56 protein-coding genes, 1 tRNA gene and 1 pseudogene (2 of these 58 only partly in view) are annotated in these 56,631 nt (G+C 53.3%); 32 read left to right on the plus strand and 26 right to left on the minus strand.

All coding sequences use genetic code 11. The features are described from left to right. The 3 genes in view from APU11_RS02675 to APU11_RS02685 are tightly spaced (at most 10 nt apart) and all read right to left on the minus strand, a layout consistent with a single transcriptional unit that may run on beyond the window. On the minus strand, window positions 1–1,006 hold the 5' portion of the coding sequence (locus tag APU11_RS02675) for an aromatic ring-hydroxylating dioxygenase subunit alpha (RefSeq protein WP_013098652.1). 17 nt of this gene lie to the left of the window's left edge; the window shows 1,006 of its 1,023 coding nt (coding positions 1–1,006); it begins with the start codon at window positions 1,004–1,006; its stop codon lies beyond the left edge, outside the window. Window positions 1,007–1,016: 10 nt separating this feature from the next. Beyond that, window positions 1,017–1,325: a recombinase-like helix-turn-helix domain-containing protein gene (locus APU11_RS02680; protein ID WP_020687064.1), complete on the minus strand. Its 309-nt coding sequence runs from the start codon at window positions 1,323–1,325 to the stop codon at window positions 1,017–1,019. Beyond that, window positions 1,322–1,645 (minus strand): non-heme iron oxygenase ferredoxin subunit, encoded by a 324-nt coding sequence (locus tag APU11_RS02685; protein ID WP_013098654.1) that lies wholly within the window; start codon window positions 1,643–1,645, stop codon window positions 1,322–1,324. Before APU11_RS02685 ends, APU11_RS02680 begins: the two co-directional genes overlap by 4 nt. A 414-nt stretch (window positions 1,646–2,059) precedes the next feature. Between APU11_RS02685 and APU11_RS02690 the strand changes: the two genes are divergently transcribed. Beyond that, the gene (locus tag APU11_RS02690) at window positions 2,060–3,271 is read left to right on the plus strand and encodes an MFS transporter (protein ID WP_013098655.1); all 1,212 of its coding nucleotides are present in this window, start codon (window positions 2,060–2,062) and stop codon (window positions 3,269–3,271) included. A gap of 3 nt (window positions 3,272–3,274) precedes the next feature. Here the strand turns inward: APU11_RS02690 and speB are convergent, their stop codons facing one another. The 4 genes and pseudogenes from speB to APU11_RS29110 form a co-directional block, all read right to left on the minus strand. After that, window positions 3,275–4,195 carry an agmatinase gene (gene speB / locus APU11_RS02695; protein ID WP_058650422.1) on the minus strand — a complete coding sequence of 307 codons (921 nt, stop codon included), beginning with the start codon at window positions 4,193–4,195 and terminating at the stop codon, window positions 3,275–3,277. Window positions 4,196–4,406: 211 nt separating this feature from the next. Continuing rightward, entirely contained in the window at window positions 4,407–6,383 is a 1,977-nt protein-coding gene (gene speA / locus APU11_RS02700) for a biosynthetic arginine decarboxylase (RefSeq protein WP_014833212.1), read from the minus strand. An 8-nt stretch (window positions 6,384–6,391) separates the two neighbouring features. Further along, the gene (gene yqgB / locus APU11_RS26380; protein ID WP_127312443.1) at window positions 6,392–6,523 is read right to left on the minus strand and encodes an acid stress response protein YqgB; all 132 of its coding nucleotides are present in this window, start codon (window positions 6,521–6,523) and stop codon (window positions 6,392–6,394) included. A gap of 94 nt (window positions 6,524–6,617) precedes the next feature. Next, window positions 6,618–6,707, minus strand: a pseudogene (locus tag APU11_RS29110) (hypothetical protein); the annotation flags it as partial. A gap of 479 nt (window positions 6,708–7,186) precedes the next feature. On the opposite strand from APU11_RS29110, the gene metK reads away from it, so the two are divergent. The 7 genes from metK (at window position 7,187) to APU11_RS26390 (ending at window position 14,652) form a co-directional block, all read left to right on the plus strand. Beyond that, entirely contained in the window at window positions 7,187–8,341 is a 1,155-nt protein-coding gene (gene metK / locus APU11_RS02710; RefSeq protein ID WP_058650421.1) for a methionine adenosyltransferase, read from the plus strand. Between the two features lie 659 nt (window positions 8,342–9,000). Next, window positions 9,001–10,107, plus strand: a complete 1,107-nt coding sequence (locus APU11_RS02715; RefSeq protein WP_001567866.1) for a hypothetical protein — start codon at window positions 9,001–9,003, stop codon at window positions 10,105–10,107. Window positions 10,108–10,145: 38 nt separating this feature from the next. Beyond that, window positions 10,146–10,694: a winged helix-turn-helix transcriptional regulator gene (locus APU11_RS02720; RefSeq protein WP_001567865.1), complete on the plus strand. Its 549-nt coding sequence runs from the start codon at window positions 10,146–10,148 to the stop codon at window positions 10,692–10,694. Between the two features lie 132 nt (window positions 10,695–10,826). Then, window positions 10,827–11,915: a multiubiquitin domain-containing protein gene (locus APU11_RS02725; protein ID WP_001567864.1), complete on the plus strand. Its 1,089-nt coding sequence runs from the start codon at window positions 10,827–10,829 to the stop codon at window positions 11,913–11,915. Further along, entirely contained in the window at window positions 11,912–13,282 is a 1,371-nt protein-coding gene (locus APU11_RS02730; protein WP_001567863.1) for a ThiF family adenylyltransferase, read from the plus strand. The genes APU11_RS02725 and APU11_RS02730 overlap by 4 nt, the downstream gene beginning before the upstream one ends. Next, on the plus strand, window positions 13,282–13,623 hold the full coding sequence (locus tag APU11_RS26385) for a DUF6527 family protein (RefSeq protein ID WP_001567862.1): 342 nt from the start codon (window positions 13,282–13,284) through the stop codon (window positions 13,621–13,623). Before APU11_RS02730 ends, APU11_RS26385 begins: the two co-directional genes overlap by 1 nt. 732 nt (window positions 13,624–14,355) lie before the next feature. Next, the gene (locus APU11_RS26390; protein ID WP_032160195.1) at window positions 14,356–14,652 is read left to right on the plus strand and encodes a helix-turn-helix transcriptional regulator; all 297 of its coding nucleotides are present in this window, start codon (window positions 14,356–14,358) and stop codon (window positions 14,650–14,652) included. A 34-nt stretch (window positions 14,653–14,686) separates the two neighbouring features. Here the strand turns inward: APU11_RS26390 and gmtX are convergent, their stop codons facing one another. From gmtX to gmtY, 3 genes are read right to left on the minus strand one after another with little or no spacing between them, the layout of a single operon-like run. Beyond that, window positions 14,687–15,364, minus strand: a complete 678-nt coding sequence (gene gmtX, locus APU11_RS02735; RefSeq protein WP_001567861.1) for a gamma-mobile-trio protein GmtX — start codon at window positions 15,362–15,364, stop codon at window positions 14,687–14,689. Further along, window positions 15,364–18,003 (minus strand): integrase family protein, encoded by a 2,640-nt coding sequence (locus tag APU11_RS02740; protein WP_032675471.1) that lies wholly within the window; start codon window positions 18,001–18,003, stop codon window positions 15,364–15,366. Before APU11_RS02740 ends, gmtX begins: the two co-directional genes overlap by 1 nt. Next, window positions 18,003–19,460 carry a gamma-mobile-trio recombinase GmtY gene (gene gmtY, locus APU11_RS02745; protein ID WP_024191970.1) on the minus strand — a complete coding sequence of 486 codons (1,458 nt, stop codon included), beginning with the start codon at window positions 19,458–19,460 and terminating at the stop codon, window positions 18,003–18,005. Before gmtY ends, APU11_RS02740 begins: the two co-directional genes overlap by 1 nt. Window positions 19,461–19,906: 446 nt before the next feature. Between gmtY and galP the strand changes: the two genes are divergently transcribed. From galP to ruvX, 7 genes are all read left to right on the plus strand, one after another. Next, window positions 19,907–21,304, plus strand: coding sequence for a galactose/proton symporter (gene galP, locus APU11_RS02750; protein ID WP_020687062.1), 1,398 nt, complete (start codon window positions 19,907–19,909; stop codon window positions 21,302–21,304). Between the two features lie 58 nt (window positions 21,305–21,362). Beyond that, window positions 21,363–21,860, plus strand: a complete 498-nt coding sequence (locus tag APU11_RS02755; protein ID WP_003860035.1) for a SprT family zinc-dependent metalloprotease — start codon at window positions 21,363–21,365, stop codon at window positions 21,858–21,860. 94 nt (window positions 21,861–21,954) lie between these two features. Further along, window positions 21,955–22,662 carry a deoxyribonuclease I gene (gene endA / locus APU11_RS02760; RefSeq protein ID WP_013098661.1) on the plus strand — a complete coding sequence of 236 codons (708 nt, stop codon included), beginning with the start codon at window positions 21,955–21,957 and terminating at the stop codon, window positions 22,660–22,662. A 52-nt stretch (window positions 22,663–22,714) separates the two neighbouring features. Beyond that, window positions 22,715–23,446 carry a 16S rRNA (uracil(1498)-N(3))-methyltransferase gene (gene rsmE, locus APU11_RS02765; protein ID WP_060578314.1) on the plus strand — a complete coding sequence of 244 codons (732 nt, stop codon included), beginning with the start codon at window positions 22,715–22,717 and terminating at the stop codon, window positions 23,444–23,446. A 19-nt stretch (window positions 23,447–23,465) separates the two neighbouring features. Continuing rightward, window positions 23,466–24,413, plus strand: coding sequence for a glutathione synthase (gshB, locus tag APU11_RS02770; RefSeq protein WP_023620782.1), 948 nt, complete (start codon window positions 23,466–23,468; stop codon window positions 24,411–24,413). Window positions 24,414–24,499: 86 nt separating this feature from the next. Continuing rightward, a complete protein-coding gene (locus tag APU11_RS02775) occupies window positions 24,500–25,060 on the plus strand; it encodes a YqgE/AlgH family protein (RefSeq protein WP_013098664.1) in 561 nt (186 codons plus the stop codon). Then, window positions 25,060–25,476: a Holliday junction resolvase RuvX gene (gene ruvX / locus APU11_RS02780; protein ID WP_058650701.1), complete on the plus strand. Its 417-nt coding sequence runs from the start codon at window positions 25,060–25,062 to the stop codon at window positions 25,474–25,476. Before APU11_RS02775 ends, ruvX begins: the two co-directional genes overlap by 1 nt. Before the next feature lie 10 nt (window positions 25,477–25,486). Here the strand turns inward: ruvX and APU11_RS02785 are convergent, their stop codons facing one another. After that, a complete protein-coding gene (locus APU11_RS02785) occupies window positions 25,487–26,467 on the minus strand; it encodes a type IV pilus twitching motility protein PilT (protein WP_029883139.1) in 981 nt (326 codons plus the stop codon). A 17-nt stretch (window positions 26,468–26,484) separates the two neighbouring features. On the opposite strand from APU11_RS02785, the gene APU11_RS02790 reads away from it, so the two are divergent. Genes APU11_RS02790 through APU11_RS02815 form a run of 6 tightly spaced genes read left to right on the plus strand, consistent with a single transcriptional unit; the run spans window position 26,485 to window position 30,200 of the window. Continuing rightward, window positions 26,485–27,186, plus strand: coding sequence for a YggS family pyridoxal phosphate-dependent enzyme (locus tag APU11_RS02790; protein ID WP_020687058.1), 702 nt, complete (start codon window positions 26,485–26,487; stop codon window positions 27,184–27,186). 21 nt (window positions 27,187–27,207) lie between these two features. Beyond that, entirely contained in the window at window positions 27,208–27,774 is a 567-nt protein-coding gene (locus APU11_RS02795; protein WP_013098667.1) for a YggT family protein, read from the plus strand. Next, window positions 27,771–28,058, plus strand: a complete 288-nt coding sequence (gene yggU, locus APU11_RS02800; RefSeq protein ID WP_020687057.1) for a DUF167 family protein YggU — start codon at window positions 27,771–27,773, stop codon at window positions 28,056–28,058. Before APU11_RS02795 ends, yggU begins: the two co-directional genes overlap by 4 nt. A gap of 12 nt (window positions 28,059–28,070) precedes the next feature. Next, window positions 28,071–28,664: an RdgB/HAM1 family non-canonical purine NTP pyrophosphatase gene (rdgB, locus tag APU11_RS02805; protein ID WP_060578315.1), complete on the plus strand. Its 594-nt coding sequence runs from the start codon at window positions 28,071–28,073 to the stop codon at window positions 28,662–28,664. Then, complete coding sequence (gene hemW / locus APU11_RS02810; RefSeq protein WP_038983534.1) at window positions 28,657–29,805, plus strand: radical SAM family heme chaperone HemW; 1,149 nt, start codon at window positions 28,657–28,659, stop codon at window positions 29,803–29,805. The genes rdgB and hemW overlap by 8 nt, the downstream gene beginning before the upstream one ends. 56 nt (window positions 29,806–29,861) lie before the next feature. After that, window positions 29,862–30,200: an endonuclease domain-containing protein gene (locus APU11_RS02815; protein ID WP_038420556.1), complete on the plus strand. Its 339-nt coding sequence runs from the start codon at window positions 29,862–29,864 to the stop codon at window positions 30,198–30,200. A gap of 82 nt (window positions 30,201–30,282) precedes the next feature. On the opposite strand, the gene APU11_RS02820 is transcribed toward APU11_RS02815, so the two are convergent. Genes APU11_RS02820 through trmB form a run of 3 tightly spaced genes read right to left on the minus strand, consistent with a single transcriptional unit; the run spans window position 30,283 to window position 32,101 of the window. Next, window positions 30,283–30,999, minus strand: a complete 717-nt coding sequence (locus APU11_RS02820) for a DUF2884 domain-containing protein (RefSeq protein WP_023621456.1) — start codon at window positions 30,997–30,999, stop codon at window positions 30,283–30,285. A 56-nt stretch (window positions 31,000–31,055) separates the two neighbouring features. Then, window positions 31,056–31,382 (minus strand): YggL family protein, encoded by a 327-nt coding sequence (locus APU11_RS02825; RefSeq protein ID WP_003862421.1) that lies wholly within the window; start codon window positions 31,380–31,382, stop codon window positions 31,056–31,058. Then, window positions 31,382–32,101 carry a tRNA (guanosine(46)-N7)-methyltransferase TrmB gene (gene trmB / locus APU11_RS02830; protein WP_020689542.1) on the minus strand — a complete coding sequence of 240 codons (720 nt, stop codon included), beginning with the start codon at window positions 32,099–32,101 and terminating at the stop codon, window positions 31,382–31,384. The genes APU11_RS02825 and trmB overlap by 1 nt, the downstream gene beginning before the upstream one ends. 138 nt (window positions 32,102–32,239) lie before the next feature. Here trmB and mutY point away from each other — a divergent pair, with 138 nt between their 5' ends. The 4 genes from mutY (at window position 32,240) to APU11_RS02850 (ending at window position 36,276) form a co-directional block, all read left to right on the plus strand. Further along, complete coding sequence (gene mutY, locus APU11_RS02835) at window positions 32,240–33,298, plus strand: A/G-specific adenine glycosylase (protein ID WP_040021718.1); 1,059 nt, start codon at window positions 32,240–32,242, stop codon at window positions 33,296–33,298. A gap of 25 nt (window positions 33,299–33,323) precedes the next feature. Beyond that, window positions 33,324–33,596, plus strand: a complete 273-nt coding sequence (locus APU11_RS02840) for an oxidative damage protection protein (protein WP_013098674.1) — start codon at window positions 33,324–33,326, stop codon at window positions 33,594–33,596. A 56-nt stretch (window positions 33,597–33,652) separates the two neighbouring features. Continuing rightward, a complete protein-coding gene (gene mltC, locus APU11_RS02845; RefSeq protein ID WP_013098675.1) occupies window positions 33,653–34,729 on the plus strand; it encodes a membrane-bound lytic murein transglycosylase MltC in 1,077 nt (358 codons plus the stop codon). Window positions 34,730–35,019: 290 nt separating this feature from the next. Next, a complete protein-coding gene (locus tag APU11_RS02850) occupies window positions 35,020–36,276 on the plus strand; it encodes a nucleoside permease (protein ID WP_013098677.1) in 1,257 nt (418 codons plus the stop codon). Between the two features lie 33 nt (window positions 36,277–36,309). On the opposite strand, the gene citG is transcribed toward APU11_RS02850, so the two are convergent. The 8 genes from citG to APU11_RS02890 are packed head-to-tail and all read right to left on the minus strand — an operon-like array spanning window position 36,310 to window position 43,618. Continuing rightward, entirely contained in the window at window positions 36,310–37,113 is an 804-nt protein-coding gene (citG, locus tag APU11_RS02855) for a triphosphoribosyl-dephospho-CoA synthase CitG (protein WP_058650702.1), read from the minus strand. After that, on the minus strand, window positions 37,091–37,630 hold the full coding sequence (gene citX / locus APU11_RS02860; RefSeq protein WP_058650703.1) for a citrate lyase holo-[acyl-carrier protein] synthase: 540 nt from the start codon (window positions 37,628–37,630) through the stop codon (window positions 37,091–37,093). The genes citG and citX overlap by 23 nt, the downstream gene beginning before the upstream one ends. Before the next feature lie 2 nt (window positions 37,631–37,632). After that, entirely contained in the window at window positions 37,633–39,150 is a 1,518-nt protein-coding gene (citF, locus tag APU11_RS02865) for a citrate lyase subunit alpha (protein WP_058650704.1), read from the minus strand. A 10-nt stretch (window positions 39,151–39,160) separates the two neighbouring features. Further along, the gene (gene citE / locus APU11_RS02870; RefSeq protein WP_045902702.1) at window positions 39,161–40,036 is read right to left on the minus strand and encodes a citrate (pro-3S)-lyase subunit beta; all 876 of its coding nucleotides are present in this window, start codon (window positions 40,034–40,036) and stop codon (window positions 39,161–39,163) included. Next, window positions 40,033–40,326: a citrate lyase acyl carrier protein gene (citD, locus tag APU11_RS02875; protein WP_013098682.1), complete on the minus strand. Its 294-nt coding sequence runs from the start codon at window positions 40,324–40,326 to the stop codon at window positions 40,033–40,035. Before citD ends, citE begins: the two co-directional genes overlap by 4 nt. 16 nt (window positions 40,327–40,342) lie before the next feature. Then, window positions 40,343–41,365, minus strand: a complete 1,023-nt coding sequence (gene citC, locus APU11_RS02880; RefSeq protein WP_038983522.1) for a [citrate (pro-3S)-lyase] ligase — start codon at window positions 41,363–41,365, stop codon at window positions 40,343–40,345. Between the two features lie 10 nt (window positions 41,366–41,375). After that, complete coding sequence (locus tag APU11_RS02885; protein ID WP_023621451.1) at window positions 41,376–42,239, minus strand: fumarylacetoacetate hydrolase family protein; 864 nt, start codon at window positions 42,237–42,239, stop codon at window positions 41,376–41,378. A gap of 17 nt (window positions 42,240–42,256) precedes the next feature. After that, a complete protein-coding gene (locus APU11_RS02890) occupies window positions 42,257–43,618 on the minus strand; it encodes a 2-hydroxycarboxylate transporter family protein (protein ID WP_013098685.1) in 1,362 nt (453 codons plus the stop codon). Window positions 43,619–43,962: 344 nt separating this feature from the next. On the opposite strand from APU11_RS02890, the gene APU11_RS02895 reads away from it, so the two are divergent. Next, window positions 43,963–45,600 (plus strand): sensor histidine kinase, encoded by a 1,638-nt coding sequence (locus tag APU11_RS02895; protein ID WP_058650705.1) that lies wholly within the window; start codon window positions 43,963–43,965, stop codon window positions 45,598–45,600. Beyond that, window positions 45,590–46,282 carry a response regulator gene (locus APU11_RS02900; protein WP_014833240.1) on the plus strand — a complete coding sequence of 231 codons (693 nt, stop codon included), beginning with the start codon at window positions 45,590–45,592 and terminating at the stop codon, window positions 46,280–46,282. The genes APU11_RS02895 and APU11_RS02900 overlap by 11 nt, the downstream gene beginning before the upstream one ends. A gap of 54 nt (window positions 46,283–46,336) precedes the next feature. Here the strand turns inward: APU11_RS02900 and APU11_RS02905 are convergent, their stop codons facing one another. Then, the gene (locus APU11_RS02905) at window positions 46,337–48,472 is read right to left on the minus strand and encodes an ornithine decarboxylase (RefSeq protein WP_058650706.1); all 2,136 of its coding nucleotides are present in this window, start codon (window positions 48,470–48,472) and stop codon (window positions 46,337–46,339) included. Window positions 48,473–48,654: 182 nt separating this feature from the next. Here APU11_RS02905 and APU11_RS02910 point away from each other — a divergent pair, with 182 nt between their 5' ends. The 3 genes from APU11_RS02910 to APU11_RS02920 all read left to right on the plus strand — a co-directional run bounded on the left by APU11_RS02910 (window position 48,655) and on the right by APU11_RS02920 (window position 50,705). Further along, window positions 48,655–49,368, plus strand: coding sequence for a DUF554 domain-containing protein (locus APU11_RS02910; protein WP_013098689.1), 714 nt, complete (start codon window positions 48,655–48,657; stop codon window positions 49,366–49,368). Window positions 49,369–49,463: 95 nt separating this feature from the next. After that, a tRNA-Phe gene (locus tag APU11_RS02915) sits at window positions 49,464–49,539 on the plus strand. A 347-nt stretch (window positions 49,540–49,886) separates the two neighbouring features. Then, window positions 49,887–50,705 carry a DUF4225 domain-containing protein gene (locus APU11_RS02920; RefSeq protein ID WP_058650707.1) on the plus strand — a complete coding sequence of 273 codons (819 nt, stop codon included), beginning with the start codon at window positions 49,887–49,889 and terminating at the stop codon, window positions 50,703–50,705. On the opposite strand, the gene APU11_RS26395 is transcribed toward APU11_RS02920, so the two are convergent. The 3 genes from APU11_RS26395 to APU11_RS02930 all read right to left on the minus strand — a co-directional run bounded on the left by APU11_RS26395 (window position 50,683) and on the right by APU11_RS02930 (window position 53,672). Next, a complete protein-coding gene (locus APU11_RS26395; RefSeq protein ID WP_058684871.1) occupies window positions 50,683–51,009 on the minus strand; it encodes a hypothetical protein in 327 nt (108 codons plus the stop codon). The two genes, APU11_RS02920 and APU11_RS26395, sit on opposite strands and share 23 nt — an antisense overlap. Before the next feature lie 246 nt (window positions 51,010–51,255). After that, a complete protein-coding gene (locus APU11_RS02925) occupies window positions 51,256–53,043 on the minus strand; it encodes a hybrid sensor histidine kinase/response regulator (protein WP_058650708.1) in 1,788 nt (595 codons plus the stop codon). Further along, window positions 53,040–53,672, minus strand: coding sequence for a response regulator transcription factor (locus APU11_RS02930; RefSeq protein WP_013098693.1), 633 nt, complete (start codon window positions 53,670–53,672; stop codon window positions 53,040–53,042). Before APU11_RS02930 ends, APU11_RS02925 begins: the two co-directional genes overlap by 4 nt. A 175-nt stretch (window positions 53,673–53,847) precedes the next feature. Between APU11_RS02930 and APU11_RS02935 the strand changes: the two genes are divergently transcribed. Further along, window positions 53,848–54,162, plus strand: coding sequence for a lipoprotein (locus tag APU11_RS02935; protein ID WP_013098694.1), 315 nt, complete (start codon window positions 53,848–53,850; stop codon window positions 54,160–54,162). Between the two features lie 116 nt (window positions 54,163–54,278). After that, window positions 54,279–56,631, plus strand: partial view of an autotransporter outer membrane beta-barrel domain-containing protein gene (locus tag APU11_RS02940; RefSeq protein ID WP_058650709.1) — the 5' portion only. It continues 665 nt past the right edge of the window; only the first 2,353 of its 3,018 coding nucleotides appear in the window; the start codon lies at window positions 54,279–54,281; its stop codon lies beyond the right edge, outside the window.

The raw sequence follows: 56,631 nt of genomic DNA on the forward strand, positions 1-56,631 counted from the left end.
GCGCTTCACGCATCGCCAGTTGCTCTTTAGCGGCCTTTTGCATCATGCGGCGCAGGCGCGAGAGGCCGACATCATGCTGGTACAGGTATTCGTGGTCGCGGGCGTTTGGCGCCAGGCTTTCCAGCACCACGCGGTCCTGCTCCAGCACCTCCCAGTGCAGTTTTTCCAGGCGGTTACGGTACATGAAGCGCCACATATCGCGCTGCCAGCCCTGCACGCGGCGGATACGCCAGAAGAAGACGCGGCAGTTGTCGTTATCTTCCGGCACCACCATGCCAACGATGAAGAAGTGGCCACCCGGTCCGAAACGCTTCTTATAGGGAATGGAGAGTCGCATCCAGCAGGTGCCACTATTGCCCAGCTCCACCCAGTCGAAGTTGACGCCGCTCTGCCCTTTTTTCTCGAAGATAAAGCCGGTCTTCGTCGGCTGCAGGACCATGTCGGCCTTGCGATCCCCTTCCGCCATCGAGTGCGAGGAGGAGTGGAGATACGTACCGTGCATTGGATCCATCACGTTTTCCAGCGCGTACTGGTAGTTACATTTCCAGGCTGCGGTGCAGAGGAAGTTGCTGAAATGTTCCGTGTCGGCGAGTTCATCCGGGAAGGTCAGCTCGTCCGGCTGCTGATCGGCGGTGACGCCAAACCACAGGAAGATGGCACCGTGCGCCTCCTGCACCTGATAGCTGCGCACGCACTGCTGGCCGACCAGCGGACATTTGTCCACGGCGGGCACGTCTTTCACTTCACCGTTTCCCGCCACTTCCACGCCGTGATACCAGCAGGCGATGCGGTCGCCAAGGTTCCAGCCCATCGACAGACGCGCGCCGCGGTGCGGACAGCGGTCTTCCAGCGCCTGCACCTGACCATCTTTATTGCGCCAGACCACAATCTGTTCGCCCAGACGAGTAATGCCCACGGGCGCAGACTGCACTTCCCAGCTCGCCAGCACCGGATACCAGAGGCCACGCAGACCTTTATCGAGATAGTTTTGTACGGTAGTTGTCATTGCGTCGTCCTCAGTAGCCGTTAACCTGTAAGAATGCCTGGAAGCTGGCGTCGCTCCACGGCTCGCCCTGCTGGTCATGCATTCGCACCGCATTCAGCCCGTTGACCAGCTCCGGCAAGGTTTCAACGCCCTGCTCAAAGAGATCTTCCAGCGTGGCGATAAGGCTCATTTCCCAGTTTTCCGGCACCCGGCTGCGGGTCTGCCAGATCAGGTTCTGATACTCACCCGGTTTATGAATGGCGCCGTTCCCGCCCTCTGCCGGGGGCGTAAACTGGCGGCTTTCGGGCAGCGCCGGGTTGAAGTTCAGGATGTCGCTCATGCCACGGTCTCCTCGACAAAAGTAATCTGGATTTGGTTTTCAAATACCCGAACCGGGTAGCGGTTGAGGTTTCGGCCGCCGGGGCCGTGCAGGCACTGGCCGGTTTTGACGTCGAACACCGCCTCGTGCAGCGGGCATTCCACTTTGCCGTCCTCGACAAAGCCCTGACTCAGCAGCGCATAGGCGTGCGGGCATACGTCTTCCAGCGCGTAATATTCGCCGTCGATTAAATAAACGCCGATCTCTTTACCTTCAACGTTGCCGCTAAAAGGGAAATCTTCCTGTACTTGTTCTGCGTCACATACGCCTATCCAGCTCATCACGATCCTCCAGGCCTTTGTTTCATATATGAAACTCTGTTTCTTATTTAATACGGTCAATATAAAAGCGATGAATGTTTCGTCAAGCGTCAATGTGACGAATTTGTTAATCAATCGACAATTAATAAGCTAAGTGTGCAAGGGATCACGAAAAAATGCAGCGATATGAAATTTTCATTAGTAAGGCGTGAATGAATACGTTTTAGTGATGAACTCAAAGCGCAAATAAAAAATATTGACTTCTTTTCTTTTTCTTCCTTAAAAATAAATAACTGAAAAAGCACCGTGTTTCACCCATGAAACACATTTAAAAATACATCTTTAAAAACAACAAGTTTCACTGGTGAACCATTTTACATCCGTGACAATCACATTGATAAAAATATAAATGCGAGAACGCATAAGGCGGGCAATATGACGGCAAGATGGCAAGGCACAATTGCACTGTTATTTCTCATTATTATTTCCTACATTGACCGGGTAAATATTTCGGTGATGATTTTAAACCCGGAATTTGCCGAACATTTTCAGTTAAATGAAAACAGAATGTTACAGGGAATGTTAATGACCTGCTTTCTTCTGGGTTATGGATTATCGGCTTTATTATTAACACCGGTTATCGAAAGCAAACTGCATTATCGACATGGATTATTAAGCAGCATTGCGATTTGGGCTCTGGTCTGCGCTATTTCTCCCTTACTCGGATCGCTAATGGGAATGCTCATCGCCCGTGTGATTCTGGGGATCGCTGAGGGACCGCTCTTTTCACTGAAAACCCGCTTTATCAGCGATAACTTTCGTGCGGAAGAGGTTGGCAAACCCAACGCCGTGACCGCACTGGGCGTCTCACTCGGTCTGGCCGTGGGCTTTCCGCTGGTGACCTGGCTGATGGCCCATCTGGGCTGGGCCGGATCGTTTTATGCGCTGGCGGCAATCAACCTGGTGCTCGGTGGCGGCCTGATCTGGCGTTTCCTGCCGGCACCGCGCGGTACAGTAAAAATGCACAAACGGGGGCTCGCAGAGACAGTTATGCTTGCGTGGCAAACCCCGCTGTTGGGCTGGATCCTGCTGGTTGAAATCGCCACGCTGAGCTATCTCTGGGGGAGCAGCGCCTGGCTCCCGGCGTGGCTACGCGACGAACATCACTTCTCGCTGCACGCCACGGGCATGCTCGCTGCCATCCCCTTTCTGTTGAGCCTGGGCTCAAAATTCCTTGGCGGGGTACTGCTCGATAAAATGCGGCCGGAACAGGCACCGCTGCTGTTTGTCGCGGGCGGGGCGCTGACGGCGTTGTCCGTGATCGCGCTGATGCTCAGCCATCAGCCTGCCTGGCTGGCGCTGTTTATGCTGTCGGCTAACGTCTTCTGGGGACTTCAGGGCGCGGCCATTCCGGCGGTGATCCAACATCACGCCGCGCGGGAGGCGGTGGGAAGCGCGTACGGCATCATTAATGGGATCGGCAATATTTGTGCCGCCTTTATTCCACTGCTGATGGGGATGGTGATGAGATCGGTGGGGTCGGTCAGCTCTGGCTTTTCCGTGCTGGTGGTGTCGCAGATTATCACCCTGCTGGCGGGGGGAATGTTGCTGCTGCGCATGCGTCGCGCAGCAGCAATCAGCGCGTAAGGCTTATTCGCCTTTTTTCGCAGCCTGGATATAGAGCATTTCCAGTGCCAGGGTCGCCGCGGCCAGCGCGGTGATCTCGGACTGGTCATAGGCAGGCGCCACTTCCACCACGTCCATCCCGACAATGTTCAGATCCTTCAGGCCGCGCACCAGTTTGATGGCGCGGTCTGAGGTCAGCCCGCCGATCACCGGCGTACCGGTGCCCGGCGCAAACGCCGGATCCAGACAGTCGATGTCGAAGGTCAGGTACACCGGCATATCACCGACGATCTGCTTAACCTGCGCGATGATGTCATCCACGCCGCGATCGTTCACCTGACAGGCGTCCAGCACGGTGAAGCCGTTGTCTTTGTCAAACTCGGTACGGATACCGATCTGCACGGAGTGGTTAGGATCGATCAGACCTTCGTTCGGTGCGGTGTAGAACATGGTGCCGTGGTCGAACTCGCAGCCGTTCGCGTAGGTGTCGGTATGCGCATCGAAGTGCACCAGCGCCATTTTACCGAAGTGCTTCGCGTGGGCGCGCAGCAGCGGCAGGGTCACGAAGTGGTCGCCACCGAAGGAGAGCATGCGTTTATCGGCAGCCAGCAGTTTCTCGGCGTGGGCCTGCAGCTTTTCGCTCATTTCACGCGCGTCACCGAAGGCGTACACCAGGTCACCGCAGTCCACCACGTTCAGGCGTTCGCGCATGTCGAAGTTCCACGGGAAGCGGTTATGCTCCCAGGCCAGGTTGGTGGAAACCTGACGGATCGCCGCCGGGCCGTGACGACCGCCCGCACGGCCTGATGTGGCCATATCAAACGGCACGCCGGTGATCACCCAGTCAGCATCGCTGTCGTACGGCTGGAAGTTCATCGGAAGGCGTAAAAAACCAAACGCGTTAGATACCAGAGAGTTGTCGTACTGATGACCTAAAGTGCTCATGTCCTGACCTCTTTTAAAGTCGATGCGTTAAAAACAGATGAAAAAAAATCCCCTCCGCGTCGTTAAACCCGACGAGGAAGGGATTGATTCGTAAATCGCTTATTGGGGCGAATTATCGCCGTTAATTCATACGGGTTCAAGTGAGTATAGGGCATTGTGCGGCCTTTGCCCCTCACCCTAACCCTCTCCCACGGGGAGAGGGAGGTTTGCCTTACTCGTCTTCCAGGTAGGTGTACCCGTACAGACCCGCTTCAAACTCTTCCAGGAACTGCTGCTGCAGCGCGTCATCCAGACCGGTGTTTTTCACCTGATCGCGGAATTGCGTCAGCAGGGTTTTCGGATCCAGCTGCACGTATTCCAGCATGTCCGCCACGGTGTCACCTTCATCAGACAGCTCCACTTCCACGCTGCCGTCAGGGAAGACAAACACGTCAACCGCTTCGGTATCACCGAACAGGTTATGCATGTTGCCAAGGATCTCCTGATACGCGCCGACCATAAAGAAGCCCAGCATTGGCGGGTTCTCCGGGTCGTATTCCGGCATTGGCATGGTCGTTGCGATACCGTCGCCGTCAACATAGTGGTCGATGGCACCGTCGGAGTCACAGGTGATGTCCAGCAGCACCGCACGACGTTCCGGGGCGTGATTCAGCCCTTCCAGCGGCAGAACCGGGAACAGCTGATCGATACCCCAGGCATCCGGCATCGACTGGAACAGCGAGAAGTTGACGTAAATCTTGTCCGCCATACGTTCCTGCAATTCGTCGATAATCGGACGGTGCGCACGGTTGCTCGGGTCCAGCTGTTTCTGCACTTCATGGCACATGTTCAGATAAAGCTGCTCGGCCCACGCGCGCTCCTGCAGGCTAAAGGTGCCTGAAGAGTAGCCGACGTGGATATCATGCAGGTCCATCTGGCTGTCGTGCAGCCATTCGCGCAGTGAACGGCGCGTGCCCGGCTCGTGCATCTCCTGCCAGGTTTCCCACATGCTTTGTAGCGAACGCGGGGCATCGTCTTGCGGAGGCGTCGCTTCGGTGATTTCGCTGCGCTCAACACCGATGATGTTCGAGACCAGCACCGTATGGTGCGCGGTCACCGCGCGGCCAGACTCGGTGATCACCGTCGGGTGCGGCAGGCCGTGCTCTTCACAGGCATCGCCAATCGCCCAGATAATGTTGTTCGCGTATTCGTTCAGGCCGTAGTTCACGGAGCAGTCGGACTGCGAGCGGGTACCTTCATAGTCCACGCCCAGGCCGCCGCCCACGTCAAAGCACTGAATATTGACGCCGAGCTTGTGCAGCTCAACGTAGAAACGCGCTGACTCACGCACGCCGGTAGCGATATCACGAATGTTGGCCATCTGCGAACCGAGGTGGAAGTGCAGCAGTTGAATGCTGTCCAGACGACCGCGCTCGCGCAGAATTTCCACCAGCTGCAGTACCTGGTTTGCCGCCAGACCGAATTTAGATTTTTCGCCGCCGGAGGACTGCCATTTACCGGAACCCTGCGAGGCCAGACGCGCACGCACGCCAAGACGTGGCACCACGTTCAGGCGCTCGGCTTCTTCCAGTACGATGGCGATTTCTGTCATCTTCTCGATAACCAGATAGACCTTATGGCCCATCTTCTCGCCAATCAGCGCCAGACGAATGTATTCACGGTCTTTATAGCCGTTACAGACGATCACTGAACGGGTCATGCCCGCATGCGCCAGTACGGCCATCAGCTCTGCTTTTGAACCCGCTTCCAGACCCAGCGGTTCGCCGGAGTGGATCAGGGATTCAATGACGCGGCGGTGCTGGTTCACCTTGATGGGGTAAACCAGGAAGTAGTCGCCTTTGTAACCGTAAGATTCACGCGCACGCTTGAACGCGGCGTTAATAGAACGCAGACGGTGTTGCAGGATCTGCGGGAAGCAGAACAGTGCAGGCAAACGCTGGCCCTGCGCCTCACGTGCTTTCACCAGTTTGGCGAGATCCACGCGCGCTTCAGGGACGTCCGGGTCCGGGCAGACGCTGATGTGGCCCAGCTCGTTGACGTCGTAGTAGTTATTGCCCCACCAGGCAATATTGTAAGTGCGCAGCATCTTGCTGGCTTCCTGGGAGCTCATCGCAACCTCCTGCATGGAACGTAGTACACCCTGTTCGCCCGCTGACGAAGGCGAAAAAGAAGACATGTCGTCAGACATAGCGAACCTCAACTCTTTGTATTAAGTGTAAAACAGTTGACTACTATCGCAGCGTTATACGGCGATAACAACCCATAAACGGCTCCGTTTCCCAGCAGAGTATGCTGAAATCCAGACCGTGCGACCGGTTTCTTATTCATATCATTGTAAAACACGTATCCGAACTCTGTATGACAAGGTTCGGCGAAACCACGAGAAAACTCTTGTAATAACAAGAGCGCCCTTGTTCAGTTTTCACAAAGCGTGACCGGCCCTGGAATCCTGAGAAGCGCCGAGATGGGTATAACATCGGCAGGTTTGCAGACTAGAAATGCGGGTTGCGGGAATCAAATGCGCGCCAGAACGGCTGCGCTGAATTAGCGGAAAACGATGGTTCATTATCTCGTATCACCTCCACGGCCGCCTCTGCTGAAACGGACCACAAGCCAAAGCTAAAAGTTCACTGCTTAACCCGGCTGGAAGTGGCGACACGATGAGTTCATCGAGCGCTTTTTTGGTATGAGCCGCGCGCCGCGTTTTATACCGAGAACAGGGGTAAAAAGCAAAAGATAAATACGCGGGTTGCCAGGAGCGTCAGGAAAAATTTCCAGTAATGAATTCAACTCAGTGAGAGCGTTGTCAAAAAAAACTGGAAATCGGGCGAAGAAGTGACCTAAAATAGCCATCCAGATGTTAATCCATCTATACTGATTAACACTCATACTGCCAGTGTCAAAAAACCTGCGGCCTTGGTAGAATTATCTCCTTTGGCTATTCCACACAGCAGCTTGAGCTAACCAAATTCCTCTTAGGTGAAATAAAACATGGCAAAACACCTGTTTACGTCCGAGTCCGTATCAGAAGGACATCCTGATAAAATTGCTGACCAAATCTCCGATGCGGTGCTGGATGCGATCCTGACTCAGGATCCGAAAGCGCGCGTAGCGTGTGAAACCTATGTCAAAACCGGCATGGTTCTGGTTGGCGGTGAGATCACCACCAGCGCATGGGTTGATATCGAAGAGATCACCCGTAACACGGTACGTGAGATCGGTTATGTACATTCTGATATGGGCTTTGATGCCAATTCCTGCGCGGTTCTGAGCGCAATTGGTAAACAGTCTCCAGACATCAACCAGGGCGTTGACCGTGCCGATCCGCTGGAACAGGGCGCGGGCGACCAGGGCCTGATGTTCGGCTATGCAACCAACGAAACCGACGTGCTGATGCCAGCACCGGTGACCTACGCGCACCGTCTGGTGCAGCGCCAGGCTGAAGTGCGTAAAAACGGCATCCTGCCATGGCTGCGCCCGGATGCAAAAAGCCAGGTGACCTTCCAGTACGACGACGGCAAAATCGTCGGCATTGACGCGGTGGTTTTGTCTACCCAGCATGCCGAAGATATCGATCAGAAATCCCTGCAGGAAGCAGTGATGGAAGAGATCATCAAGCCTGTTCTGCCAACCGAATGGCTGAGCAGCGCAACCAAATACTTCATCAACCCAACCGGACGCTTTGTGATTGGCGGCCCAATGGGTGACTGCGGTCTGACCGGTCGTAAAATCATCGTTGATACCTACGGCGGCATGGCGCGTCACGGTGGCGGTGCATTCTCCGGTAAAGATCCATCAAAAGTGGACCGTTCTGCTGCTTACGCTGCACGCTATGTGGCGAAAAACATCGTTGCTGCAGGCCTGGCTGACCGCTGTGAGATCCAGGTTTCCTACGCCATCGGCGTGGCAGAGCCAACCTCCATCATGGTTGAAACCTTCGGTACTGAAAAAGTGCCTTCAGAACAGCTGACCCTGCTGGTGCGCGAGTTCTTCGACCTGCGTCCATACGGCCTGATTCAGATGCTGGATCTGCTGCACCCAATCTACAAAGAAACCGCTGCATACGGTCACTTTGGTCGCGAACATTTCCCATGGGAAAAAACCGACAAAGCCGCTCTGCTGCGCGAAGCTGCCGGTTTGAAGTAATCGACTACCCGCTGCTTAAACAGGCCAGCATACTTGAGTATACAGTTAATAGGGTGTTTATTGATTGTTACTTGAAAATAATTATTGAATATCAATGTGTTGGCCTGCATCTTAAGAGTACACACTGTGTATATTGGTGTGTACTATTTTCTTCCTAAAGATTTCAAAGGTGGCGGTCCTGCTGCCTCATGCACCTTACTATTGTGTCTTAATAATGTAACCATTCACATTTAAACTAAATGAATATCATTAGTATTTGGCGACAATAACTCAGTCCGGCATGTTGCCTAATAATGATTTTTTATATGCATATCTCCTTCATCTTTTCTGTTCTCTTGCTCGCAATTATTCATCACATTTATTCAGATCCCATGCGTAAAATGCACTCAGGTCACTAAACAGGCATCCCACGTCTACTCATCAGTTGATATTGATATGAAGTGTTTCTACAGATACTCCAGGCGCTGAGATGTAAAGGACTCGCAGGATCTGCATTTTTATCTTGTCGGCTGTTTACCTCGAACCGGAGCACCACATATAATTATCGCTTTGTTACATCAGATGCACCCCTCTGCTCTTTCTCAGCCTGTGAATTTTTACAGGGGGCCGGTAGTTGCCGGACAGGGAAAGGAATAATTTCTCTTTAAGGATTTTATCGAATGCTGTTCGATACAGAGAAAATCAAAGAGCTGCTTCGGGAATCTCCCGGCCTGACAGGCAAACAGATAGCTAAAACTCTCGGATATGCTGACAAGTCAGCCCTGAATTCATTTTTATATAGCCATGCAGAGGGACTCAAACGGGTCGAATGGAAATGGTATGTTGACGATGAATATGTTCTGGTTCTGGATGGCGACGCTTGGATCGATGAAAATATTTTTGAAGCTAACTTATCAGCTTCGGGATGTCTGTTGAGCGCATCTGCGCGCAGATGCAGCATAAGCTTCCCGGAAAGTTGCTCTATTTTATTGGCGGCTGGAGCAAGGATAATTGCATTGGCAAATCAGGCTGCATATTCTGGAAAATCCATAGAACTCGATTTTAGCAAATGCCCTTCTGCGAAAAACTACCTGAACCGGTTAGGTTTTTTTGATCATTTGCATCCTGATGTGTTAGTCAAGCCTGAGAGACCAACGAATTCAAGGGCACAACGCTATCAGGGCAACAGTGACAATCTGGTTGAGATAGCCTCTATAGACCTTGATGATTTTGATAACTCTATCCCTGTAAAGTTAACTAAGAAGTTTGTAGTCCATGCCGGCCAAAAGTACTACATGGCGGTGTTCACCATATTTTCAGAGCTGATTGGTAATGTCCGGGATCATAGTGAGAGCCCGATTCCTGGGTTTGCAGCGTTACAGTTATATAAAGGTAAGCGGCGCCACATTCAGACCGTCATTTCAGATAGTGGTTTGGGTATTGCCACGACATTGAAACGTAATCTTAAAAAACATTATCCTGAAATTTTCGAGGAACTGGAGTCATCAGGCGAAGATGCTGATTTATTCTTGGTTACCCATGCGCTTAAAAATGGTGGGTTGAGCCAATTTGGGTCTGCACCTGACGAGGCAGCTCGGGGACTGGGTCTGAAGCGTTCTCAGGATCTGGCCGCAAAATATGATGCTGTTGTTCTTGTCCGACAACCTGACTTTGAGTTGAGAATTACCTACAAGAATGGTGTTATAACAGAAATTACCAGCAAAAAAAGGCTCGCGTTGATTAAGGGCACACAAGTTTGCTTTGATTTTTTCCTAGGCTATGATTAGTATCATCTCCTTAAATTAACCATAAGAAGCAGGATTGTATGAAAGTCAAACTGCTGGAACTCACTGAAAACAATAACCATCCATTTGGAAATGTTTTGGGGCGGGAAGTGTTTAAGCGACTTCAAAATGTTGTTGACTCAAACCCTGGCTGCAAGTCTTTTGAAATCTCTCTTGAAGGAATTGTGGCTACCGATTCATCTTTTCCACGTGAAAGTGTCATTGCGCTTGCAAAGCAGCTTTGCGGGGAAAAGTATTTCTTTATCACCGATGTCAGCTCAACAGATCTCATCGATAACTGGGACTATGCTGCCATTGCAAAGCAACAGTCTATGATAGTGGTTTTGGCTGGCGGAGTGCGGGTTATTGGCCCTGAAGCGAAAAGCTCGACAAAGGCGTTGCTTGACGTCGTGTTAGGACGTAATGGCGTCAGTACGGCAAATGTCGCTAAGTCTCTCAACATATCAGTTCAAAATGCGAGCACAAGGCTTAAAAAACTTTCCAGTGAAGGGGTTATCATGAGGTCTGAAGTGTCCTCACCAACAGGAGGCATTGAGTTTATATACTCCGGCCCAAATATTTCCGCTTAAACAGCTTGATTTAACCAGATTGCTGCATGTATAGTTACCTCAGTGGTTCAGTTTTTTTACTGACACCTGGTTAAACAGCTTTATTTAATGAGATTCTGAGGCGCTACTGCTGAAGAAATCTTGGAGATATTTATGCAAGAGATTCGTTTCCAACACCCCCACGACCACTTCATTGAGGTGGCAGATGAACATCTCGTTTTCCGTCAGGTCGCGCTTGAGGACCGTACACCAAACGGTTCACAGATTTCTGCTGCATCAGGTTTTAAACCAGATCAAATGCCTGTTGTCCTGATGTTTCTGCCAAATGGTTCACTGGAAGATATCCGTCCTGATGAAGTTGTCCATCTTGGCTCTGATGTTCGCCGTTTCATCGTTATTGAATCAGATCGCACGTATTTTTTTACAATTGACGGGGCACGTCTTGAGTGGCCATGCCGCTTAATCACTGGTTATAACGTCCGTAAGCTCGGAAACATTGACGACAATAAAAAACTTCTTCTTGAACGTGAAGACGAAGCCGATCTTGAAATACAAAATGACCAGATTATCGATCTGGATGGTGATGGGATTGAGCATTTCATCAGCAGAAAGGCAACGTGGAAGCTGAATGTTCAGGGTAAGGAATTTACTTTTGATACCCCGACCGTTGTCATCCGAGATGCCGTTATCCGGGCAGGGCTGAATCCCAATCAGGCATGGCATATCTTTCTCAAAGTTGAAGGGCAGCCAAAAGTTGAGAAGAATATTGATGATGTCATCGATTTGCGCACGCCCGGGATAGAGAAACTGCGACTTACGCCGAAAGATGTGAACAATGGCGAAGAGTCCCCTGCCAAGCGCCGTGAGTTCAGTCTTCTACCCAGTGATGAGCGCTATCTTAACGAAATGGGGTATTTTTGGGAGACCAGCCTGAACGGCAATGCACGATGGCTGATTATTCACGGTTTTGAGGTGCCAGAAGGATATAATCATCAACAGGTAAATCTGGCACTGTCGATAACATCTGGCTATCCCGTAAACATGTTGGATATGTTTTATGTCTATCCACCATTGGCTCGGGTCAATGGCGTCAACATTCCGGCTACGGAAGCTACGGCGGTTATTGATAGTGTTGCGTATCAGCGATGGTCTCGCCATCGCTCATGGGATCCTGAGACCGATTCAGTTATTTCTCAACTGGCCATGGCTGATGGTTGTCTGCAAAAGGAGGTGGAGCAATGAGCCACGGAAGTCGTCTAATCTTAACTCAGGAACTCCATACCTCTCTGAAGAAACATCTTTTTCCAGGAGACGGAAAAGAGGCAGCTGCAATCCTGGTGTGTAACCGTTATGAAGGAGTTCGTCTGAAGCTCATGGCAAAGGAGCTAATTCCGGTTCCATATGAAGAGTGCGTATCCAGGACGAGTGACTTTATATCATGGCCTGGTAGCTATCTGGAGAAAGCCATTGATGCCGCTGAAGAAACTTTAATGACTGTTATTCTTGTACATTCACATCCCGGCGGTTTGCTTGAATTCTCGGATACGGATGATGCAAGTGATGCTCAGACGATGCTATCTCTTTATCAGGGCGTTGACACTGTTCATGGTTCAGCAATTATGGTCTCTGAAGGAAGCATGCGTGCACGGCTCTATCGTAAGGGGAAATACGCTGAGAATGTGGATTTAGTAACTGTCGCAGGTGATGATATTCACTACTGGTGGGATGGTATTTATGAGTTAAGCCAGCAACCGATAGCTTTTACATCGGGTATGACTGACACCTTTAACAAACTTACCGCAGCTATCATTGGTGTATCTGGCACAGGTTCAATTGTGGCCGAACAGGTTGCCCGGCTAGGATTTGGGGAAATAGTTCTTATTGATCATGATCATATTGAAAAGAAAAATCTGAACAGGATCCTGAACTCGACTCTTGATGATGCCCTGAACGGCCGGTCGAAGGTTGATATGTTTGCGCAAGCTATTCGCAATATACGGGGAAAAGATATTGCCCAACCCATTCAGGACACCATCTTCTCGCGAGAAGCCGTTCTGTCAGCGGCAAATGCAGATGTGATTTTTTGCTGTGTTGATACTTTCCAGGCTCGGATGATTGCAGATCGCATTGCTTCGTCATTTTTAATCCCACTGCTTGATGTGGGTGTAAAAATACCAACGCATGTTGATCCTGAGGATGGAAGAAAAATTACGGATGTCACGGGACGGATAGACTATGTAAAACCCGGTGGCTCTACGTTATCTGATCGGCATGTATACACCCCAGAGCTTATCTACCGTGAAAACCTGAGCGAAGAAGAGTATGACGAGCAAGTCGAAAGAGGTTACATCACAGGGCTACAGGAAGAGGCTCCAGCTGTAATAACACTGAACATGAGGGCAGCGTCAGCATGTGTACTGGAATATATCGCCAGATGTTTCCCTTTTCGTGAATACCCTAACAAGGGATATGCGCGAACGTTGTTCAGCCTTTCTGGCGTTGAAGAGGACTATATCGATGAAGATGCAATTGCCAGGGCTCCCAATCCCCGTATAGCCGCTGGCAGGAAAGAACCACTTTTGGGTATTCCTGAACTGGGTGATATGTAATGTCTTTTTTCAACAAGGTTCTTTATTATTTTCTACGCAAGTTTGAATATTTACTTCCGGCAAGGCAACTGATTATCGTTAATGAAGATTCATTACCGGATAAGATGCCTCTTCGTTCCATAATTCTCGCCAGAGAGGGTACGGAGGATTGGTGTATTGGATTTAAGTGTCCCTGTGGATGTGAGCGAACCATTGAGTTACTGGTTATAGAAGAAGCCAACCCCAGATGGGATTATGCTCTTGATGATAACAACTTACCTTCCCTGTATCCTTCTGTATGGTTAAAAGATGGTTGTCAATCTCATTTCTGGATAAAAAAAGGAAGAGTTATTTGGGTTTGATTTCTAACTTTCGAAAGGAAAAGGCAAATCATCCAGATAATAAAAACAGAGCCTGTTCATGTACTTGTGAGTAGTTTTTAACTTAGGGACACCCTGAGCAAAAACAATTTGCAGGTTTAATCAGGCCTGAACAGCCAGTTTCAAAGCGATTCATTTCAATCATGTATTTGTAAATCTCATGACGAGACTCTGAATTTAATTTAGAGAGTCTTTTAATATTTACTTTGTGAATTATTGGATTGTGTTTTAAATATAATAAATTGCTTTCTATCAGAGAACTTATCTGTCTATCCATGGGGGAAGTGCTTCGTCGTTACGCCGGTCACAGCGCTTGCCCTGCTAACTGGCAGAAAGTTTAACTCGTAGTGACAACTGCCCACGCGATACGCACAAGGCGCGACTGACTTGCGCTATTCTCCATCCTTAGGCAACAAGGACGCAGGCGCTATCCATTTTCACGAGTGACCGCACTCCACGCCTTCTTTCAGGATCTCTTCCTCCATACTGCTTAAGTTCTCGCAAACGAACTATTCACCTTTAGAGATCCTGCAACATACTGATAATGTTCTCTGAGTCGAGCATTGTGCAGAAAGCCCTTTCAATAAGGGTTTAAGCGCTACTACATGTTTGTTTAACAATTTATAGTTTGTATTCTTGTTTTAACACCCTGTACGTTGTTAAATGAGACTCCAGAAGCATGTTTCAGACGCAACAACGCGTGGTTATCTCAAAATGAATACAGCCTATCCGATAAAGCATCTTGATCATTTACGTCCAATATTGATTGGTTTTCGCAAAGTTAATGGGCTCACACAGAAAGCTATTTCAGAGCGATTAGGAGTGTCGCAGCAAGCTTATGCACGTTTCGAATCCAATCCATCGAGTGCCAGTTTTGAAAGGCTATTCAGAGTGTTTACTGTTTTAGGGATTGAGCTTTCCTTATCTTCGAACAAACCTTCAACTCCAGCTTCCTCAGCAGAAGAGAAAGACAAATATGAATTTTCTCCCGCCAGACGGGAGAAATGGTGACAATTATGTGGGATGCTAACATAGCCATTTGCCGTTATTCATCTGCCACATCCAATAACTTTCGAAGCCCTGTGACAAAACCTCGTGGAAAAACTTCACTGTTGTAGTCCGTGTCTTTTACTTGCCCGGCCTGGGTAATCTGCCAGTTGTTCTTATCCATGCATTCCTCAGATATGGAATACGCCAGGGCTTTCTTTTCTGAGTGAGTGAGAATTCCTGACAGGGACGGTAATACCGCCACCGTAGATTCTGATGTCGTATGAAACTGCCGCACGGGGCGTTTGTCGATGATGATATTGGCATGTTGTTTGAGCAGATTTACTTCATTGCGGTAGCGGTTACGCTCGGCAATGATTTGGCCAAACAAGGCGCGTACCGCCAGGTCCGGGATGCGCTCTAAAAGCTTATAGTCTGCGGGAACAGATTTAGACCGGGAGGTACCGGATAATGGCTTTTGGATACTGGTATTACACGTGGCTGCCCAGGCCTTTATCAGTGTGCGGTAATGCTCGTTACGGGTAGCCCGCAGGGCTTCATAAGCAAGACCGCCATCGGCAGCGGACACCAACCCAATTTTTGTGATGGAGAAGTCTCGCTGGCCTGATTCAGCATATTTCTTCAAGGTGTCATTAAGCTTTTCAAGGTTCTGCTGAGTCCGCTTTACTTTGCCTTCTTTCAAATCAGCAAGAATGATATCAATATTTAATTCCATTAGTTCTCCAGTAAGTCAGGCAGGGCAATGTGACTAAGGTGAATGGCTTTGCTGGTAAGGGCCTGAATCCCCTCAGAAAAAAGGTTGTTATTAGTCAGGTATTCACCTGCCTCAATATAACCGACCACCTTGCGGTATCCTTCAAGTTTATCGTCAGGATCAGCTATTTTAGCCATCTGGCGCAGCATTGCGTTGGCAGCAATAAGCTGCTGTTTATCGTCCATTTCCATGAAAACAGGCTCAAAACCTTTTTTCATTAATACCCGACTCAGCTGCACAGAACGCTTTTGAATGACCGGTGTTTTGCGAAGTTCATCCAGCAAATCTGGATAGAACTCAGCATCCTCGCACAATAAGGACAGATGCAATAATTCCGAGTCAGTTTCGATAAACTTCAGAGCATGACAAACGTCCTGCTCTGAGCCAACCGCAATCAATTTATCTTTGAGGTCGCCGTCTTTCCTGAGTTCTTCGACACGAATGATTTTGTTAATAAGTTCAAAACACGCAATCCAGTCTTTCGTATACTCATCTGCTTCTGCTTGCTGTATTTCATAACGGCGCTGTAGTGCCTTCAGCTCATCATGTCTGATAAAGGGTTTTCCTTGTTCCTCAAAGAAAAACTGTTCATCTTTAAGTATGTCCAGTTCACCTTCAATTTCCACAGATAAGGCAGAAGCCTGGTGTGCCCTGTAACTCAGCTGGTTAAATTGGGCATTGAGCGCAGGAAGGAACCGGGCCTCGGTGATAAACCATCGACAACGAATGCAGTTTTGAGGGCCATGAGGGACACTTTCATAAATACGGCTGGCAGCGGAGCCTGAGTCTTTCATCAATACCCCACCATTCCAGCATCCTCCGAGGGTATTAATTTCATCAGGCTTCACGGTGTTACCTCCCATCAGGCACAGCCCACACGAACGCTCTTCCCAGCCAATCGGGTTACGATTAACCAGAGCTGTCTGAATACTCCCCTCGCTGTGATATGCCATCCTGCACTGAATCTGCTCCATTGAAGCATCTTTGAGAAAGTTGCGAACCGACAGCCTGGATTTAGCATCCAGAGTGTCATGTGCTTCGCTCATTTTATCTGCCATGACAGAAGGTGTGATTTTGTTGTAATAGATGGTCATCAACAGGCGAGTATGGCCTGCCAGGAGTTTTGAAATCACAGGTAATGGCAATTCTGTGTCCATTGTGTACGCAGTGATGAGAGAGACACGCAGGCTGTGAAGAGGAAACAGCGTAGCTGTACCTTTCATTCTTCCCTCGGGATAATCCACAACCAGCTTTAAACGCTCGTCGTTATCCAGGGTATCCCCGCGGGCTGCGAGTTGATTTTCTAATTCAAGCAGCAATTGATACCAGAATGAATCCGACGCGTTATAAGGAATAGGTTTTTGTTTATCCTCGCCTCTGGCAGATGCGTCACGGAACAGAAAAGCGATTTCTCCCATACTTTTCAGTTGTCTGTCTGATCCCTGGTGGTGTATATGCTTTCTCAGCAGCAAAGTACATTCGGTAGGCTTCGCAATCGGATTGTATTTTTCTTGCCAGTTCCTCAATTTCTCCAGCCAGTACAGCACTTCTTCGTTTTGCCACGGTATGATGTAACCACGTTCCAGTTCATTTTTATTCTGGTCAGCAGTCTTGTTGGTATTGATGTACAACCCCGTCGAGTATAGTCCAGTCATGGTATCGTAAATCCGACGGAATATGCCTTTTCCAAATGGGCGCTTTGCACTGCCAAGGGCGAAATCATGTCGAGTGTTGAGAATCCATCGACCATTTTCATAGCGCCACGTATCAGCTTCTCCGCTGTCCAGCATACGAACCTGCGAGGAACGAAGTGGCAGGTGGAGCTTAATGAAAATCATCATTGCTTTTACAGGCGACCAGATTTGATAAAGGGTGATTTTTTTACCTTTACGGGTCACTTCTCTGGTACGCCATACGCAGTCGGGGTCATTTTTATCAATCAGTTCTGGCTCGACTTCAAACCAGTCGCTTCCAGCATGCTGCGCCCAAGCCCAGTATTTAAAGTGACGGTAATGCCAGGCAGGGAGTAATTTTTCTTCCTGTTTAAGATTCTGACCGATAATGGTGAGTTCAGTTTTATCCGGTAATGGACAAAGGATCTGGCGCAGGTTCTGAATATAGCGATATGGTAAGGGGTTGCGCACTGTTTCTGTAGCAACATATCCTTTTTTAATTTTTCGGAGTGGATTTAAAACCAATGGAACTAAATTGCCATAGTTATCTTTTTCCGAAAAAACGTCTCTGACGACAAAATCAATGAAGTCATAAGCATAGTTCATGCCTTTTTGAATATTCGCGGATGCGACAACAGTGCTCCTTATAATTTGCTCAAACTCTTCACTGGAGCACTTATGTCCCTGGTAGCCTTTAAAAAATAATGACAAATCACTTATTGCATACGGGGCGTGCTCAGCAATATAGGACTCAAAGAAGCGTCCCAGGGCCTCGCGTTTATCACTTATACCGAGGGTTTGTGTTGCCATCCACTTTGCTGCCAGCTCCTGCCATTGCCGCCATTCTGCGCCAAGCGTAGTCAGCATCCATAAGAAAGCTAAGTCGGATGTACGCCCATCATTTTTTTTGCTTTTTGGTGGCAACATTATTTACCTCTCAGCTTTGGATTCCGGCCTGTGAAATAACCCTGCGGGTCAATGTCATTAAAGCCATGTTCAGTTAGAGCTCTCCAGTCAAGAATTTTGACTTTCGAATCAGGGTTTGCCAGCAGCAGTGTAGCTTTAGTGAGTTCGTCCGAAATTTCTTTCTGACCTTTGCCTGTATATGGGATTTGTGAATCCAGAGACTTGTGATGCATGCAACGGCGGATCACCAGCGGGCTCAGCCCTGAACGTTCTAATCGTCTTCCGTAGTTATGTCGATGTCCGTGAGGGCCTAAACCTTCTGCCTTGTTTGGTTCTAAACCAATTCGTTTTAATCCATTGATGTAGTTGTCATGAAAAGCGGAAATTGTGTAAGGGTTACCGAGGGCGCTGTGATGAAAGGAAATGAATGCATAAGGGTGATGACAGTCGATACTGGCGCGATACTTTTGATAGTTTTTCCAGAGTGACATAAACACTTTTCCATAGTCGGCAGGAAACCACTGAACCTGTAGGTAATTATCTTTATGATCAACCACGCGGTTCTTCCAGCCAAGTCGGGCAGTTCCTTTCATTCGCTGTCGTGGTATCCGGGCATATTGTTCTTTTAAATATGCCGCTCTGGTTGATGCACCAGAGCGATTACGCCAACCTTCAGGGGCCTTACCATCAGTCTCGTTATAGATCCTGACCACAGCACTGTCTGGGTTATACGGGTCTTCAAATACATCCGTCACCCAAAGTGTTAACGCCTCACTTTCGCGCACCCCACCACCGTGCATAAGCAGAAGAATTAATTTATCTCTTAGTGCCACTCGTGGATCGCCAGAGCCACCAACACCACACGTATAGAATTTTTCCCAGTGCATTTCGGGAAATGCGATAGCATCATGTTCAGCTATTGTGAGAGGAGTACGGCCTTTGATCGTTCTAGCCTTACGGATGGTTTTGTTGACAGTTTTATCTTCAATATGACCTAAAAAATCGTTCTGATTTTTGCGATACCATGCGGCGTAATTTAACCTCTGTTCATGCCGGGTCGCTTCACACAACGGATTCACAGGCTCTACACCTTGTTTGTGTGCCAGCCAGTCGGTGAAGGCAGTCAGTCGTTGAATATGTTTATTCACGTTACTGGTTGAGGCCGGCACCCAATACAAACCTGAAGGGTCAATCCCATTCTCGCCAATCGTTCCGGTATATAAACGCTTAGAAAAAGTCTGGAAGAGCAGCATTGGGTCGTCAAAGTCGCCTCTATTTGCCTCCATGTAATCCAGCAATAAGGACACAGCCTGGAGGACCCCATTCATGACCGAGTGGCTTACATCGTCGGCTTCTAACTTAAGCAGGTAATCTGTTACCACACTCAACTCTCCCTGCTCTGTCAGAAGGATAGGGATTTGGCTTTTGATACCAGTGTTATCTTCTACAATCGTTGCCCTGACTTTAACTGATGACAAATCATGTTTTCCTTTAAGTAGAATACACAATGGACACTGTATACTTTGCTTAGTTTTGGGGTGAAAAAAAAGCAGATCCATCTGCTTTAGTACACTTTATACACGTTTAAGTTTACTGTATATAACTTTGTGCTGGCCTTTTTTATGGCGGGTGGCGGCAATGTTTGGAACCGCTTACACCTCACTTTCTAAACCCCGCTTTCAGAATATTCTCTTTGCATGATCGTCTTTCTTCTGCTGTTACATTTCCTTTCAGTTAAGTCTGAAATTCACACAAACGCGATGCGCATCAATTAATTTACCTCTATATTTTCAAAGCTTTAATTATTTTTACGGTTGCAGCTTAGTGTAACCGATTACACCATTGTGATTTGTCTCACATATTTTTACGGGTCGCTCACCTACCCTTAACATCGATAAAACTGATAACCCAACTGGAGGGCATAATGCCTGACAATAATAAACAGGGGCGTACGTCCAACAAGGCGATGACTTTCTTCGTCTGCTTCCTTGCCGCCCTGGCAGGATTACTCTTTGGCCTGGATATCGGCGTGATTGCCGGCGCTCTTCCCTTCATCGCAGACGAATTCCAGATTAACGCACATACCCAGGAATGGGTGGTCAGCTCCATGATGTTTGGCGCGGCCGTCGGGGCCGTCGGCAGCGGCTGGCTCTCTTTCAAACTGGGACGTAAAAAGAGCCTGATGATTGGCGCGATCCTCTTCGTCGCCGGTTCCCTCTTCTCTGCCGCCGCCCCTAACGTTGAAGTGCTTATTCTTTCCCGCGTGCTGTTGGGGCTGGCCGTGGGCGTGGCGTCTTATACCGCGCCGCTTTACCTGTCAGAAATCGCGCCGGAGAAAATCCGCGGCAGTATGATTTCGATGTACCAGTTGATGATCACCATCGGTATTTTGGGCGCTTACCTGTCCGATACCGCGTTCAGCTACAGCGGCGCATGGCGCTGGATGCTGGGCGTGATCATCATTCCAGCCGTTCTGCTGCTGATTGGCGTATTCTTCCTGCCGGACAGCCCGCGCTGGTTTGCCGCCAAACGCCGCTTCCACGATGCTGAACGGGTACTCTTACGCCTGCGAGATACCAGCGCAGAGGCGAAAAACGAGCTGGAAGAGATCCGCGAAAGCCTGAAGGTGAAACAGTCTGGCTGGGCACTGTTCAAAGAGAACAGCAACTTCCGCCGCGCGGTGTTCCTTGGCGTGCTGTTACAGGTAATGCAGCAGTTCACCGGGATGAACGTCATCATGTATTACGCGCCAAAAATCTTTGAACTGGCGGGTTATACCAATACCACCGAGCAGATGTGGGGCACCGTGATCGTGGGGCTGACCAACGTGCTGGCGACTTTCATCGCCATCGGTCTGGTCGACCGCTGGGGACGTAAGCCAACGCTGACTCTGGGCTTCCTGGTGATGGCCGCCGGTATGGGGATTCTCGGTACCATGATGCATATGGGCATTCACTCTCCAACCGCGCAGTACCTGGCGGTAGGTATGCTGCTGATGTTTATCGTCGGGTTTGCAATGAGTGCCGGTCCGCTGATTTGGGTGCTGTGCTCTGAAATCCAGCCGCTGAAAGGGCGTGATTTCGGTATCACCTGCTCTACCGCGACCAACTGGATTGCCAATATGATCGTCGGTGCCACGTTCCTCACCATGCTCAACACGCTGGGTAATGCGAACACCTTCTGGGTCTACGCCGGTCTGAACCTGTTCTTTATTGTTCTCACCGTCTGGCTGGTTCCTGAAACCAAACACGTTTCACTGGAACACATTGAACGTAACCTGATGAAAGGTCGTCCGCTGCGCGAAATCGGCGCACACGACTAATCCTCTTGCGGGAGGCGCCTCTTGCGCCTCCCCGCTTCGCGCTTTATGCTCTGCCCCTATGAAAGCACCCCGTCTCCCCATCGCCATTCAGCAGGCCGTTATGCGCAGCCTGCGGGAAAAACTCGCCCAGGCCAACCTGAAGCTCGGCCGTAATTATCCGGAGCCGAAACTCGTCTACCAGCAGCGAGGAACCGCGGCGGGTACCGCCTGGCTGGAATCCTATGAGATCCGCCTGAACCCGGTTCTGATGATGGAAAATCAACAGGCGTTTATTGAGGAGGTGGTACCGCACGAACTGGCACACCTTCTGGTATGGAAACACTTCGGCCGCGTGGCTCCGCATGGCAAAGAGTGGAAATGGATGATGGAGGCGGTGCTCGGCGTTCCGGCACGCCGTACTCATCAGTTTGAACTGGAATCGGTACGCCGTAATACCTTCCCTTACCGCTGCCAGTGCCAACAGCATCAGCTCACCGTTCGTCGCCATAATCGTGTGGTACGCGGCGAGGCAACCTACCGCTGCGTGAAGTGCGGCGAGCCACTGGTCGCAGAATAACCAACTGAACTTTCAGGAACTTTCCTGATCTGGCTGATTGCATACCGGAACAACTTTCGCTACGTTGCGGGCTCGTTTTGACACGGAGTGTAAGATGTCCCGTAATTTCTCTCTCGCGGTTGCCTTTTTGACAACGGCCCTCTCCGGCCAGGCTCTGGCCGACGGTATCAACAGTTTTTCCCAGGCCAAAGCGGCAGGCGTGAAGGTCAACGCCGACGTGCCGGGCGATTTCTACTGTGGCTGCAAAATTAACTGGCAGGGTAAAAAAGGGATCGTTGACCTTGAATCCTGCGGCTATAAGGTGCGTAAAAACGAAAACCGCGCCAGCCGCATCGAGTGGGAACATGTGGTTCCGGCATGGCAGTTTGGTCACCAGCGCCAGTGCTGGCAGGATGGCGGACGTAAAAACTGCGCCAAAGATCCGGTCTATCGTCAGATGGAAAGCGATATGCACAACCTGCAGCCGGCGGTTGGCGAAGTCAATGGCGATCGCGGCAACTTTATGTACAGCCAGTGGAACGGTGGCGAAGGTCAGTATGGCCAGTGCGGTATGAAGGTTGATTTTAAAGAGAAAGTCGCTGAGCCACCCGCCCGGGCACGCGGCAGCATTGCCCGCACGTACTTCTATATGCGCGATCGTTACAACCTCAACCTTTCCCGCCAGCAAACACAACTGTTTAACGCCTGGAATAAACAATACCCGGTCACCGAGTGGGAATGTCAGCGCGACGAACGCATCGCCAGGGTCCAGGGGAATCATAACCCTTACGTCCAGCGGGCTTGCCAGGCGCAAAAGAGCTAACCTACACTAGCGGCAATTCGCTTACACAGCATGACACATGGAATTTTTGACTATGCGTATTCCTCGCATCTATCACCCTGAACTGATTACCGCTGGCCGCGAAATCGCCCTGTCTGACGATGCCGCCAACCACGTTGGCCGCGTGCTGCGCATGGGGGCAGGCCAGGCGATTCAGCTGTTTGACGGCTCCAACCAGGTTTTCGACGCGGAAATTACGCGGGCGGATAAAAAAAGCGTGCACGTCAATGTGCTACGCGGCGAAATCGATGACCGTGAATCGCCGCTGCACATTCATCTGGGCCAGGTGATGTCGCGCGGGGAAAAGATGGAGTTCACCATTCAGAAATCCATTGAACTGGGTGTAAGCCTCATTACGCCACTTTTTTCTGAGCGCTGCGGCGTTAAACTGGACGCAGAACGTCTGAACAAGAAGATCCAGCAGTGGCAGAAAATTGCCATTGCTGCCTGCGAACAGAGTGGCCGCAACCGTATTCCGGAGATCCGCCCGGCGATGGACCTGGAAGACTGGTGTGCAGAAGAGGAGAGCGGGCTCAAGCTTAATCTCCATCCGCGCGCCAGCTCCAGCATCAATACGTTGCCGCTGCCCGTTGAGCGTGTACGCCTGCTGATTGGCCCGGAAGGCGGCCTGTCGGCAGATGAAATTGCCATGACGGCGCGTTACCAGTTTACTGATATTCTGTTGGGACCTCGCGTTCTGCGCACTGAGACAACGGCACTCACAGCCATCAACGCGCTACAGGTGCGGTTTGGCGATCTGGGTTGACCCATTAACGGAGAAGAACATGATCAAGCTCGGCATCGTGATGGACCCCATCGCAAACATTAACATCAAGAAAGATTCCAGCTTCGCCATGCTGCTGGAAGCGCAGCGTCGCGGCTATGAGCTCCACTATATGGAGATGAACGATCTTTATCTGATCAACGGTGAAGCCCGCGCACGCACCCGCATCGTTAACGTCGAGCAGAATTACGACAAATGGTACGAATTCGGCAGCGAGCAGGATATTGCGCTCGCCGATCTCAACGTCATCCTGATGCGTAAAGATCCTCCGTTCGACACCGAATACATCTACTGCACCTATATCCTTGAGCGCGCAGAAGAAAAAGGGACGCTTATCGTCAATAAACCGCAGAGCCTGCGCGACTGCAACGAGAAGCTCTACACCGCCTGGTTCTCCGATCTGACGCCGGAAACGCTGGTGACCCGCAGCAAAACACAGCTTAAGGCATTCTGGCAGAAGCACGGTGATATCATCATGAAGCCGCTGGACGGCATGGGCGGTGCGTCTATTTTCCGCGTAAAAGAAGGCGACCCGAATATCGGCGTGATTGCCGAAACGCTGACCGAACTGGGTACGCGTTACTGCATGGCACAGAACTATCTGCCCGCGATTAAAGATGGCGATAAACGCGTCCTGATCGTGGATGGTGAACCCGTGCCTTACTGCCTGGCACGTATCCCGCAGGGGGGCGAAACCCGTGGCAATCTGGCGGCCGGTGGCCGTGGTGAACCGCGTCCGTTAACCGAAAGCGACTGGGAAATTGCCCGCCGCGTCGGCCCAACGCTGAAAGCCAAAGGCCTGATCTTTGTTGGCCTGGATATCATTGGCGATCGTCTGACCGAAGTGAACGTTACCAGCCCGACCTGCATTCGTGAAATTGAAGCGGAATTCCCGGTCTCGATCACCGGAATGCTGATGGACGCCATCGAAAAACGTCTCCAGAAATAACTTACCAATACTATTAGTGACAGCACCCCGGTTTGTCCGCATACTGGGGCTGTCGCTTTTTAAACCAGGAAACAGTACCTCTGACAATGAATTTACAGCATCACTTTCTTATTGCCATGCCTGCTCTCCAGGACCCGATTTTCCGCCGCTCCGTGGTTTATATTTGTGAATACAATGAAGACGGCGCGATGGGCATTATCATCAACAAACCGCTGGAAAACCTGCAGGTTGAAGGGATTCTGGAAAAGCTGAAAATTACAGCTGAAGCGCGCCTGCCGGAAATCCGTCTTGATAAACCGGTAATGCTGGGTGGCCCCCTTGCAGAGGATCGCGGGTTTATCCTGCATACGCCGCCCATTTTCTCTTCCAGTATTCGTATCTCTGACAACACGGTAATCACCACCTCCCGCGATGTGCTGGAAACGCTGGGCACCGCAGAGCAGCCTTCCGAAGTGCTGGTGGCTCTGGGTTACGCCTCTTGGGAGAAGGGTCAGCTTGAACAGGAGATCCTGGATAACGCCTGGCTCACCGCACCTGCGGATATGAATATCCTGTTTAAAACCCCTATCGCCGATCGCTGGCGTGATGCGGCGAAACTGATTGGCATTGATATTCTGACCATGCCAGGCGTAGCGGGGCACGCGTAATGAGCGGCACACTTCTGGCCTTCGACTTTGGCACGAAAAGCATTGGCGTCGCCGTCGGCCAGCGTATCACCGGCACCGCTCGCCCGCTCACGGCCCTTAAGGCGAACGACGGCACACCGGACTGGAACCTCATTGAGCGTCTGCTCAGAGAGTGGCAGCCAGACGATGTGATTGTCGGTCTGCCGCTGAACATGGATGGCACTGAACAGCCGCTTACCGCCCGCGCGCGTAAGTTTGCCAATAAAATCCACGGTCGCTTTGGCGTTTCCGTGAAACTCCACGACGAACGATTGAGTACCGTCGAAGCGCGTGCCGGCCTGTTTGAGCACGGGGGTTTCCGCGCACTCAACAAAGGCAGCGTCGATTCGGCTTCTGCCGTCATTATCCTCGAAAGCTATTTCGAACAGGGTTACTGAGCGCCGGGGCCTACAACCGCCCCTGCGCCCGTCGCTCTGCCAGGCTCTGGTCAAAGTTCTGCATCCCCGCCTGCTGACCGGTTTGAATAATCCCGGGCAACTGCCACGTTTTACCTTCGCGGATAAGGTTCGCTGCCGCTGGCGTATTCACCAGCAGCTCATACAGCGCGACGCGCCCACCCTGCAGGTCGGGAAGCAGTCTTTGCGCCAGCACCGCTCGCAGGCTGCCGGCCAGCTGATTACGCACCGGGTCTTTCTCCTGCGCCGGGAACGTATCGACCAGCCGTTCAATCGCCTGAGAGGCACCGCGCGTGTGCAGCGTCGCCAGCACCAGATGCCCGGTTTCAGCGGCCGTCAGGGCCAGGCGGATCGTTTCGCTGTCGCGCAGTTCTCCCAGCAGGATGACATCCGGATCTTCACGCAACGCAGCGCGCAGCGCCTCGGCAAATGAGGGACTGTGCAGGCCGATCTCCCGCTGCTGAATCAGGCAACGTTCGCTCTGATAGACAAACTCCACCGGATCTTCCAGCGTCAGAATATGCCCATCCGTCTGGTGATTAAGAAAATCCACCATTGCCGCAAGGGTGGTAGATTTGCCGCTGCCGGTTGCCCCCGTCACCAGTATCAGCCCGCTGTCGTGGGATAAGAGTTCCGGGATAGCCCGGGGAACCCCCAGGGCGGAGAGCTGCGGACAGGCCCGGGGCAACAGGCGTAGCGTGATGGAGTTGCCCTTCATCTGTTTAAAGGCGCTTGCGCGCAGGCGCTGGTTTCCCGTAAGGGTCACGGCAAAATCCACCTGCCCGCTTGCCCACCATGCCCCCTGCTGCTCATCGTTGAGCCACGTTTTCAGTAACGCATCCACATCGGGAGAGGGAAAGGGAGCCGGTTCAAGGCGGCCTACTCTGCGCCAGCGCGGTGGCGAATCACTGCACAGGTGTAGATCGGAGACATTATGCTTTACACTAAGGGCCACAATTTCTTCCACATCCATACATTACTCCTCGGAAAATGAACAACATTGCGCATAACCTGGCACAGGTCCGGGACAAAATCTCAGCCGCAGCAACACGTTGCGGCCGTGCTTCAGAAGAAATTACGTTACTTGCAGTGAGCAAAACCAAGCCTGCGAGCGCCATCGCAGAAGCGATTGATGCAGGCCAGCGTGCATTTGGTGAAAACTACGTGCAGGAAGGCGTGGATAAAATTCGCTACTTCCAGGAGCAGGGGAATACCGGCCTGCAATGGCACTTTATTGGCCCACTGCAGTCGAATAAAAGCCGTCTGGTGGCAGAGCACTTTGACTGGTGCCATACCATCGACCGTCTGCGCATTGCCACACGTCTGAACGATCAGCGCCCGGCGGAGATGCCCGCGCTTAACGTGCTGATTCAAATCAACATCAGTGATGAAAACAGCAAGTCCGGCATTGCGCTGAGCGAGCTGGATGCGCTGGCGGCTGAAGTGGCCGCGCTGCCGCGCTTAACCCTGCGCGGTTTGATGGCAATCCCGGCGCCTGAGTCAAGTTATGAAAGGCAGTTTGCCGTGGCACAGCAAATGGCTGTAGCATTTGAGGCGCTTAAAGCGCGCTATGAAACGGTAGACACGCTTTCTCTGGGCATGTCGGATGATATGGAAGCCGCCATCGCGGCAGGCAGCACTATGGTGCGCATCGGCACGGCAATTTTCGGTGCGCGCGACTACACCCAATAATAAGGAAACCTGAGGAACGCCATGAAGACGTTGACTTTCCTGCTCTCAACGGTCATTGAGCTGTATACGATGGCGCTTTTGCTGCGCGTCTGGATGCAGTGGGCCCGCTGTGATTTTTATAACCCGTTCTCGCAGTTTGTCGTGAAAATCACCCAACCTGTTGTGGGGCCGCTGCGCCGTATTATTCCGGCGATGGGCCCCATTGACAGCGCATCGCTGCTGGTGGCGTTTATTCTGAGTGTTATCAAAGCGATTGTGCTGTTTATGGTCATCACCTTCCAGCCGATCATCTGGATTGCTGCCGTCCTGATCCTGATTAAAACCATCGGTCTGCTGATCTTCTGGGTGCTGCTGGTCATGGCCATCATGAGTTGGGTCAGCCAGGGCCGCAGCCCGGTGGAATATGCACTGATTCAGCTGGCGGAACCACTGCTGCGCCCTATCCGCAACCTGCTCCCGTCAATGGGCGGCATCGACTTTTCCCCGATGATCCTGGTTCTGCTGCTGTATGTCGTTAATATGGGCATTGCCGAGCTGTTACAGTCCACGGGCGATATGCTGCTGCCGGGGCTGTGGATGGCGCTATGAGTGCAGTAAGCACCTGCACTGATGGGCTGGTTTTACGGCTGTATATTCAGCCGAAAGCCAGCCGTGACAATATTGTTGGACTGCATGGCGACGAGTTAAAAGTCGCCATCACCGCCCCACCGGTAGATGGCCAGGCAAATGCGCATCTGACCAAATATCTGGCAAAACAGTTTCGCGTTGCCAAAAGCCAGGTCATCATAGAAAAGGGTGAACTTGGGCGGCATAAACAGGTAAAAATCCTTAATCCACAATCCATCCCGACGGAAGTCGCGGCTCTGATTTAACAGGATAAAACGATGCAGAAAGTTGTTCTCGCTACCGGCAACGCCGGTAAAGTGCGCGAGCTGGCCTCGCTATTAAATGATTTTGGGCTGGATGTGGTGGCGCAGACCGAGCTTGGCGTGGAGTCCGCCGAAGAGACCGGCCTGACGTTTATCGAAAACGCGATCCTGAAAGCACGCCATGCCGCACAGGTCACCGGCCTGCCCGCGATTGCCGATGATTCCGGTCTGGCGGTTGATTTTCTGGGCGGTGCTCCGAGCATTTACTCTGCCCGCTATTCAGGCGTGGACGCCACCGACCAGCAGAATCTGGAAAAGCTGCTTGTCGCCCTGAAGGATGTGCCAGACGAACAGCGTACCGCGCAGTTCCACTGCGTGCTGGTCTATATGCGTCACGCTGAAGACCCCACACCTGTCGTCTGCCACGGCAGCTGGCCGGGGGTGATTACCCGTGAAGCCGCCGGTAACGGCGGCTTTGGCTACGATCCGATTTTCTTTGTCCCGACTGAGGGCAAAACCGCCGCGGAACTGACCCGCGAAGAGAAAAGCGCGATTTCCCACCGAGGACGCGCCCTGAAACTGTTACTGGAAGCCCTGCGTAATGGCTAATTTGCCGCCTCTGAGTCTTTATATTCATATCCCCTGGTGCGTGCAGAAATGCCCGTACTGCGATTTCAACTCGCATGCGCTGAAAGGTGAAGTGCCGCACGATGATTACGTTGCACATCTGCTGGCCGACCTGGATGCCGATGTACCTTACGCACAGGGACGTGAAGTGAAGACCATTTTTATTGGTGGCGGTACGCCGAGCCTGCTGTCAGGCCCGGCGATGCAGACGCTGCTGGACGGCGTGCGTGCGCGCCTGAATCTGGCAGCGGATGCTGAAATTACGATGGAAGCCAACCCCGGTACCGTTGAGGCCGACCGTTTTGTCGAGTATCAGCGGGCGGGCGTGAACCGGATTTCCATCGGCGTGCAGAGCTTTAGCGAGCCGAAGTTAAAACGACTGGGGCGTATTCACGGCCCGGAAGAGGCGAAGCGGGCGGCAAAGCTGGCTACTGGGCTGGGTCTGCGCAGTTTTAACCTCGACCTGATGCACGGCCTGCCGGATCAGTCGCTGGAAGAGGCGCTGGACGATTTGCGTCAGGCGATTGCCCTGAACCCGCCGCATCTTTCGTGGTATCAGCTGACCATCGAGCCCAATACGCTGTTTGGCTCTCGTCCGCCGGTGCTGCCGGATGACGATGCGCTGTGGGATATCTTCGAGCAGGGCCATCAACTGTTGACCGCCGCAGGCTATCAGCAGTACGAAACGTCGGCCTATGCGAAGCCGGGCTACCAGTGCCAGCACAACCTGAACTACTGGCGCTTTGGCGACTATCTGGGCATTGGCTGCGGCGCGCACGGTAAAGTGACGTTCCCTGACGGGCGTATCCTGCGTACCGCAAAAACGCGCCATCCGCGCGGGTATATGGAAGGTCGTTATCTCGAACGTCAGCACGATGTCGAGGCGGCGGACAAGCCGTTTGAGTTCTTTATGAACCGCTTCCGCCTGCTGGAAGCCGCGCCGCGTAAAGAGTTTGCCCTTTATACCGGGTTGCCGGAAACCGTGATTCGCCCACAAATTGACGAGGCGCTGGCACAGGGGTATCTCACGGAATGTGAGGAATACTGGCAGATCACCGAGCACGGCAAACTGTTCTTAAACTCCCTTCTTGAGCTGTTCCTCGCCGAAGAATCTGAAGGCTGATTCAGGATTTTGCATCCTGTTCTGCCAGCTAAGGGAAAGGCTGGCAGAGTGTGGGGATGGAAAAATCAAAACAACTCCGCAAACAAATGACACCCGAAGAGATACGCCTCTGGTATTTGCTCAGAGGTCGTCGCTTCTTTGGGTATAAGTTTCGCCGTCAGATGCCAATTGGTGCGTATATCGTGGATTTTGCCTGCTTTAAGGCAAAGCTAATTGTTGAGCTGGATGGGGGGCAACATCAGGAAAAAGAGGAGTATGACTCGCATCGTACCGAGTTTTTAAATACCAACGGATGGGAAGTCGTACGGTTCTGGAATAATGAGTTTCGCGTTAACGAAGAGGAAGTGTTGCATATCATTCTTCAACGACTGCAGAGCCTGATGCCCTCACCCTAACCCTCTCCCACAGGGAGAGGGAACGATTACACCCTCTCCCATGGGGAGAGGGCTGGGGTGAGGGGCCCTGCGCGCAGAGGGGCTACTTCAACGTCCCCACCAGCGCCTTCCTGCTATCTTCCAGCGACACCACGCGTTTACACACGTCTTTACCGAACTGCTGGAAATCGGCTTCCTGATTCTTCCACTCGTTCTGAATCGAGGTCTGCAGACCGCCCAGGCTACCCAGCACGCCCTGCAGCGGGTTACCGCCGCCTTTCAGTACCGCTTTGGCGCCCATCTCGTTAATGCTGTCCTGCAGGATGCCGCCCATGGCCTGATTCACCAGCTGCTGGCCGTCAGCACGCACCTGATCAATCGCTTTGTAGTGGAAGGTCAGGCCGTCGGTACGATGCTCGATAATCCGGTTCATCTGCTCTTTCAGCTGTTTGTCGAGCTTCGTCAGGCGGGTGCGCATGTTGCTGCTCTCACCCACCTCTTTGGTAATGATCTTGTCCAGCGCGACGCGGCCTTTTTCAACGCGGGTCAGGGCGCCTTCGTCAATCCACGGCAGCGCAGTACGCAAATCGGCCTGGTAGTCTCTGGCCTGCTCACGCTGCGCGGCGGTCAGGTTGTACTGTTTGCCATTGAACGTGACATCACCCTGCGGCGTGATGACCAGATTGCCGTTCTCACCTTTAACCTGAACGGTTTGCGGACTTAACACCACGTCATCACGCGGGGTGACGCTACATTTATACTCCGCATGGGCGGTGAATCCGGTTGCCATTAAGACAACAGCCAGCAACGTTTTGCGCATCTTTAACACTCCCTCAGACAAAATGGGCCAGCTAATGCTGGCCCCTGACTTCTTTATTAGTCCCACCAAACGTCGAAAAGTTCGCTGACGCGGACATCTTCCAGTTTGTGGTCTTCAAGCCATTTACGTACCAGCGCCTGATGTTCTTCGGTGCATTTACCCACTTCCTGGGTGCAGATAAGACCTTCCCACGCCAGATAGCCGCTACCGTCGAAGGCCAGCTTGTTTGGCTCGATCACCTCGTTGATGAACGCATCAACGTCCTGATCGATCTGCTCAACGCTGGTGCCTTCCGGGAAACGCCAGGCAACGGAGAAGCCCACTTCCTGGAATTCTTCGATGTGCATCTTTTTACGCAGACGACGGCTACGATTCTTTGCCATTATTTCACCCTCTCGAACATTAAGTCCCATACGCCGTGACCAAGACGATGGCCACGCTGTTCAAATTTCGTTACCGGACGCGATTCCGGACGCGGTACATAGTCGTTGCTCTCTGACTGGTTTTTATACCCGTCCAGAGACGACATCACTTCCAGCATATGTTCCGCATACGGTTCCCAGTCGGTCGCCATATGGAAGACACCGCCCAATTTCAGCTTACTTTTTACCAGCTCAGCAAACGGCGCCTGAACGATACGGCGCTTATTATGACGTGCTTTGTGCCACGGGTCAGGGAAAAAGAGCTGAACCATGTTCAAAGAATTGTCAGGAATCATTTTGTGCAGCACTTCTACCGCGTCGTGACACATGACGCGCAGGTTCTCGACCCCCTCTTCGTGGGCGGTGGCCAGACACGCGCCAACGCCTGGGGAATGCACTTCTATGCCGAGGAAGTTCTGCTCCGGGCGGGCTTTCGCCATGGTCACCAGCGAGGTGCCCATACCAAAGCCGATCTCCAGGGTCACTGGCGCATCGCGACCGAACAGGTCGGCAAAGTCGAGCGGCTGCTCGCTGAACTCAACGCCCATCACCGGCCAGTAGTTGTCCAGCGCGTGTTGCTGCCCTTTTGTCAGGCGACCCTGACGGCGGACAAAGCTGCGAATACGGCGCAGCGGGCGACCGTTTTCATCAAATTCCGGTGAAATGACGTCGTTTTTCATAAAAGAGTTGTCTGCTTGTGAGAATGTTCGGGAAACGGGCATTATCCAAAGTTAAGGCTTCTATGCAAGCATGGGAAAGATCCGGTTTACAGCAGATTGACGCTGTGCTGCAATCGGCGTCCCTGATTATACGAATCGATGACCATGCAAGCCTCTCAATTTTCAGCCCAGGTGCTGGACTGGTACGACAAATACGGGCGTAAAACCCTGCCCTGGCAAATTGAAAAAACGCCTTACAAAGTATGGCTCTCCGAAGTGATGTTGCAACAAACGCAGGTTGCCACGGTGATCCCTTACTTTGAGCGTTTTATGGCGCGCTTTCCCACGGTAACCGATCTGGCCAACGCGCCGTTAGATGAGGTGCTGCACCTGTGGACAGGGCTTGGCTATTACGCCCGCGCGCGCAATCTGCACAAAGCCGCACAGCAGGTCGCGACGCGCCACAACGGTAAATTCCCGGAAACCTTCGACGAGGTGGCGGATTTACCCGGTGTCGGACGATCCACCGCGGGTGCCATCCTCTCACTGTCCCTCGGCAAACATTTCCCGATCCTTGACGGTAACGTGAAGCGCGTGCTGGCACGTTGCTATGCGGTTGACGGCTGGCCGGGGAAAAAAGAGGTCGAAAAGCGGCTGTGGGAGATCAGCGAAGCGGTGACCCCGGCAAAGGGCGTGGAGCGGTTTAACCAGGCGATGATGGATCTCGGTGCGATGGTCTGCACGCGCTCGAAACCAAAATGCGAGCTCTGCCCGCTCAATAACCTGTGCGTGGCGTACGCAAACCATTCATGGGCGCAGTATCCCGGTAAAAAGCCGAAGCAGACGCTGCCGGAGCGCACCGGTTACATGCTGTTGATGCAGCACGGGGACGAGGTCTTTCTGGCGCAGCGCCCGCCGAGCGGCCTCTGGGGTGGTCTATACTGCTTCCCACAGTTTGAAGATGAAGCCACGCTCCGGGCCTGGCTTAAACAGCGCGGCATTGCTGCCGATAACCTGACGCAGCAGACCACGTTTCGCCACACTTTCAGCCATTTCCATCTGGATATTGTGCCGATGTGGCTTCCCGTGTCCTCCGTTGCCTCGTGCATGGATGAAGGCACCGCTCTCTGGTATAACTTAGCGCAACCGCCATCAGTCGGGCTGGCGGCTCCCGTGGAGCGCCTGTTACAACAATTACGTGCCGGTGCAATGGTTTAGCATCGGCTAAAAAAGAGGAATGAGTATGGCCAGAACCATTTTTTGTACTTTCCTGCAGCGCGACGCTGAAGGCCAGGACTTCCAGCTCTATCCGGGCGAACTGGGTAAGCGCATTTATAACGAGATCTCCAAAGAAGCCTGGGGACAGTGGCAGAAAAAACAGACCATGCTGATTAACGAGAAAAAACTCAGCATGATGAACCCGGAACACCGCAAGCTGCTGGAGCAGGAGATGGTGAACTTCCTGTTCGAAGGTAAAGACGTCCACATCGAAGGTTATACGCCGCCGGAAAAATAACAGCGCGCGGGGGAAACCCCGCCGTTCAAGCAAACACAACACGCACTCCCGGAATGATGAAAAAAATTTTAGCGCTAGCCCTTGTTGCGCCGTTGCTTGTCTCGTGTTCATCCAAAAAAGGCGATGAATACAATGAAGCCTGGGTTAAGGACACCAACGGTTTTGATATTTTGATGGGGCAGTTTGCCCACAACATCGAGAACATATGGGGATTTAACGAAGTTCTTATCGCCGGACCTAAGGATTACGTTAAGTACACCGACGCCTACCAGACCCGTAGCCACATCAACTTCGATGACGGTACGATCACGGTTGAAACCATCGCGGGAACTGACCCTGCGGCGCATTTACGGCAGGCCATTATCAAAACCCTGCTGATGGGCGACGATCCGGGTTCAATCGATCTCTACTCCGACGCTGACGACATTACCATTTCTAAAGAGCCGTTCCTGTACGGTCAGGTCGTGGACCAGACCGGTCAGCCAATCCGCTGGGAAGGCCGCGCCACGAAATTCGCCGACTATCTGCTGCAAACGCGTCTGAAAAGCCGCACCAACGGCCTGAAAGTGATTTATAGCGTCACAATTAACCTGGTGCCGAACCACCTCGACAAGCGTGCGCATAAGTATCTGGGCATGGTGCGTCAGGCGTCACGTAAATATGGCGTGGATGAGTCGCTGATCCTGGCGATCATGCAGACCGAATCGTCCTTTAACCCGTACGCCGTGAGCCGTTCCGACGCGCTGGGGCTGATGCAGGTTGTCCAGCACAGCGCCGGTAAAGACGTGTTCCGCGCACAGGGGAAATCCGGCACGCCGAGCCGTAGCTATCTGTTTGACCCGCAAAGCAACATTGATACCGGTACGGCCTATCTGGCGATGCTGAATAATGTCTATCTGGGCGGGATTGATAACCCAACCTCACGTCGTTATGCGGTCATTACCGCGTACAACGGCGGTGCAGGCAGCGTGCTGCGTGTCTTCTCGAATGACAAAGTGCAGGCCGCAAATATCATCAACAGCATGGCGCCGGGGGATGTCTACGCCACCCTCACCACCCGCCATCCGTCTGCGGAATCCCGTCGTTATCTGTATAAGGTGAATACGGCGCAGAAGAACTATCGTCGCCGCTAGAAAATAACACCCCTCACCCTGCCCTCTCCCAAAGGGAGAGGGTATTCAAGTTCCCTCTCCCTTTGGGAGAGGGTTAGGGTGAGGGGGCATCAGGCCGCACCTACCCCATCTCACCCCACCCATACGAAAATGTTATTTGCATCACAATCCAAACTGCAAATTAATGTGGATTGCATTTTTTTGCGGGAGGTAACAAAACATATCGTTGCCAACTGATAGAATTGCATCAAATAACAACCCTGAATGTTCCTATAACAACATATCTCCCGCTCACTTGTGAGGAAAGTAACATGAACCTTAAGCTGCAGCTTAAAATATTGTCGTTTCTGCAGTTCTGCCTGTGGGGTAGCTGGCTGACTACACTCGGCTCCTATATGTTTGTGACGCTCAAGTTCGATGGTGCGTCAATCGGTGCCGTCTACAGCTCGCTGGGTATCGCGGCGGTCTTTATGCCAACGCTGCTGGGGATCGTGGCGGATAAATGGTTGAGTGCGAAATGGCTGTACATGCTTTGCCACCTGGTGGGCGCGGGCACGCTGTTTATGGCAGCCCAGGTCACCACGCCGGGGGCGATGTTTATGGTGATCCTGCTTAACTCGCTGGCCTACATGCCAACGCTTGGGCTGATCAACACCATCTCCTACTACCGCCTGAAATCCGCCGATATGGATATCGTGACCGACTTCCCGCCTATCCGTATCTGGGGCACCATCGGTTTTATTATGGCAATGTGGGGCGTGAGCTTCGCGGGCTTTGAACTGAGCCATATGCAGCTCTACATCGGTGCGGCGCTCTCCGTGGTGCTGGCACTGTTTACCCTGACGCTGCCGCATATTCCGGTATCTAACCAGCAGAAAAACCAGAGCTGGAGCACCATGCTTGGCCTGGACGCCTTCGCGCTGTTTAAAAACAAACGCATGGCGATCTTCTTTATCTTCTCCATGCTGCTGGGCGCGGAACTACAAATCACCAACATGTTCGGCAATACCTTCCTGCACAGCTTCGATAATAACCCGCTGTTCTCAGGCAGCTTTATCGTTGAGCATGCGTCGGTAATGATGTCCATCTCGCAGATCTCTGAGACGCTGTTCATCCTGACCATCCCGTTCTTCCTGAGCCGCTACGGCATCAAGAACGTCATGCTGATCAGTATTGCCGCGTGGATGCTGCGCTTCGGCCTGTTCGCCTACGGTGATCCAAGCCCGTTCGGCACCGTGCTGCTGGTTCTGTCGATGATTGTTTACGGCTGCGCCTTCGACTTCTTCAACATCTCCGGTTCGGTGTTTGTGGAAAAAGAGGTGAAACCTGAAATCCGCGCCAGCGCACAGGGTATGTTCCTGATGATGACCAACGGCTTCGGCTGTATCCTGGGCGGTGTGGTGAGCGGTAAAGTGGTTGAGATGTATACCACCAACGGCATTACCGACTGGCAGCCAGTGTGGCTTATCTTCGCCGCATACTCGCTGGTGCTGTTCTTCGCGTTTATCGTGCTGTTCCAGTACAAGCATGTACGCGAACCGCACGGCGCACAGCCAGTCGCGCATTGATTATTGTGCCGGGTAGGCGAAGCCGCCACCCGGCTATTTTATTGCAGCAAGCACCCACCCCACCGACAGCAAATCCGCGCTGCCGCCCGGGCTCAGGTTGCGTTCAATTAATGCGTTATCCATTCTACGCAACGCTTCACCATCCCAGCCGTCAGCCAGCAGTTCCCGCGCATAGTCCTGAACGTAGCCCAGCCCCTCAATGCCGCCGCGCGACACCAGATTGCTGTCCTGATTGATTGCCATCAGGCGTAACAGCAGGCCGTGAAGTGAATGTCCGTTCCACTGCCCCAGCGCTTTACGCACCGTCGCAAAACCACTCTCCGCCTCGCCGCGCGCGCCGGTTAAGCCGTACTGCCGGAACTGCCGCTCCCCCGCCGTCGCCTGCCCGCTGCGTTCGGCCAGCTCCCGCGAAACCAGCCCGTGGCAGATGTTACTCACCTCACAACAGAGGCTTTCTGCGGAGATATTTTTCACACGCCCGGCGGCGAAGCAGAGTAAACCAAGGGCAAAAATGCCCCCTTTGTGCGTGTTCACCCCGTTCGTCGCGGCATACATCGCCTGCTCACAGGCCATCCCCATCGGGCGGAGGAGCCGTAACTGTTCGCCTGCGGGTTTATCGGCATGCGTGTTACCCAACTCAGCAAAGCGCGAAAACCACGGCGTAATCGCCATAATGCTGCGGACAAACAGCGCGTGATCCATATCGCGATGGGAGCCGTTATTGAGCCTGTCCACCAGCCCCGGTTTCGGTGTCAGCGCCAGCTCCTGCCACAGCGCCTCTGCGGCAAGCGCGGGGACGTTAAGCGGGCGCGGTTTAGTCGCGAGCAAACCAGTCATCGATCATCTTCTCCACGCGCGCCACCACCTGCTCCACAGGATGTTTGCGCGAACGGGAACAGGCGTGGGCCGGTTCATCACAAATCAGGCAGCGTCTGAGATAGGAGCCCAGCGACTGACGTCCAACCTGGCCGTTTTCAGGGCAAATCACATCCAGATCCCACAGCCTGCCAAGCGGGTGCGTCTGCTCCAGCTCCGCACAGTGGGCTTTGATTTCTGCCGCGGGATGGGCCACACACCACAGCGCTTCGGGCCCGGTCGGGAGCCACAGCACCTGGCGGTCCAGCACCTGCCAACGGTTTTCCCACAATAGCTGGTCGCACATTTGTAACGCCACGCCCATGGTGTTGCGATAGCGCAGGCTCTCTTTGATCTCCCCGGGTGTTACCAGCGTGAGGGAGATCACCGGTTGTTGATAGTGCGTAAGCCAGTCAGCCTGACGGGCTGCGCGGCGCTCTTTCGCCGCCAGCAGCGCGTCCAGGCTGACACCCGCCCGCACGGGTGTCGCAATGGTCATATTCACTCCTTTACCTGTCGAACGGTGTCGATCACGCTGCCGTCGCGGTAGCGGATCACCCCGACAATTTTGTCTGTGAACTCAATTGGTTTCGGTACGCCTGTCAGCGAAATTGCCCGCTCATAGAGGGCGTTGATATCCACAACCTTCAGCCCTGCTTCCATGAGGCGTTCGCGGATCTCCGGGCGCGCCGGGTTGACCGCAATGCCGTGATCGGTGACCAGCACGTCGATGCTTTCGCCCGGCGTAAGGCGTGTGGTAACGCGTTTCACCACCGTCGGAATGCGGCTGCGCAGCAGCGGCGCAACGACGATGGTCAGGTTCGCCGCGGCGGCCACGTCGCAGTGCCCGCCGGACGCGCCGCGCATCACGCCATCGGAGCCGGTAATGACGTTAACGTTGAAATCGACGTCAATCTCCAGCGCGCTGAGGATCACTACGTCGAGCTGGTCGCAGCTTGCCGCCTTACTGCCGGGGTTGGCGTAGACGTTAGTGGAGATCTCCACGTGGTTCGGGTTGCGCGCCAGCGAGGCCGCCGCCTGGCCGTCGAAGCACTGGGTATCGAGCAGCTTTTCAATCAGCCCCTTCTCGTGCAGATCCACCAGGCTGCCGGTGATGCCACCCAGCGCAAAGCGTGCCTTCACGCCGCTGCGCTCCATCTTCTCTTCCATAAAGCGGGTGCAGGCGGTGGCCGCCGCGCCAGAGCCGGTCTGCATCGAGAAGCCCGGTTTAAAATAGCCGGAGTGCTCAATCACATCCGCCGCATAGCGGGCAATCATCAGCTCGCGCGGATTGCTGGTGACGCGCGCCGCGCCGACGCTGATTTTTGCCGGATCGCCCACGCTCTCCACCTGCACGATGTAGTCCACCTGATCCTGTACCAGGCTGGCAGGCATATTGGGGAACGGCACCAGCGCTTCCGTCAACAACACCACCTTGCGGGCAAAATGGGCGTCCACCATCGCGTAGCCCAGCGAGCCGCAGCACGATTTCCCGTGCGTGCCGTTGGCGTTACCAAACTCATCGCTGCACGGCACGCCAAGAAACGCCACGTCAATGTTCAGCTCACCGTCCTGCAGCAGCTTTACGCGCCCGCCGTGAGAGTGAATTTGTACCGGCTCGTTCATCAGCCCGTGGGAGATGGCATCCGCCAGCTTGCCACGCATGCCGGAGGTGTAGATCCGGGCGATCACCCCGCTTGCTATATGCTCGATCAGCGCGTCGTTGCAGGTCATCAGCGAGCTGGAGGCGAGGGTCAGGTTTTTGAAGCCCATCCGCGCCAGCAGCGCCACGACGGTGTTGATCACCCGGTCGCCTTCACGAAACGCGTGGTGGAAGGAGATGGTCATTCCGTCCTTCAGGCCGCTACGCCTCACCGCCTCTTCAATGGAGGCGCAGAGTTTGCGGCTGTGTTTCGCGTCGCTGTCCGCCAGCCACGGCGTGGCGCTGTGGGCGGTATCAAACGGTTTTAACTCCCGCAGATGGGGAAAATTCACATGGAGAAGTTCTGTCTGGTTCATTGTGTCATCCTTACCGACGCACGCCGGAAGCCGCCGCGCGTTCGAGCACCACCTGCGCGTGGTTAATAATCGGTGCATCCACCATCTTGCCGTTGAGCGACACCACGCCAAGGCCGTTACGTTCGCCCTCTTCTGCCGCTTCAATCACCCGAAGGGCGTGATCCACCTCTTCCTGGGTCGGCGCGTAGGCGTTATGCAGCAGGTCTATCTGGCGCGGGTTGATCAGCGATTTGCCGTTAAAGCCCATCTTGCGGATCAGATCGACCTCGCGCAGGAATCCGGCCTCATCGTTAACGTCTGACCACACCACGTCGAAGGCGTCGATGCCTGCCGCGCGGGCGGCGTGCAGCACGGCGCAGCGGGCGTAGAACAACTCGGTGCCGTCGCCGCGCTCGGTCTGCATGTCCATCACGTAGTCAAAGGCGGCCAGTGCAATACCAATCAAGCGCGGCGAGCTGCGGGCAATCGCCACGGCGTTGATAACGCCAATGGCCGATTCAATCGCCGCCATCACGCGGGTGGAACCAACCTCGCGCCCGCACTCCTGCTCGATACGCTCAAGGTGGCCTTCCAGCTCGTAGATGTCGTCCGGGGTGTCGGTTTTCGGCAGGCGGATCACGTCCACGCCGGCACACACGGCGGCTTCCAGATCCAGCAAGCCAAACGGCGTGCTCAGCGGGTTTATGCGCACCACGGTTTCGATGTCCTGATACATCGGGTGCTGCAGGGCGTGGAACACCAGCATTCGCGCGGTGTCTTTCTCGCGCAGAGCAACGGCATCTTCAAGGTCAAACATGATGGAGTCTGGACGGTAGATAAACGCGGTTGAAAGCATGGCGGCGTTGGCGCCCGGCAGGAACAACATACTGCGGCGGAGTTTGCTCATTTCAGCGCCCCCCAGTTAATGGCCTGTTCATCGGCAGCACGCAGAAGCGCACTTTGCAGGCGGGCGCGGATCACACAGTCCAGCGCCCCTTTGTCTTCAATAATGATAAGTCCCTGGTGCACGTTCATGGCGCGCAATGTCTCGTTGACCACCTGGCGAATTTGCTCGCCAAACTGCTTAATCACTTCACTGTGGATGACTATCTCCAGCTCGCCGTGAGCGGGAGCAATTTTCACCATCAGGTCGCTGGACTCCTGCGTTCCGGCCAGCGCCTCCCTTACAATTTTCATGATAAATTCCTGGTAGTTAAGCGACTTCGGCACTCGCACGGTAGTGTGTTTCGAGGTGCGCGAAGGTGGAGTCCGGGACAATCTCCCGGATCCGGGAAAACTGCTGAGTCTTGAGCAAGCGGCGCACTTCGGACGCTGAAATGGCATTGCCGGTGGCCTTGATGCGCGGCATTTCCACCACCTCAATCTGCGGGCTCAGCAAGGCGTGCAGCGTCTGGTTGTACTGACGGGTGATATCGCAAAACGGCTCGGAGCCGATAAAACGATGGGTAATGCCCAGCGCCGGTGCGATAAAGTCGCGGAAGATCAGCACGTCGATTTCGCTCCACGCCTGCTGCACTTTGCCGGTCTCTTTCAAAAAGTAGGCCGGGAAGGTGGCGCGGGAGATGATGTACTGTGAGCCTTCGTGCACGGTCACATTTGGCAGATGCGCGACGCCCGCACGCACCATTCCGAGGCGCGCGCTGAACGGAAAGAACGAGGCATCTTCACGCACCACAAACAGGTGCAGGGCATCACACTGCTTCGCCGCCTGCTCCACCAGATGACGGTGGCCGAGGGTGAACGGGTTGGCGTTCATCACTATCGCGCCAGTCTTCTCCCCGCCCTTGCGCATCCTGCCCAGGGAACGGCAGTAACGCTCGATCCCCTGCGGGGTGTTCTCCATCAGCACGGCGTTGTTGCCGCTCTGGGCAATGGGCCAGAAGCCGCTGCGCGCAAAGCGCTCCTTATTGCACGGTCGCGTGCAGAGGAAGAGGTGAAAATGACCGCGCTCCAGCGCCGCATTCTGCACCTCCGCCAGCAAGCGCGCGCTGAGGTTCTCGCCGCGAAGCTGCTCGTTCACGGCCACACACTTGATGACGTTGGCGGCAAGACCGGCGCAACCCACCAGTTGCGCGCCGGACCAGGCTTCGACAAACAGCGTGATGTCGTTGTCCAGGCCAAGGCCGCTGTCTGCCAGCAGGTAACGGATCTGGCTTAAGCGTTCCGGGTGTTTCGCCACCAGCGTGTGGCGAAAATCGATGGGTTGACTGTTCATGCCGCCTTTCTCAGTGTGCCGCCGCAAGCCCGGTGGCTGGCGCTTCCACAATCACGTTGCTCAGATGACCGATATGCTCGATCTCCACTTCAATGCGATCCCCCTCTTTCATAAACAGCGGCGGATTACGCTTTTTACCCACCCCGCCCGGGGAGCCGGTGATGATCACATCGCCCGGACTTAAGCGGGTAAAGGTGCTGATGTACTCGATCAGCTCCGCAACCTTGTGGATCATGCTGCTGGTGTTATCTTCCTGCACCATGCGGCCGTTCAGCCAGGTACGGATCGCCAGCCTGTGCGGGTCCGGGATCTCATCGGCCGTTGCCATCCACGGGCCAAACGCGCCGGTCTGACGCCAGTTCTTACCGGCAGTAAACCAGGTGTGCTGCCAGTCGCGGGCGGAGCCGTCCATGTAGCAGCTGTAGCCCGCCACGTGGCGCAGCGCCTCGTCACGGCTGATGTTTTCCCCGCCCTTGCCGATGATCACCGCCAGCTCGCCTTCGTAGTCGAATTCGCTGGAGTGACGCGGCTTCAGCACCGGCTCGTTGTGGCCGGTCTGCGAATCCGGGAAGCGCACGAACAGCGTCGGTGCCGGGTTGTGCTGGTCAAACTCCTTGCGCTTGTCGGCGTAGTTCATGCCGACGCAGAGGATTTTTTCCGGCTGCTCAATCACCGGTAAGAAGGTGATGGCGCTCATCGGCACGTCCACGGCATCGTTCAGGTAACGGGTGGCCTGCGCCAGCCCGTTGCCCTGCAGCAGCGCTTTGAGGTCGCTGTAGCGGTCGCCGAGACGGCGACCTAAATCAATCACACCTTCGGCCTGGACGATGCCGTAGCTGCGTTTTCCCTGGTATAAAAAGCTTGCGAGTTTCATTGTTCTTTCCTGAAAACTTAAACGAGGAAGTTGCCCAGAATCAGCAGTGAGATAGAGACGTTAATCGCGCCGCCGATACGGGTAGCAATCTGGGCGAAGGGCATCAGGCTCATACGGTTGCCTGCGGTCAGGATCGCCACGTCACCGGTACCGCCCTGGCCACTCTGGCAGCAGGAGACGATGGCGACATCAATCGGGTGCATACCAATCTTTTTGCCGACGAAGAAGCCGGTCGCCACCAGTGAAGAGACGGTACTGATAATCACCAGCAGGTTAGTCAGCGTGAAGGCCGCGACCAGTTCATGCCATGGGGTGATCGCCACACCGACCGCGAAGAGGATGGGATAGGTCACCGAGGTCTGGAAGAATTTGTACACCACCTGAGAGCCTTCCAGCAGACGCGGAGAGGCACCGTTGCAGAGCTTCACCAGCACCGCCATAAACAGCATGCCAACCGGAGCAGGCAGACCAATCAGCTTGTGGCCGAGCATGCCCAGCATGTAGAGCAGCACCGCCAGCAACGCACCGGAGGCGATGGTGGTGACGTCCGCTTTGCCAGAGAACGCCGGTTGAGAAACGGTGGCATCGGCATTCGCGCGGTTCGGCATCAGCTGACCTTCACCGGTCAGGTGTGGATAACGCTTGCCCAGCTGGTTCAGACAGCCGGAGATGATGATAGCGGTCAGCCCGCCGAGCATGACCATCGGCAGCACGCGACCGAGCGCCACGCCCTGATCCATGTGCAGCAGGGTGGCGTAGCCGATGGAGAGCGGGATAGCCCCTTCGCCCACGCCGCCTGCCATAATCGGCAGAATGATAAAGAAGAAGATCTGGAACGGCTCAAGACCCAGCGCCAGACCCACGCCCATCCCCACCAGCATGCCGACGATCTCGCCGCACAGCATCGGGAAGAAGATGCGCAGGAAGCCCTGAATCAGCACGGTGCGGTTCATGCTCATGATGCTGCCGACAATAATGCAGCAGATGTAGAGATAAAGAATGTTGGTGGATTTATAGAACTTAGTGGTGGATTCCACTACCACATCCGGCAACAGGCCGTAATAGACCAGCGCGGAGGGGATAAAGGTGGCGCAAATCGCCGCCGCGCCGAGCTTGCCGACAATCGGCAGGCGTTTGCCGAACTCACCGCAGGCAAAGCCGAAGAACGCCAGCGTCGCCACCATCACCACGATATCGCTTGGCAGTTTTCCGCCCAGACAATCAATGGCAATCAGCGCGCCCGCCAGGACAAACAGCGGCAGAGGAATAATCCCGATTTTCCAGGTATCCATAATATGCCACCAGCGCTCTTTGAGCGATGGCCGCTGAATATCAATCGGGTCGTGGGTAACAGAGAAAGAATCGTCAGTTGTGCTCATAATAAGCCCCTTAGTTATTTTGTGCGTTCAGCTTAGAGTCACAAAGGCTTACTTTATGTGAGGAATGGCATATTAAAAGCGAAGTTTTAATGGCGACTATGGTTTTAATGGTTTCTTTTATTTAATGTGATTTGCCCCTTATTTATTGCCGTGGTTTTTATGGTTTCTTTTCTAAACCGAACAAACAAATAACATTTACACGGTGGTGTTTAAGGGAAAACCCTTTCAGATAATTCTTTTGCAGGCCTTGCTGTGCAAGGGATCACAAGTTTTCGGCAAAGCGGGTATCCACGCGAAAAAAGATGATATATTGACAAACCTCGTTGATACCACGCGTGATTGTTATGAAAGTATCGTTTCAGATTAAGCTGTTTGTTTCGCTGGTTGTCTTTTTCTCAGTGCTTTTTGCTTTGCTGGGCGGATATTATTATGTCGACGTTAGCCGACAGCTTTATCAGGAAATGAGCGCACGCGCAAAAATACAGGCGGAAGAGATCGCCCTTATTCCGTCATTACGAAAAGAGGTCGAACAAAAAGATATCAACGCCATTCACGATTTTATGCAGAAAATAGCCACCCACAGTGATGCCAGTTTTATTGTGATTGGCGATAACAAAGGGCTGCATCTGTTTCATTCCGTTTTTGCCGACAGAGTGGGCCATACGCTGGTCGGCGGAGATAACGAAGAGGTCCTGCGAGGTAAAAGCACCACCACCATCCGCAAGGGAGGATTAGGCATTTCACTGCGCAGCAAAGCGCCCATTTTTAACGATGCCGGTCAGGTGGTAGGGATTGTCTCAGTAGGCTATCTCACCAGCTATCTTGAAACCATCACCGTCAGTAAAGTGGTTAACATCCTGATCGCCGCCGTACTGTTACTGCTTGCCCTCTTTATCTTCTCCTGGTTCTTTACCCGCAGTATCAAGAAGCAGATTTTCTCCCTGGAGCCGCGAGAGATTGGTCTGCTGGTGCGCCAGCAGAAGGCGATGATGGAGTCCATTTATGAAGGGGTGATCGCCATAGACGATGAACGGCGAATAGAAGTGATTAACCAGGCGGCACGCAAACTGCTGGGCCTGAGCCAGCCGGCCCGGGAACTGCGCGGACAGCTGATAAGCGAGGTAATCGATCCTGTTCCGTTCTTCGAAACACAAACGATGCTCGCCAAAGATACCCATGACGAGATTTGCCGCTTTAACGATCTCACGGTGATCGCCAGCCGGGTGCGCATCATGCTGGAGAACTCTCTGCAGGGCTGGGTGATCACCTTCCGCGATCGCAACGAGATCGACTCGCTCAGCGCCCAGCTTAGCCAGGTCAAACGCTATGTTGATAACCTGCGCATTATGCGTCACGAGCAGCTAAACCGGATGACCACTCTCTCCGGCCTGCTGCATATGGGCCGCTACGAGGAGGCGATTGGCTACATTCAGGCGCAGTCGGAACACGCTCAGGAGCTGCTGGACTTTATCTCTTCGCGCTTCAGCTCCCCGACCCTGTGCGGCCTGCTGCTGGGAAAAGCCGCGCGGGCGCGGGAGAAAGGCGTCGAGCTGAACTTTGACCCGACCTGTCGGCTGGACAGACCGTTCCTCACGCTGCCTGAAGAGGCGCTGATTTCTATCATTGGCAACCTGCTGGATAACGCCATTGAAGCGACCCAGCGCTCGCCGCTTCCGCATGCTCCTGTGGAAGTGCTGATAAAACTGAGCGAACAAGAACTCATCATCGAAGTGGCCGATCAGGGCGTGGGCATTAAACCGGAGATCCGTGACAGGATATTTGAGCGCGGCATCACCACCAAAACGCGCGGCGATCACGGCATTGGTTTGTATCTGATCGAAAGCTATGTCACACAGGCTGGCGGTGCAATTGAGGTTGCCGATAACACGCCGCGGGGGGCGATTTTCTCACTGTTTATCCCCGCCACGGGAACCGCCCGGCATCCCGCACAGGAACAGGAAGATACCGATTATGCAACATGAACTTATCGACGTACTGATAGTTGAAGACGAGAACGAACTGGCGCAACTGCACGCAGAGCTGATCGGCAAACATCCGCGTCTTAGACTGGTGGGGATTGCCTCGTCGCTGGCGCAAGCGCAGGTTGAGCTTGAAAGTAAACAGCCGCAGCTGATGTTGCTGGATAACTACCTGCCGGACGGGAAAGGCATCACCCTTATCAGTAACCCGATGCTCGCCCGCGCCAACTGTTCGGTGATTTTCATCACCGCCGCCAGCGATATGGACACCTGCAGCCAGGCCATTCGTAACGGGGCGTTTGATTACATCCTGAAGCCGGTTTCCTGGAAGCGGCTCAGCCAGTCGCTGGAGCGTTTTGTGCAGTTTGCTGAGCAACAGCGGGTCTGGAAGATTGTCGACCAGCAGAACGTCGATTCTTTATACCAGCTACAGGCGAAAAACTACCGCCAGGACAACGGCAGCAAAGGTATTGAGGAAAATACACTGGCGCGGGTGCAGGCGCTGTTTAACGACAAGGCGACGCACTGTTTTACGGTGGATGAGGTGGTGAGTGAAACGGGGCTGAGTAAAACCACCACCCGGCGCTATCTGGAGCACTGCGTGGAGGCAGGTTTTCTGACGGTGGAGATGCTGTACGGCAAGATTGGGCATCCGCGGAGGATGTACAAGCGTAGTGCGGTTTGAAGAAAAGTTCCCTCTCCCTGTGGGAGAGGGTTAGGGTGAGGGCAACAGCCCGCACTATCTCAATACATACCCATAAAGCCGCTTAATCCCGTCGGCATCCTTTTCGCTGTAAACGCCCTGCAGCTCCGGCGAGAAGCCCGGCAGCAGGTTAATCCCCTCTTCCAGCGCCAGGAAGTAACGCTGCACCGCCCCGCCCCAGACTTCTCCCGGCACCACGCACAGTACGCCAGGCGGATACGGCAGCGCGCCTTCGGCGGCAATGCGCCCTTGCGCATCACGGATGCGCACCAGCTCTACGTTCCCGCGAATGTACGCCTGATTGGCATCCTGCGGATTCATCACTACCGCAGGCAGGCTCTCCTTGCGGAACATCGCTTTCTGCAGATCTTTCACATCAAAACTGACGTAGAGATCGTGCATCTCCTGACACAGCTGGCGGAGTGTGTAATCCCGGTAGCGTACCGGGTATTTCTGATAGATGGTCGGCAACACGTCCGCCAGCGGCGTATCGTCTTCAATATGCTGTTCAAACTGGCCAAGCATCGCCACCAGCTGCGCCAGCTTCTCGCTGCTTTCGGCAGGCGTCAGCAGGAAGAGGATCGAGTTGAGATCGCACTTCTCCGGCACGATGCCATTTTCCCGCAGATAGTGCGCAAGGATGGTCGCCGGAATACCGAAATCAGTATATTCCCCGGTTTCAGCATCGATGCCCGGCGTGGTCAGCAGTAGCTTGCACGGATCGACAAAGTACTGATCGCGGGCATAGCCCTCAAATCCGTGCCATTTGGCCCCCGGCTCAAAGCTGAAGAAGCGACGTTCGCTGGCGATGACCTGAGTTGGATGATCCTGCCACGGACGGCCTGCCACCACTGGCGGAATAAACGGTTTGATCATATGGCAATTTGCAATGATCGCCTTACGCGCTTCAATCCCCAGCTCGACGCACTCCGCCCACAGCCTGCGTCCGCTCTCCCCTTCGTGAATTTTTGCGTTCACATCCAGTGCCGCAAACAGGGGATAAAACGGGCTGGTGGAGGCGTGCAGCATAAATGCGTTGTTCAGGCGTTTGTGCGGACAGAAACGCGCCTGACCCCGGATGTGGTTATCCTTTTTATGGATCTGCGAGGTTTGCGAGAACCCGGCCTGCTGCTTATGCACCGACTGGGTCACGAAAATGCCCGGATCGTTCTCGTTCAGCTCCAGCAACAGCGGGGAGGTTTCCGCCATCATCGGAATAAATTGCTCGTAGCCCACCCACGCAGAGTCAAAGAGGATGTAATCGCACAGATGGCCGATCTTGTCGATCACCTGACGGGCGTTGTAGATCGTGCCATCGTAAGTACCAAGCTGGATCACTGCCAGGCGGAACGGGCGGGTCTCGTCTGCCTTCTCCGGCGCAACGTCGCGGATCAGATTGCGCAGGTACGCGTCGTCAAAGCAGTGTTCGTCAATCCCACCGATAAAGCCAAACGGGTTACGCGCCGCTTCCAGATACACCGGCGTCGCGCCCGCCTGAATCAGGGCCCCGTGATGGTTGGATTTGTGGTTATTGCGATCAAACAGCACCAGATCGCCACGGGTCAGCAGCGCATTGGTCACCACCTTGTTGGCCGCCGACGTACCGTTCAGCACGAAGTAGGTTTTATCCGCGTTGAACACTTTCGCGGCGAACTTTTGCGCATGCTTGGCGGAACCTTCGTGGATCAGCAGATCGCCGAGCTTCACGTCGGCATTGCACATATCGGCGCGAAAAACGTTCTCACCAAAGAAGTCATAGAACTGTCGTCCCGCCGGGTGTTTTTTGAAAAACGCCCCGTGCTGGTGGCCCGGACAGGCAAAAGTGCTGTTGCCCATTGCAACATACTGGCTCAGGGTGTCGAAAAACGGCGGTAACAGGTTCTCTTCGTAACGGCTGGCGGCAGATTCCAGTTCCAGGAACTCCTGCGCTTTACCCGAGATGACAGCCGTGGCGCCATCGGGCACGTCCGTCGGCTCTTGCGAGAATAAATAGACCGGTAAATGAAAGCCCGTGCGTTTCAGCAACGCAAGAATGCCACTGCGACTCTCCGCGAGCGTAATGACGACTGCCGCCACATCGGTAAAATCAGTGTTATCCAGCGTCACCTTTTCGCGATGCGTGGACACAGTGGAAACCAGCTCACGGCTGACGGCGATTTTCATGGTTTTCATAGGCGCTATATACCCTCACCGAACGGTGAGACAGGGAGGAGAAAATTCGCGCAATAATGTCACCTTTTATTTTGAGGTGCAAGAAGGAATCAGTATGCACTTCACCACCCAAAGCTAAGCGTAAAAAAGCGCTGGCGTGTCATAATCATGCAATACCTATGATTAAGTAACAGGAGTTTTCCGTGGTTATCGGGCCATTTATCAACGCGAGTGCCGTATTGCTGGGCGGCGTACTCGGTGCAGTGTTAAGTCAGCGATTACCGGAGCGTATTCGCGTCTCTATGCCCTCCATTTTTGGCCTGGCCTCCCTCGGGATTGGCATTCTGCTGGTGATAAAATGCGCCAACCTGCCGGTTATGGTGTTGGCCACTCTGCTCGGGGCGCTAATTGGTGAGTTTTGTTATCTGGAAAAGGGGATTAACAACGCGGTCAGCAAAGCGAAAAACCTGATAGCCCGTCCGGGCAAAGCCAAACACGGCACCCATGAGACGTTTATTCAAAACTACGTTGCCATCATTATTCTCTTTTGCGCCAGCGGCACCGGGATTTTCGGTTCGATGCAGGAAGGGATGACCGGCGACCCCAGCATTTTAATCGCGAAGGCGTTTCTCGATTTCTTCACCGCTACGATTTTTGCCACCACGCTCGGTATCGCGGTGGCCGCGATTTGTGTACCAATGCTGCTGATTCAGCTGGCGCTCGCCACCTGCGCCACCCTGATCCTTCCGCTGACTACGCCCGCGATGATGGCGGATTTTACCGCCGTTGGCGGTCTGCTCCTGCTGGCAACAGGGCTGCGCATCTGCGGGATCAAGATGTTCGCGGTGGTGAATATGCTGCCCGCCCTGCTGCTCGCCATGCCGCTTTCCGCGCTGTGGACCCACTTTTTCGCTTAAGATTGCGACGAACTGGTGAGAGATTGTGCATCCTGTAACGAAAACAACATTTTTCGTTGACGGCGGAGAGTGAATCGGGTTTAATGCGCCCCGTTGCCCGGATAGCTCAGTCGGTAGAGCAGGGGATTGAAAATCCCCGTGTCCTTGGTTCGATTCCGAGTCCGGGCACCACTCATTTTAAACCCTCGCTTAGGCGGGGGTTTTTGCTTTCTGAGTCAGCAAAGTAGCTACCGCCCTTTTCTTTCCTCCATCCCCCGCTTCCCTGTGGTACGCAATTGGCGTGTTTACCGTCACATAGAAACAGAAAAACCTGACCTTCACCGATCTGTTCAAGTATTGTAAAGCACATATCAACCCCACAAAGCCCGACAGAATGGCGTCACGTATGCGTGAAGTGACTTCTGCTTCAGACCACGTAACCACATTGCTACTATATGGTGCGTTGGTACGCATGGCTGTCATGGGGAGTCGTTTATCAGTTTAAGCAGTGGCCGGTAAAGCAATGGAGAGAAATTACAATGGATGCAGCATTACTTAACATGATGCACTCAGGTGGAAGAAATAAAGCCTGGGCGGAAACTATGGTGAATATGGAAGCCAGGAAGCTGGTAAATACAGCCAACACTATATCGGCTTTTCATCTCAGCGATAGTCTGACTCGAATGAAGTTTATTCAGGAAATTCGTGACCTCATAGAACAACAGTTTACATTAGCTCGTCGGGCTAAATCAGATGAAGAATGCATGGAATGCGTTAAAGTTCTGAGAGAAGAAAACTGTAACCTCCTGGAACAAGCTCGTTTATTACGAACGAGGGCAGCCAAACTTTACGCTAAAGTCGAGTTCATCCGAGAGAATAACAAAATTGTTGGATATGTGATCTCGGCAGTTAGTGTTGTGCTGGCCGGTGCTGAAATAGCTGCGGGGCTTACCCTCATTGGCACTATGACCCCTCTCGGGGTTCTTGCTGGTGCGATACTGGTTACTGACGGGGCAAACAGCATCAGTAAAGAAGTGGCTCGCTACGCAACTCACAACACTACCAGTGAAGGGCTGGTCGCGAATGCCGCGATGTCTACAGCTGAGTTTATGGGCTTTAGTCGTGAGAATGGGTTAGGCGTCTACAAATCAATCTCACTGGCCGCTAATGCGTACACCATTTTTGGCTTGTTACGGCGACCTGGTACCTGGCGACTGTTTCGATATCTGCCTGCTGACTATTACCGAAAGGTAAGCACACTGAGCCGCCCGCAGCTAACAATGAAAATAGCGGGTTATGGCGTGAAAGCTAAGATTGTTTTTGATCTGTTGTCCGTCAGCGATCCGTCCCAGAATTAGTCTGCATTTTACGATAACGCCAGGATTTGTAGCCAAGTTTTGCTGGCGTTATATACCAGATAAAAGGTAGTACAATCAATAACGTGAGCGCAAGTGTCAGACTTGTATCCTTAGATGCAAGTAAAAGAGTTAAAGCCAGTATGATGAAGGCAATAATAGTTATCCACTTCACTGCCTTAAAACGATTGGCCAGATCATGAGTTACGCTATCAAACGAACCACCGTAATTCTCAATATTGTTTTTTAGCTTTTGAAGATCTCGTTTGCTAAAACCTGATTTTAAAAGTGCTTCTTCGCTGGTCATTCTGTTATCAGTCCCATAACTCACTGAACCTGGGACGAAGTTTAACTTAATTTGACGGATAAATCGCTACCTGACGATATTCGTCAAATTTATATTTATATCAACTAGTTGAACATATCTTAGAGTATACGCTCGAAAACTGACATCTACCTGGTACAAGAAACGTGCAGGACACCGCGAGCTAGCTGGCCTTACAGCCTGGCGACCGGGAGCAGGCAGTGAAGCTCAACGCTGCTGTCTATTCCCCTATCCACGACTCCCCGACCACTGTGTCAGCAACGCATGCAGTTTAGCCGGCTCCAGAGGCTTACGTAGCACCATGTACCCTTCCTGCTCCGCCTCCAGCAGAACCGGCGAATTAAATTCGCCGCTGACCATCGCGCCACTCATGTCCGGCAGACGTTCAAATAGCGCTTTCAGGATGTCGAAGCCGCTTTCGCCGGATCGCAAACGCTGGTCGCACAGCACGGCGAACGGCGTGAAGCCATCGTCGATGATAGCGAACGCTTCTTCAGCGGAGGCCGCACAGCGCACGTTGATTCCCCAGATGCTCATCAGGCTCTCCCAGGCAGACGTCACCAGCGGGTCGTCATCAACCACCAGACAGGAACCGTGCAGCGGCGCATAGCGTACCGGCGTGGCGATGTTGTCATAGGCGGGTGGCATCTCCGGCGCGATCTCTTCGCCAGCATATTGGGTAAAGCACATCCAGAAGCGTGAACCTTTACCTTCAATGGATTGCATCCCGTACTTCACCTTCATCAGCTTGGCACAGCGGGCAACGACGGCCAGACCCAGCCCGTGTCCTGCACTGTCGATCTTCCAGGCCAGTTCGGGGCGATAGTAAGGTGAGAAGATTTTACCTTTCTCGTCATCGGCAATACCGACACCTGTGTCCCACACCTCCACCATACACCTGTCACCACGTGGTCGGATGGCGACCAGCACGCCGCCCTGTAGCGTGTAGCGGAGGGCATTTTGAATAAGGTTAATGAGCGATTGTCGCACCAGCAGCGGCTCGCCCATCACGTAGATGCGGCGTTTAGGCCGCCAGGTGCGCAGCCTGAGTGCACGGCTGTTGGCCTCTTCGCGAAACAGCGTGATCACCGAGTCGAGCAGCGCGCCGATGTCCACTCTGGCAGGGGCTGTAAGCACATTCCCGGATTCAATCTTGCTGAGGTCAAGGAGGGAATTGAACATCAAATGCACCGAGCGGACGCTCTGCTGCAGATCAAGCAGCTGGGGCGTGAGGCTGTCGTCCCGGTTTCGGTGGATAATCGCTTCGATCAGAAACCCCATGGCGTGTACCGGTTGGCGCAGGTCGTGGCTGGCGGTCGTCAGGAACTGATTTTTATCCAGCAGCGCCTGCTCAGCTTCCTCTTTGGCCTGGCGAAACTGTTCTGCCAGGCGTGAGCTTTTTTCCTCAAGCAGCGCCTGCTGAATAAAGAACGCGTGCGATGTTAATGCATGGCGGTAAATGGCGAAGCCGTACAGCAGGTTCAACATCAGCACAATGAACATCAGATCGTCCAGCCGCCAGATAATGCCAAGATTCAGTACACCCCAGGAGGCGAAGAAAAAGCATGTAAAGGTGCTGATGACCGGCGTCAGATGCGTCGCATTGGCGGCAACGATGGCGGCAATACTGATATTGAGGAGCAGGAAAAAGTCAAAGTTCTGCGTCTGCGGCGTAATTAAATAGAGAGATGAAATCCCCAGCCCGTGAATAAAAGCGATCTTATTTATACGCGGCAGCCAGCGGCGCAGGACGTCTGCTTCATCATGCTCTTTCGCTTCGCGCTGGTAGCGTCGGTGCAATATTCGGATCGCCACGGCACATAGCAGGTAAATAATTATCCAGGTAATGGTTGGGCCGAGTTCATCGCCCAGCAAATTAATCCAGATGGCGAAAGGAATACCGACGAAAGGGACAGCGCTGAAACTGAACACCAGCCGCAAAAAGGTATTATTTAGCAAACGGATCTGCGCGGGAGGAGAGATGCCAGCGTTCTGTAAGCTCTGTAAAAATCTCATTCCGACGGTTCCCGTTTGCCATGCAGAAGCGTGATGGCTTCGACCCGACTGTTAACGCCTATCTTTTTCAATATATTGCTGATGTGCTCTTTGACTGTAGGCTCAGAAATAGAAAGTTGCGCGGCAATTCTTTTATTTGGCAGGCCACGCATAATCATATTTAACACGTCTATTTGTCGCGGCGTTAAGTTAAATTTACTTAACTTCTCATTATTCGACTCAACGGAAAATTCGTTTCCCTCAGGAAACCAGGTGAGATTATCAGTGAGGGCAAAAACGGCCCGTGAAAACATTTCAGGTGGCTCGCTTTTCAATACGAAACCGTGCCCCCCGGCGGCGTGAACTTTCTGCCAGATATCGTTATTGTCATCCCCACTAACCACCAGGAGCCTTACCTGTGGGTAAAGTTGTTTTACTTCTTTGAGTAATTTCAACGCGGTACCGGACGAGAGCCAAAAATCGATTACCAGCAAACGTGGCGGGCCATTATCCCTAATTTGACGGTAGCAATCATCCTCATTCGTCACCACACTCGCCTGCTTAAATCGGCAATGTGTAATCAGAAAATTGGCGATACCGCTTGCTACCAATGGATGGTCATCAACGACCAACGCATAATTCTGCCCCAAAGGATCCTCCTTTTACCTTCGCATATTAGAGAGTACGGATGAATTATTATCTACCCACCCTACTTTAGGAGGGTTTTTTCGATTAGGAAAGGGAAATATATTATTCGCAGATTTGAGTAATAGAAAACATAAATACAATCAGCGAAATTAACTGATTGGATATAAAGGATAATTTATGAAAAAACCACTACTCTTTTTAACCGTTACGTTGATGCTAGCCGGTTGTTCCACGCTAAAAACCGATCAGGCCATTCCACTTCTGCAGGCGGAAACCGCTAAAATGCTGGGGCTGGGCTCATCGGATGAAATAACCGTAACCAATGTTAATGGCGCCCAACCGGATGCACTGGGAGGGCAAAAGCTGTCTTATCGCGCTACGACGGAAAAAGGGCGTATTTTCGATTGCTCATCGATGATGATGCCAGGGATTTTAGGATCCGCCCCGACGCTGAGCGCGCCAACCTGTACACCTGTGGTCACCCATAAATAATTAACTTCACATCAAAAGGCGTACACATATTACGCCTTTTACTTTTTCTGTCGTATCGCATTTTTCATATAAAACCGATTTTCCAGACATCACGCTAATGAGTACGGAGATACCCTGTGAATAACTCTACATCGCATTCTTTAGCGGTAAAGACGCCGCTTTCCAGGCTTTACCTCGCTCTATTTTCCGCGCCGCTGTTACTGCTTTCACCTGCCGATTTCGCGCGTGCAGCCGATGCCATTTTTGATGGCGACTCACGTATTACCGAAACGCTGGGTTACACCGGAGACGTTTACGTTGGACGCAATCAACGCGGAAACCTGCTGATCGATAATGGCAAAATCACCGCCTATAACATCAATATCGGTCGGCTGTTCGACGGCCAAATTTATGAAAGCGTGGTCACAGTCCGTGGGCCAAACGCTGAGCTTAACGCGGTGAACGATCAGTACGTCCTGCGCGGCGACCTGAATCTCGGCCTCGGCACCCTTCGAGTCGAAGAGGGCGCGCTGGCGAGCGCGAAAGAGATCGTTGTCGGCACCACCCGCGGCTACGACAGCCACCTTATCGCCACGGGCGCCGGATCTCGCGTAACCAGTAATTTTCTCAGCGTAGGCACCGATCTGGGCGCACGCTCCACGCTGGCGATTGAGGACGGCGCCGCGCTCAATACCACCTACGATGCGCGCATCGGCAATGGTACCGGGCCGGATGAAACCGACACACTGAGCCCGAAAGCCACCGTCACGGGGAGCGGCTCACAGTGGAATGTTGGCCGTACGCTGACGCTTAATGGCGACCTGGACGTGCTGAACGGCGGAGCGGTTAACGTTGGCGGCGTGCAGGTGGCGGGCGTCTCCGGGGCCGGAAAAACCGCCGAGCTGGTTATTGCAGGCAAAGACTCGCGCTTTACCAGCGACAGCAGCGTTAGCGTGGGCGATTATGGCAATGGCGTGCTGTCGGTTATTGACGGCGGTTCATTTTCCGCAGGCAGCAATGCGCTGATTGTAGGGACATCGGGCTCCGGTTCGAACCGGGGGGCGCTCATCATCGGCAGCCGCGGCAACATGGACACCGGCACGGGTATAACTGAGCCAACGCTTGGTACGGCAGGCGGCGCGGGTACCCTCGATGCGAAGACGGCAATCAGCCTGCGTGGCGGGCTATTCGGCAGTTATGTCTATTTCAACCATACCGACGAAAATTACATCTTCAGCAACAAGATGAGCGGCGAAGGTGAGGTGATAAATACCTCCGGGCAGACAACGCTGAACGGCGATCTTTCAGCGCTTCAGGCGAACGTGACCGCGCGCGGTGGCAAAGTCATTATTGCCAGCAACATCAACACCCAGCCAGAAGACGATATTTTTGAGATTCAGACCCTTAGCGCCGAGAACGGCGGTACGCTGATCCTCAACGCAACGGCGGGATCCGACGTTAACAACGGACAAGGTTACAGTAGCGCCGCGTCAATCAAGGCCGGTGGCACGCTGGGGGGGAACGGCACGTTGGGCCAGACTGAGATCCTGTCCGGCGGGCATATCTCACCAGGGGATGGCGATATCGGCACGCTGACGCTGAAACGTTATCTGAATTTTATCGGCGAATCCTTCTATGACGTTGATATCGCGGGAGATGGCCGCAGTGACCAACTGCTGGTATCGGGCAAAACCACCATCAGCAATCAGGCTAAGGTACAGGTCACCGCGCTGGATCCGCAAACCAGCTACAAAACGGGCCAAAGCTATCGCATTTTAACCTCGAACGGGGGTATTGACGGCCAGTTCGCCGGAGCGATTTCCAAATCCGCCTTCCTGGACGTGGCGCTTAAGCAGAGCACCGACGCCGTCGATCTGACCATCGCGCAGAAAGAGACCGGCGGCGAGAATCCTGGAGGTGAAAACCCGGGCGGTGAAAACCCGGGTGGTGAGAACCCGGGAGGAGAAAACCCCGGCGGTCAAAACCCGGGTGGTGAGAACCCGGGAGGAGAAAACCCCGGCAGCGGCAAGCCAGGGATTTTCCAGACCGTGGCAAAGAGCAGCAACCAGTGGAATACCGCCGGCGCGCTCTCCACGCTCACGCAAAGCGGCCCGTCGCTGGCGCTGTATAACTCGCTACTGGTGCTGAGCGCACCGGAAGCGCGCGAGGCGTTTAACCAGCTGTCCGGAGAAGTTTATCCGTCAATGCAATCCAACCTGATAGCCGGCAGCACGCAGGTGTTTAACGTGTTAAACCAGCGTATGCAGCGCGCGTTTGATAACGACAGCCTGCCGATACCACCGTTAGCGATGTCGCTGGTGCAGCAGCCGGAGCCGCAAAACAATGGCGTCTGGGGCCAGACCTTCAGCTCCTGGAGCCGAAACAGCGGCGACGGTAACGTGGGCAAGCTGGACGGCAACACCACCGGTTTCCTGCTGGGGGCAGATCGTAAGCTGGCGGATCATAACGTACGTGTCGGTGGTTACTTCG

Source organism: Enterobacter sp. 50793107 (genome assembly GCF_001463365.1).
GTDB lineage: Bacteria > Pseudomonadota > Gammaproteobacteria > Enterobacterales > Enterobacteriaceae > Enterobacter > Enterobacter cloacae.

Excerpts from the sequence above, each read along its gene's own strand:
- APU11_RS02680 (WP_020687064.1), bottom strand. The coding sequence starts at position 1,325 with ATGAGCGACATCCTGAACTTCAACCCGGCGCTGCCCGAAAGCCGCCAG.
- APU11_RS02685 (WP_013098654.1), bottom strand. The coding sequence starts at position 1,645 with ATGAGCTGGATAGGCGTATGTGACGCAGAACAAGTACAGGAAGATTTC.
- APU11_RS02690 (WP_013098655.1), top strand. The coding sequence starts at position 2,060 with ATGACGGCAAGATGGCAAGGCACAATTGCACTGTTATTTCTCATTATT.
- speB (WP_058650422.1), bottom strand. The coding sequence starts at position 4,195 with ATGAGCACTTTAGGTCATCAGTACGACAACTCTCTGGTATCTAACGCG.
- speA (WP_014833212.1), bottom strand. The coding sequence starts at position 6,383 with ATGTCTGACGACATGTCTTCTTTTTCGCCTTCGTCAGCGGGCGAACAG.
- yqgB (WP_127312443.1), bottom strand. The coding sequence starts at position 6,523 with ATGAATAAGAAACCGGTCGCACGGTCTGGATTTCAGCATACTCTGCTG.
- metK (WP_058650421.1), top strand. The coding sequence starts at position 7,187 with ATGGCAAAACACCTGTTTACGTCCGAGTCCGTATCAGAAGGACATCCT.
- APU11_RS02715 (WP_001567866.1), top strand. The coding sequence starts at position 9,001 with ATGCTGTTCGATACAGAGAAAATCAAAGAGCTGCTTCGGGAATCTCCC.
- APU11_RS02720 (WP_001567865.1), top strand. The coding sequence starts at position 10,146 with ATGAAAGTCAAACTGCTGGAACTCACTGAAAACAATAACCATCCATTT.
- APU11_RS02725 (WP_001567864.1), top strand. The coding sequence starts at position 10,827 with ATGCAAGAGATTCGTTTCCAACACCCCCACGACCACTTCATTGAGGTG.
- APU11_RS02730 (WP_001567863.1), top strand. The coding sequence starts at position 11,912 with ATGAGCCACGGAAGTCGTCTAATCTTAACTCAGGAACTCCATACCTCT.
- APU11_RS26385 (WP_001567862.1), top strand. The coding sequence starts at position 13,282 with ATGTCTTTTTTCAACAAGGTTCTTTATTATTTTCTACGCAAGTTTGAA.
- APU11_RS26390 (WP_032160195.1), top strand. The coding sequence starts at position 14,356 with ATGAATACAGCCTATCCGATAAAGCATCTTGATCATTTACGTCCAATA.
- gmtX (WP_001567861.1), bottom strand. The coding sequence starts at position 15,364 with ATGGAATTAAATATTGATATCATTCTTGCTGATTTGAAAGAAGGCAAA.
- APU11_RS02740 (WP_032675471.1), bottom strand. The coding sequence starts at position 18,003 with ATGTTGCCACCAAAAAGCAAAAAAAATGATGGGCGTACATCCGACTTA.
- galP (WP_020687062.1), top strand. The coding sequence starts at position 19,907 with ATGCCTGACAATAATAAACAGGGGCGTACGTCCAACAAGGCGATGACT.
- APU11_RS02755 (WP_003860035.1), top strand. The coding sequence starts at position 21,363 with ATGAAAGCACCCCGTCTCCCCATCGCCATTCAGCAGGCCGTTATGCGC.
- endA (WP_013098661.1), top strand. The coding sequence starts at position 21,955 with ATGTCCCGTAATTTCTCTCTCGCGGTTGCCTTTTTGACAACGGCCCTC.
- rsmE (WP_060578314.1), top strand. The coding sequence starts at position 22,715 with ATGCGTATTCCTCGCATCTATCACCCTGAACTGATTACCGCTGGCCGC.
- gshB (WP_023620782.1), top strand. The coding sequence starts at position 23,466 with ATGATCAAGCTCGGCATCGTGATGGACCCCATCGCAAACATTAACATC.
- APU11_RS02775 (WP_013098664.1), top strand. The coding sequence starts at position 24,500 with ATGAATTTACAGCATCACTTTCTTATTGCCATGCCTGCTCTCCAGGAC.
- ruvX (WP_058650701.1), top strand. The coding sequence starts at position 25,060 with ATGAGCGGCACACTTCTGGCCTTCGACTTTGGCACGAAAAGCATTGGC.
- APU11_RS02785 (WP_029883139.1), bottom strand. The coding sequence starts at position 26,467 with ATGGATGTGGAAGAAATTGTGGCCCTTAGTGTAAAGCATAATGTCTCC.
- APU11_RS02790 (WP_020687058.1), top strand. The coding sequence starts at position 26,485 with ATGAACAACATTGCGCATAACCTGGCACAGGTCCGGGACAAAATCTCA.
- APU11_RS02795 (WP_013098667.1), top strand. The coding sequence starts at position 27,208 with ATGAAGACGTTGACTTTCCTGCTCTCAACGGTCATTGAGCTGTATACG.
- yggU (WP_020687057.1), top strand. The coding sequence starts at position 27,771 with ATGAGTGCAGTAAGCACCTGCACTGATGGGCTGGTTTTACGGCTGTAT.
- rdgB (WP_060578315.1), top strand. The coding sequence starts at position 28,071 with ATGCAGAAAGTTGTTCTCGCTACCGGCAACGCCGGTAAAGTGCGCGAG.
- hemW (WP_038983534.1), top strand. The coding sequence starts at position 28,657 with ATGGCTAATTTGCCGCCTCTGAGTCTTTATATTCATATCCCCTGGTGC.
- APU11_RS02815 (WP_038420556.1), top strand. The coding sequence starts at position 29,862 with ATGGAAAAATCAAAACAACTCCGCAAACAAATGACACCCGAAGAGATA.
- APU11_RS02820 (WP_023621456.1), bottom strand. The coding sequence starts at position 30,999 with ATGCGCAAAACGTTGCTGGCTGTTGTCTTAATGGCAACCGGATTCACC.
- APU11_RS02825 (WP_003862421.1), bottom strand. The coding sequence starts at position 31,382 with ATGGCAAAGAATCGTAGCCGTCGTCTGCGTAAAAAGATGCACATCGAA.
- trmB (WP_020689542.1), bottom strand. The coding sequence starts at position 32,101 with ATGAAAAACGACGTCATTTCACCGGAATTTGATGAAAACGGTCGCCCG.
- mutY (WP_040021718.1), top strand. The coding sequence starts at position 32,240 with ATGACCATGCAAGCCTCTCAATTTTCAGCCCAGGTGCTGGACTGGTAC.
- APU11_RS02840 (WP_013098674.1), top strand. The coding sequence starts at position 33,324 with ATGGCCAGAACCATTTTTTGTACTTTCCTGCAGCGCGACGCTGAAGGC.
- mltC (WP_013098675.1), top strand. The coding sequence starts at position 33,653 with ATGAAAAAAATTTTAGCGCTAGCCCTTGTTGCGCCGTTGCTTGTCTCG.
- APU11_RS02850 (WP_013098677.1), top strand. The coding sequence starts at position 35,020 with ATGAACCTTAAGCTGCAGCTTAAAATATTGTCGTTTCTGCAGTTCTGC.
- citG (WP_058650702.1), bottom strand. The coding sequence starts at position 37,113 with ATGACTGGTTTGCTCGCGACTAAACCGCGCCCGCTTAACGTCCCCGCG.
- citX (WP_058650703.1), bottom strand. The coding sequence starts at position 37,630 with ATGACCATTGCGACACCCGTGCGGGCGGGTGTCAGCCTGGACGCGCTG.
- citF (WP_058650704.1), bottom strand. The coding sequence starts at position 39,150 with ATGAACCAGACAGAACTTCTCCATGTGAATTTTCCCCATCTGCGGGAG.
- citE (WP_045902702.1), bottom strand. The coding sequence starts at position 40,036 with ATGAGCAAACTCCGCCGCAGTATGTTGTTCCTGCCGGGCGCCAACGCC.
- citD (WP_013098682.1), bottom strand. The coding sequence starts at position 40,326 with ATGAAAATTGTAAGGGAGGCGCTGGCCGGAACGCAGGAGTCCAGCGAC.
- citC (WP_038983522.1), bottom strand. The coding sequence starts at position 41,365 with ATGAACAGTCAACCCATCGATTTTCGCCACACGCTGGTGGCGAAACAC.
- APU11_RS02885 (WP_023621451.1), bottom strand. The coding sequence starts at position 42,239 with ATGAAACTCGCAAGCTTTTTATACCAGGGAAAACGCAGCTACGGCATC.
- APU11_RS02890 (WP_013098685.1), bottom strand. The coding sequence starts at position 43,618 with ATGAGCACAACTGACGATTCTTTCTCTGTTACCCACGACCCGATTGAT.
- APU11_RS02895 (WP_058650705.1), top strand. The coding sequence starts at position 43,963 with ATGAAAGTATCGTTTCAGATTAAGCTGTTTGTTTCGCTGGTTGTCTTT.
- APU11_RS02900 (WP_014833240.1), top strand. The coding sequence starts at position 45,590 with ATGCAACATGAACTTATCGACGTACTGATAGTTGAAGACGAGAACGAA.
- APU11_RS02905 (WP_058650706.1), bottom strand. The coding sequence starts at position 48,472 with ATGAAAACCATGAAAATCGCCGTCAGCCGTGAGCTGGTTTCCACTGTG.
- APU11_RS02920 (WP_058650707.1), top strand. The coding sequence starts at position 49,887 with ATGGATGCAGCATTACTTAACATGATGCACTCAGGTGGAAGAAATAAA.
- APU11_RS26395 (WP_058684871.1), bottom strand. The coding sequence starts at position 51,009 with ATGACCAGCGAAGAAGCACTTTTAAAATCAGGTTTTAGCAAACGAGAT.
- APU11_RS02925 (WP_058650708.1), bottom strand. The coding sequence starts at position 53,043 with ATGAGATTTTTACAGAGCTTACAGAACGCTGGCATCTCTCCTCCCGCG.
- APU11_RS02935 (WP_013098694.1), top strand. The coding sequence starts at position 53,848 with ATGAAAAAACCACTACTCTTTTTAACCGTTACGTTGATGCTAGCCGGT.